The following is a 57,671-nucleotide window of genomic DNA, read 5'->3' on the forward strand; positions in this document are numbered from 1 at the left end:
GATGGGTCTTCAGCTGAAACAGACTTAGAACCAGACCACATAGTCAGGTTAGAAGGTGCTAGGTCAGCAGAACCGCCTAGGAATTCAGGTAGCATAGCACCGAATGCTTCTAGAGCGTTTTGAGACGCTTTACGTGAAGCGATGTTTGCTGGGTTAGCTTGAAGATCAGCAATGATTGCGTTTGCTTTTTCTTCCCACTCAGCTGGTAGGCCACCACTTACGCGGCGTTTGAATTCAGCTGCCAGCTCAGGGTATGCTGCTTCATAAGCTGCAAGTTTCTCGTTCCACGCTGCTTCCTTAGCTGCGCCTGCTTCTTTCGCATCCCACTCTGAGTAAACTTCCGACGGAATTTCAAAAGGACCGTGCTCCCAACCTAATTCTTTACGTGTTGCTGCAATTTCTTCAGCGCCTAGTGGTGCACCGTGACAGTCGTGCGAACCTGATTTGTTCGGAGAACCGAAACCAATGATAGTCTTAGTACAGATTAGAGTCGGACGACCAGTTTCAGCTTTAGCTGCTTCGATAGCTGCGTTGATTGCTTCTGGATCGTGGCCGTCTACTGCTGGGATTACGTGCCAGCCGTACGCTTCAAAACGTTTTGGCGTGTCGTCAGAGAACCAACCTTCAACTTCACCATCGATAGAAATGCCGTTGTCATCCCAGAAAGCAACTAGCTTACCAAGACCTAGCGTACCCGCTAGAGAACATGCTTCGTGAGAAATACCTTCCATCAGACAGCCATCACCCATGAATGCATAAGTGAAGTGGTCAACGATGTCGTGGCCTTCTTTGTTGAATTGCGCAGCCAGAGTTTTCTCTGCCATCGCCATACCAACTGCGTTAGTGATGCCTTGGCCTAGAGGACCAGTAGTTGTTTCGATACCTGGTGCGTAGCCGTACTCTGGGTGACCTGGAGTCTTAGAGTGAAGCTGACGGAAGTTCTTAAGATCTTCAATTGAAAGCTCGTAACCTGCTAGGTGAAGCAGAGAGTAAATCAGCATAGAGCCGTGGCCGTTTGAAAGTACGAAACGGTCGCGGTCAGCCCACTCTGGGTTTGATGGGTTGTGGTTTAGGTGAGAACGCCAAAGAACTTCAGCGATGTCAGCCATACCCATAGGTGCGCCTGGGTGGCCAGAGTTTGCTTGTTGTACGCCGTCCATGCTTAGAGCACGAATAGCGTTAGCTAGATGTTTGCGATTCATAGAAACTTCCGAATAAAAATTAAGAAAAACAAATTGGATAAAAGTAGGGGAACTGAACGTTCCCCTATTTGTAATTGGTTAGAGCTGATTACAGTTTAGCTGCAATCATGTCTTCTAGTTTACCTTGGTCAACTGCGAAGTTACGGATACCTTCAGCTAGTTTCTCTACAGCCATTGCGTCTTGGTTGTGATCCCATAGGAACTCAGCGTGAGTCATTGCAGCTGGACGCTCTTTAGTACCGTTAGAGTCGATAAGCTTCTCTACAACGTCGCCTTCTGCAGCTTCTAGTTCAGCTAGAAGTTGTGGAGCGATAGTTAGACGGTCACAGCCAGCAAGTTCAAGGATCTCGCCGATGTTACGGAAGCTTGCACCCATAACAACAGTTTTGTAGCCGTGCTCTTTGTAGTAGTTGTAGATGTTAGAAACTGATACTACGCCTGGATCTTCTGAAGCTTCAAAATCACGACCTTCTTTCGCTTTGTACCAGTCCATGATACGACCTACGAAAGGAGAGATTAGGAATACGCCAGCTTCAGCACAAGCACGAGCTTGAGCGAAAGAGAATAGAAGCGTTAGGTTACAGTTGATGCCTTCTTTCTCTAGGATTTCAGCAGCGCGGATACCTTCCCAAGTAGAAGCCAGTTTGATAAGGATGCGGTCGTTAGTGATGCCAGCGTCGTTGTACATTTTGATAAGTTGACGAGCTTTAGCAACGCTGCCTTCCATATCGTAAGAAAGACGAGCATCAACTTCAGTTGAGATACGGCCAGGAACTACTTTAAGGATTTCTTTACCGATGTTCACGTTAAGCATGTCACAAGTGTCTTGAACTTGTTGTGCTTTGTCGTCGCTTTGCGCTTTAGCGTATTCGATAGAAGCATCAATTAGAGGAGCGTACTCAGCAATTTGAGCAGCCTTAAGAATTAGAGAAGGGTTAGTTGTTGCATCTTCAGGAGTGTACTTTGCGATAGCTTCGATGTCGCCAGTGTCAGCTACAACAGTAGTCAGTTTACGAAGTTGCTCTAATTTGTTGCTCATTATGATCATCCTATGTCTTGGGCATCACTTTATTAGGAATAAAGTGTGGGCATTTGCAAGCTAACGAGTGAATTCATGACCGCGAATTTTACGGTGCATTTGCTCACAAGTTTAAATTTTCAATTGAGCGAACATTTGTCTCGAACATTTGATCGCTCAATGAGTAAATGATGTGGTCATATTTATCTGATCTCTGGATAAAGTCAATTGCTAATGGCCCGTTTAGGTGACATTAATCAAATATATTTATCATCAATAGCCATAAGGCTTTCAAGCAAACGTTTAGCGATATTCCGATGTTTAATATTGGCTGTAATTAGCATTCGTTTTTATGCTGAGAAAATGTAACTTGTGTGAGCAAATGTTCGGTTGGTATACTCAATGTGAACATGAAATTAAGGCGAACTGAGTTTGTTCCCTTAGGTAAATTAATTGTTAATGGCTGGTTGAATAGAATATGACAAGTAATATCCAAGATGTTTCAGAAGAAAATACCGATGTGTTGACTGAGATTGCGGTGGCGTATTATCAAGATGGTGCGACGCAGGAAGAAATCTCCAAAAAATTCTCAATCTCACGTGCAAAGGTAGGGCGAATGCTCAAGCAAGCTCGTGATGAAGGCATCGTTGATATTACGGTGAAGTATCACCCCGTATTCAGTGCCAAGATAGAACAAAGGTTAATAGAACGTTTTGGTGTGAAGCGTGCTTTAGTCGCTCTTGATCAGCCTAGAGAAGAACAGCAACGTTTGCAGGTAGCTGGGTTAGTATCTAAGTACCTAACGAGTTCGCTTAAAAACGGCATGGTTGTGACGGTTGGGCAGGGGCGAAATGTGTCTGCGGTCGCGCACCATGTGGGTGTGATTACCCCTCGTGATTGTAAGTTCGTGTGCGGTATCGGTGGTATTCACCCTAGAGGCGGCATGTTTAACGCTGACCATATCTGTCGTCAGTTAGCGAAAAAGTACGGCGGTAGCTCGGAAACTCTCTATGCCCCAGCTTATGCGGAAAACAAAGACCAAAAGATGGCTTTCATGCAAAATGCCACCGTAAAGCAAACGCTCGATTTAGCACGTAAAGCCGACGTCGCGTTAGTGGGTATCGGTGATATGAGTGAAAACAGCTATATGGTGGATTTAGGGTGGTTTACCGCTGATGAAGTGGTTCAGTCCCGTTTGCATCAAGGTGTGGTTGGCGATTTCGCAGGTTACGACTTTTTTGATGTGCATGGCCAAGCCGCTAATACAGTAATGAGTGACCGTGTTATAGGTCTTGGACTAGAGGAATTTCGTTCTATCTCGGAGGTGATCGCGATAGCTGCTGAAAACAGTAAGCCGTTAGCTCTACTTGGAGCGTTGAGAACTGGGGTAGTGGATGTGATTGCAACCAGTGTAAGTAACGCCTTGACGGTACTTAACCTTGATGAACAAATGCAAAACAGTGTGTTAGCGGATAATCAGCAACCCGAAGCTTAGCTACCACTTAAGGTAATTCGTTCATGCATGGACTAAGCACAAACAGTTAATTTAAGGTGTAACTGTCTGTGCTTAGTGTTTAGGCTGGAAAAGCAGTAACTATAAGAAGGGTTAGGCGGTTGCCAGTTCTTCTGCTCTCATTATGTAATCAGTGAGCTGCTTAGGGTTCAGTGGTTTGGAAAATAGGTAGCCTTGTAACACATCGCAATTCATATTTCTTAATAACGCCGCGTGCTGCGGTGACTCAACGCCTTCCGCTACCACCTGCATGTTCAACATCTTGCCAATCTCTATGATGTGTTTGACCATTTCTAACAAGGTTGGGTCTGAGTTGATGTTGAAAACAAAGCTCTGGTCGATTTTGAGTTCATTTAGAGGCAGTTCTTTCAAAATATTCAGCGATGAATATCCTGTTCCAAAATCATCTAACGATGTCTTGATACCTAATGAGCGTAATTCGGTAAGCCTTGCTTTAATAATTTGGATGTCGTTGACCATCATGGTTTCCGTTAGCTCTAGCGTGAGCAAGTGTTTCGGAAACTGGATCTCTTTTATCTGCTGCATTAGCTCAGGGATGAAGTTATCTAAGGTTAATTGCTGAACAGAAATGTTGATCGATAAATCAAACTCTCGCCCGGTTGCTTGTTGGATTTGGGCGATGTCGGTCAGAGATTGTTTGATGATCCGTTGGCCTAACTTTGGCATTTGACCCGTAGATTCCGCAATTTCAATAAATTCCTGTGGAGATACTTGGCCTAGATCTTTGTCATGCCAACGTACGAGTGCTTCGACACCATGCAATGAGCCATCATTATTGAGTTGAGGTTGGTAGTACATATAGATGTCGTTGCAAAGGATCGCATTTCGAAGCTTGTGCTCCACTTTAAGTTTTTGCAGGTGCTTGTGTTGCAGTTCTGCAGTAAAGAATGTCACCGTATTCTTGGTGGTTTTACTTTTGAACATGGCAAAATCCGCGTTACAGCGCAGCTCTTCAATAGTCTTTCCATCAAACGGGAACTGAGCAACACCTACACTCGCACTGATCACTAGGTTGTGTTCATCGACTGAGAAAGGCTGGTGTAAGTGATTCATTAAGTCACCAACTAGGTTTTCAATATCTTCCTGATCAACGACATGTGTAAGTAGCAGGAATTCATCACCAGACTCGTGTACGAGCAGCCCTTTTTCAGGTACATGCTTTTTAATTCGCTCGGCAACACACCGAAGCATGTTGTCACCTGTCGCATGACCATAAGCATCATTGACGCCTTTAAAATTGTCTAAGTCGATATAAATTAAGGTAAAAGGCTTTTTAATGTTGTTTGTCCATCTATGAGCCTTAGATTGAAAATAAATACGGTTAGGCAGTTCTGTGAGCAAATTATGGTTGGCGCGATGGATCAATTGTTCGCGCTTTTCTCTTTCGCTGGTAGTGATCTTTTTAAATAAGATGAACAACACGGCATGCACGGTAATGAAAATGCATAGTGCCAATATGAAAGAGGGCAAGAACTGTTTAATTAGATATTTGGACTCGACCTTAGATACGATCCACATATTGAAGTCTTGATCGTAGGTGAGGGAGGTTTGGGAAGACTCGTCAGACAAATTGATACGTAACGTGAATATTCTGCCCGTTTCGCGAGCCGTTTTCATCGTAATGTGAAACTTTTCGAAGAATTGCTTGGCCATTGATACGTGATTTTCTGATCCGATAGCGACGCTGTAATCGCGCTTACGTGTGTTCTCACTTGAGTAAAACTGGATAAAACCATCGTTACGAATGATACCGACTTCGTTGTGCGGCCCTAAGTGTGGAGAAGAGTTGAATATCTTAGACTCATCAATCGTTAACGCGGCCGCCATAACAATTAAAGGTTGATTATTGGCATCACGGACGGCGAATCGAGCAGGGATCAGGTTAGATTTCAAGTGATTACCATAGATGGTACGACCTAATATCATATTGGGTGAGCTAAGAGCCCTTAAGAATGAATCTCTCGTTTCTGGGCGTTCTAAATAACTGGTTTTACTTTCTTCGGAAAGGTTGGAGCTTGTCGTCAGCAAGTGACCACGAGTGCTGAGAACTTTTATCCCTTTAATCTCATTTTGATTCGCGATCACTTTATCTAAAAGTTGAATCGCACTTTCTTTTTCTCCACGGGAAAGCTGGCTGTGGATCTGTTGTCCCAGCACTTCTAAAAACGATTCTTGGGTTTTGAGTAATGAGTTTACAGAGTTGGAAAAGGACGACACTTGGTTTTCTTGCGCAAGGTGGATCCGTTGCAGATTGTTGTGCCATAAGTTGTAAGATACCCACGCCATTACCGCAATACTCAGTCCCAGTATCACTTGATAAAAATGCCAGACGTTATAACTTTTCCTTTTCATCCTTGTGCTCTCTACTTCCTAACTCGTCACATCGATAAATACGTTATAGCACACTATTCTGTATTTTATCGATGGTTACCTCTTAAGTGGCAACAATACTGGCGATAATGTGACTATTTACACATTTACGTAATAATTTGAGGAAGAGAGCGAGGGAAAACTGTTGGGGGAGCTTTAGCGGATCGTAGGGTAGCCCCGCTTACTGATGGGCAATAATCATTTAAGAGTATGCGGGGAGAGCTGATCGATTTGGTTTATGTGATTCGGTGAGAGAGCGAATATTGACAGGTATTACTCAGCACTGGTGTCAGATAAATAATGGCTCAGTTCTTCAGCTGAAATCGGTTTGGAAAAGTAGTAGCCTTGCAGCAAATCACATTGGCACTGCTTGAGAACACTGAAGTGTTCACTGGATTCAACGCCTTCTGCTAACACCACCATTCCAAAATTTTTACCAATTGCGATGATGTTTTGAACCATGGTTAATGACTGTTGGTCACAGTGAATGTTGTCGATAAAGCTTTTGTCGATTTTCAATTCGTCAATTGGTAGCGCTTTCAACATACTCAAAGAAGAATATCCAGTACCAAAGTCATCAAGCGATATTTTGATGCCCTCATCATGCAGCGCTTCACAGATAGGCTTCACGTGGCCAAGATCTTCGATGAACAGGTTTTCTGTGATTTCTAAGGTCAGTAAGTTCTTATCGAAATTATATTTTTTTAGCGTATCGAGTAAGTGCAACGCAAAGTCTCTTTGCATGAATTGGCGTACAGAAATGTTGATCGATAAGCTGAATGTCTTCTGCTCTGAATGCTGCAAGCGAGCGATTTGCATGATGCTTGATTCAATAATGAAGCTGCCGAGCTTAGCCATTAAGCCTGAGCTTTCAGCTATCGGAATAAAAACGTCAGGTGGAATAAAACCAAGATCCTTATCAACCCAGCGAACTAAGGCTTCGACACCATGGATACAGCCATCCGCTTTGACTTGTGGTTGAAACACCATAAACAGCGTTTTGTTCTCTATTGCTAGGCGCAGTTTTTGTTCTACCTTCATTTTGAAAAGGTGAGATTCCTGCATTTCGGTCGTGAATAAGCTGTAGGAGTTCTGTTCTTGTTTTGCGCGATACATAGCAATATCTGCAGCTCTCAACAAGCTATCCAAGTCGTTACCGTGTTTAGGGAAGCTTGAAATTCCGACGCTGCTGCTGAGTAAGAATTGTGCGCCGTTTACTTCGTAAGGTTCAGAAAGCGAGTTGATGACATTTAATGCGAGCTCTTTTAATTGCTCAGTATCGGTCGTTGGCGTTAGGAAAATAAACTCATCACTTGCTTCGCGCACTACCAAGCCGTTTTCTGGTTTAAAGTTGGTTAAGCGTGCCGAGACGAGCTTTAGGATTTTATCGCCAAAGTCATGACCGTGAGTATCATTCACACTTTTGAAGTTATCGATATCTATAAAGAGCAAAGAGAATGGCTTGGTTTTGTTTTCGAGCCACTGATGGATATGCATGCGCATGTAATGTCGATTCGGCAGCGAGGTGAGGGAATCGTGATTGGCTTGATACTCCAGCTTTTTACGAGCCTTTGCTTCACCTTTGGCAATGGAATTGACCAAAACGAAAAATGCAGTATGTAAAAGCAAGAACACCAATACGTACATACCAAACATAGAGAAGAATTGGCGGTCGACGTAATTTAGATCAGTTCTACCGACCACCCAGAGATCGTAATTTCTTAGGTATTTTACTGTCACTAATGAATGTTGGTCTGGTTCAGCGAGCGTAACGGTATAACTTTGGTTGCTTACTTGGACTTCTTCAATGGTGCTGGCGTGTTGTGCTCCTAGGTTGGCTAATACGGCTTTATACAATTGAGCATCGATAGGGGTTTCATAGATGGAGTCCATTTCGGTGTCGCTCGACCTGAATTGTCGATAGTGGTCAGTACGAACGATCAGCAGGTCGTTATAGCTCCCAGTATGTGTATCTTTTTGGAAAGCAATAACATCGTCGATTTTGAGCCCCGCGGTCATAACTGCTTTAACGCCTTCTCCGGGAATGCGAATCGCCTTACGGATAGGGATCACGTAGCTTTCGAGTGAGTTCTGGTAGTACGTTCGGCCAATGATCATTCGCTGGCTGTCTAGCGTTTCCAGAAAGGACAAGCGAGTGTGCTCTTCACTCATCAAACTCGGTGTTTCGCTCAAATTTACATTAGAGGTGACAGAGATAAAGTGCCCATCAGGGTTGGCAATACCGAAAGCGGCTATAGCAGGGTGAACATCTAATAATTTATTTAGAATAGGTCGAATTTGAATCGAGGCGGTTCGAGTGAAATCCGCTTGTTGGACTAGCTGATGGCCTACAACTTCAAGTAAGGCTTCTTGGCTAGTAAACAGAGAATTCACTGAGGTTGAAAACAGCTCGACTTGCAGTTGTTGCTGAAAGGCGAAATCTTTTCGGTTGGATTCCCATTTTAGATAGCCGTACAAAGAAAAAAGTATCAAGGTGATTGGAAAGACTAATACATAGAGCATCCAGATATTTTTCTTAAATACGGCCATAGTTTCCCTAATAGTTGGGGTTGGGTTCATCGAATATGAACCCAATTATCACTGCAAGTCGTTACTCGGTTACTGAAATCGGTAGGCGCGCGTCTGCTCCCCATTCAGTCCATGAACCGTCATACACACTCATGCTGTTAGGTAGCTGTGCGATTTGTGCAGCAAGTAGAATAATACATGCTGTTACACCCGAACCACAGCTAAAAATCATAGGCTTAGAGCTAGTTAACTGTAGTTCATTAAACAGATTCTTCAAACTTTCACTGTCTTTTAAGCGACCTGCATCCATTACCTGTGAGAATGGTAAACAAGTGGAATTAGGGATATGGCCACTGCGTAAACCTTCACGAGGTTCCGGAACTAAAGAATCGAATCGTTGCTGAGAGCGCGCGTCAAAAATATAGGCGCTTTGTTCTGCCGAATTTTGGTTTACGCGGCGAGCATCAATAAAGTATTTTGGGTCTAGTGTGCCTTCGAAATTTCCGACGGAAATCTCTTTACGGTAAGTCTTTTCAACTGGATAGTCTTGCTCAATCCAAGCCGGTAGGCCGCCATCTAATAAGAATACCTTGGTATGTCCCATCGCTTTTAGCATCCACCATGCTCGTGGTGAGGCAAAGGTACCGGAATTATCGTAAACCACTATGGTGCTGTCGTTGTTGATGCCTAAAGCTTTTGCTCGTTCATTAAAATGCGCTTCACTAGGCATCATATGTGGCAGTGAAGAATCTTGATCGCAAAAGTCTTTGTCGTAATCAAACTTTATAGCGCCGGGAATCATTTGACCGTGAATCTTCGCTTCTTCGTTTGGGATTTTAAAATTGATACTTGCATCCAGAATAACGGTATCTGGTTGATCGATTAAGCCTTTTAGTTGGGCAGCTGTGATGAGCGGTGACGTCATGTTTGGGTATTCCCTTATTGTGGTTTAGAGGTACAGCGGATAAAGCGATAGTTTTTTTGTGAGGACAAAAGTGACTCGTTTTCTTCTAGCTCTACCGTCGAGCCAACTGGGCAGTCTTGGACAGGAGCAACGCTAAGACGAAAAATCTCATTTGCACCCATTTCAAGTGTTAAGTAACGTCGATGGCCATCTAGAGATTGAGTAAGCGTATTACTCATAACGAGCGCAGTAACCTGCTTACCTGTTGGGTAAGTGAGAGGGTAGCGGTTTAGAAGTACTAAAATTATTACTCCAATCCCGAGTAACAATAGTCCTATTTTTAATTGCTTCATTCCGTGGAAGTTTTTGTTTTCACTTACTAAAAGATACGCCATCTACTAAAAAATTGAAATACTTTCACCAATAAAGGAAGCGAGCTCTCACAAGCTCGCTTTTTGTTTTTTATTGTTCAATGGATACCTATTTATCTGGCTAGCATTTTATTTACCAGGTTAGGCTAGATTCCGAGGTGTCGAACGTTCGCTGCAAAGGATCTTGCCCGTCGTAGAACCAGATTTCGACTAAGAACTCCTTTTTGACATTGGGCGCAGAGAAGTTGAGGTCTAACACGCCATCAACTAGAGAGCTGGCAACAACTTTGCTTGAGTAATCCGGTTTTAATGTCTGATTTTTTCGCGTTTTAAACCGGCTGTAGACAGATACAAACGCTCTTTGCGTGGTGACATCGCTAATATCAATCGACATTTGATACTGACCTACAGGGTTATAGTCGAATCCATCTGGGACCACTAAATCATCCATTGTAGTAGGAGCCGATTGAGTGGCAGGGCTGCTTGATGAACTGCCACCTCCGCCATCATCTCCGCCACCGCATGCCATTAGCATGGAGAGTGTGATTGAGCCTGTGATTATCTTAATTAAAGTATTCATAATGTTTCTCCTTACGGCTCATAGCACTGGTTATCAGCGGGTGAATTAAACCAAGTTGAAGACTGCTCGCCAGCGGATTGGGCATATTCAGCGAAATCTGGGTAGGCGGTTACAAGGTTTACACGTTCAAGAGGCCATTCCCATTCAGATGCTGAAGTGATCAATAGCGCCCAAGGGTGATTCTGAGCAGTTTTGAAGTACTTACCTTGTGCAGGATCACTGTCATCGACTCCTAGCCCTGTGTTGAAAAGGTTTACGGTATCGAACGCTTCAGTTGGGGCTTTATCCGCCAAGTGTACTTCCCAGCTTCTACCTGGGTGTAAAGGTAGGTTTTCTCCATGATAAGTGCCTGGAGTTGCAAAAATGAACGGGTCATAGGGCATATCGCTCCAGCTTGCATCTGCCACACCGCTTCCGGTTAACGTGATACCGATTTGGAAAGTGAACTGTTCGTCTTCTTTACAATCGGTTTGGGTTCGATAGAAGCGACAGCTCGTGGTGACGTTTTGGCTAAGGTCTCGGCTAACAACGAAGATTGCCTCAGTTCGACCGTCTTCCATGCCCGATGAGCCAAATTCGCCATTCAGTTTCATGTAAGATTCAGTGGTATCAACAAGGCTTGGTGAGAGGTCTTCAAGTCGGATAGCAAAGGCATTTTTATAGTCGGCGCCGAGCGCTGCTAGTCTACCGTCGATGGTCGACTTAACCACTTTGCCTTCTTTTAGGATCTCAGTGATACGATACAAAATGACCACGTCGTTCATATCGTAATCGGCTTTGTACGGCCAGTTATCTTCGTATGCGAGTGTTGCGTAACCAGAAGCGCTAGGGAAGTAACGAGCCGTTGCGCCGTTATTCAACACATCCACTTGGAAGTCGACTACCTCACCAGAAGTGGAACCGCCATAGTAAGCAAGCCCGGTTTGTTGACTGAATCGGAAGCGAGCCCATGTCGTACCAGCAAGTGCGTTGATATCGACGTTAAGGAATAATGTGTTCTCGCCAGCGACTAACGCTTGGTCTGTAAACACTTGCTCGTTGTCACCATCAAATGTGCCATCTTGATCCCAGTCGATCCAGGCTGACAGGTAGCCGCTTGTTGAAGCATCTACAACAACACGTGCGTCCAAGCCAGATTCAAGGGCGGTTACGAAGCCGATACCGCCGTCTACCCATTCATCATCGGTTCCGACGTTGTCGTCACTGAGTGGGCTCGTAAAGCCGTCTTGCTCGCCATCAGGCGCGTCTGTTCCCAACCACGTGACACCATCTAGCTCGTGACGAGGACCGTTACTTGCTAATGTGGTTTTGTAAGTATCAGGCGCATCACCAAAGTCGATGTTTGAATCCTCATCTACCACTGGCGCGTTAGCGCAGCGGGCACCGTCATTTTGGCCAGAAGCCGGGCCATTCGATACAAATTCGACCGCAGGTACAATCCCGGCGGAAATTTGGTAAGAGTTGGAAGGAGATAGGTTGATTCGGTAAATCTTACCGTCTTGGTTACGCGACACGTAGTAGTAGCCGTTGACATCAAAATAGCCTGCGCCAAATGTCCCGGTTTCTCCGGTATCACCAACTAAAGTTTCGGCACCGGTAGATGGGTCGAATCTATATAAGTTACCCGAGTTATTATCAATCCCATATAAAGAGCCATCACTTGGGTGAAAGGCGAAATCGGTTAGGCTTACTGTTGCGGTTGTACTGACTTGGTTCACCGTTAGCACCGCCGACGGGTCGCTATCTAGAGGAGATAAGTCAATGGTATAGAAGCCTTTATTTTTTCGGTAGAGGTAATAAACGTGGTTGTATACGTCCCCTACATAAAAGGTGTGATCGGTTGGTAGGCCTGACGTGTTGACGACCTCTGCCTGAAAGTCTTGCCCTAAACGGACAATTCGTTTGTTGGTGGTATCGTAGCCGTAAATGTATCGGTCTTCGAAGTCGAAACCAACGCCGTTTATATTGGCATCCATTCCGGTGTCATCTTCTAAAAGCGAGGTTGAACCCGTAACTAAGTTCACTCCCCAAACCTCAACCGGTTTAGACTGGAATAGGTAGGCTTTACTCGGACACGTATCGAAAGGTGCAGCGAGTATTTTAGAAGAAGCAACAAGTAGCAAACTGAGCGCTAAATATTTCATAACTACATCCTGTATTTCGGGTGGTAGTATGGATATTCAACTAATGTGCCACTTTTAAGTTGTTGATATATATTTGGTTTTTGTAAGTCTTGGATGACTGTTTTATTTTGATTGTCAGAATGGAATAAGCCTTGAATACTTCCTAACCACGTCAGTCGCTCATTATTTTTCAAACAAAAATAAGCCAAGAAAAATTTGCGAGTAATCTCAGGTTCTGTGTAGCCCGCTAAAATGCACAAAACCAAGAATCGAGCGACACATGTGTGGATTTATCGTATACGCCCCAAAATCTACGCCTTGAAATGTGCATAAAATCACGCGCTCTCATCCTACTAAATGTGATTTTTATGTGCGTATGTGCTTATTAATTCGAACAAAAAATCTTTGATGATGTCGAGCACATTTTGCTAATAATTCATCCCAGTAGCATATCCATTGCTTTAATAACTAACATATGGATATCTAACGTGGAACATAAGCATTTCAAACGAACGAGATTGGCAAAAGCTATTCTCCCTATCATGGCTACTTCTTTAATCATTGGTTGTAATTCATCAACTTCGGACTCTGTCGAAAGCGAAACCAGTTCGATGGTGAGGGTTTACTACAAGTCTTCTGCCAGTGCCTTGGCAAGCTCAGCTCAATCTAACGAGTACGATGGCGCGAGCTTATATGTATGGAACGACGAAACTTGCGGCGCGTATAGCGGAGGTAACCCTGATGCGAGTGATTGGAATAAAGGATTAGTACCAGACGGAGTGGATGGTGAATTTGGTGCTTATTGGGAGCTCGACGTGGACTCGACTGAAAGCAGCGAGTGCGTGAACTTTATTCCACGCGTCAATGGCGACAAACCATTGGGTGACTACAACGCTAAGGCCGATTTAAACCAAACCAATGATAACGGTGAGGTGTTCACTCAAGAGTCGGTTGCGGCCGTATACCCTGAGCTTATTACTTCTTCAGATGTGCCCGAATCACATATCCGAGTGTATATGAATACGCCAGACGGCGATGAAAGCACGTTTAATTTACATGTTTGGAATGAAGGCGAATGTAGTAGCTTGGAAGGGGCTGACACAAATTGGCCAGGCTTAGAGCTGACTGGTGTGAGTGATACTTACGGTACTTATTGGGATGTACCGTATTCGCAAGCATCTGGTTGCATCAACTTGATTCCAAATAACGGTGAATACCAAACGGCTAATCTGAAATTTGAATTTGATAAGACGACAGCCATTGGCAACCTTGGATTTATATTTAAAGGCACAGATAAGGTGTACTACGATGCTTTGTCTAACTTGCCTGAAAGCCAAGTTGAATTAGCAGGAGCAAGCGGTATCTTCGTTGATGGCACTACGTTGCTAATCAATAACAAAGACGCCACTGAGCTAACGTTGTACTTCTCTGAAACCGGAGATCTGGTGTTTGATGCCAAGAGTAAAGAAGTACTAAATGCGACTAAGACTGTTACCTCAACAACGAAAAGCAGCGATAGTTGGCAATCAGCAAAACCTCATCTTGCTAGCGACTTTACCGGTTTCGCATTTGACTTCACACAAGGAGGAGCAGCGCTAAAAGATTTACTTAAAGGGCAATTGTTGTTAGTTGCCAAAGACTCGACTGGTGTTGTTCAGGTAACTGAAGTACAGCCTGCCAGTGCGTTAGATGCACTCTACGCTGACGCTGCGAAAGGGTTGGAGTTTGGTGCTCTTATTAATGATGATGGCACCACGACATTTAGGTTGTGGGCACCGACTGCACAGTCAGTCAAATTGGTTCCTTACAACAACGCTAAGGAAAAGCAAACTGAAATAGCGATGGCTTTTGACTCGGTATCAGGTAGCTGGCTGGTGGAGGATACCGCGCTAACTCATGGGGACTATTATCGTTACGAAGTAAAAGTGTACCACCCAGCGACTGATAAAGTTGAAACCTATGAAGTGACAGACCCTTATTCATTAAGCTTGGCGATGAACTCCGAATACAGCCAAGTCGTAGATCTGACTAATTCTGAAGTCACTCCACAAGGCTGGGAAGCGCTGGTGGCTCCGCAGCCTCAAGATAACCCGGCTGAGTTTGTGTTGTATGAAGCTCATGTCAGAGACTTTTCTGCGTTCGATTCGTCTACGTCAGAAGCTAGCCGAGGCAAATACGCGGCGTTTAGTGAACCAGATTCTGCTCCAGTGAAGCATTTAAAAGCATTGCAACAATCTGGAGTGACGCATTTACATTTATTGCCTGTATTTGATATCGCGACAATAAATGAAGATCCAACTCAAGTGGCGAACATCAACGAACCTTTTAGTAAGTTATGCTCGCTGGACTCAACCGTTGTTAACGATAGTGATTTCGGAAGCTACTGCTCGGGTAGTGAAACTATTTCTGAGGTATTTACTGCATTGGTGGAGCAGGATTCGAAAGACAATGCGGTCGTACAGCGCTTAAACGGCCACGTTCGAAATGTTGATTCGTTCAACTGGGGTTACGATCCGTTTCATTACACAGTGCCTGAAGGCTCGTATGCTTCTGATGCTGAAGGGCTAACTCGGATCAAAGAGTTCCGTGAGATGGTAATGTCCGTTAAGCAAGACATCGGAATGAATGTTGTCATGGATGTTGTCTATAACCATACCAACGAATCTGGCGTGTCGAGCAAGTCTGTTTTAGATCGCATCGTACCTTGGTATTACCAACGTTTGAACGAATTCTCTGGTTCGGTCGAGCAATCGACATGTTGCTCAAATACCGCACCTGAGAATGAGATGTTCGCTAAGCTAATTGATGACTCGATTGTCACATGGGTAAAAGAGTACAAAATCGATGCGTTCCGTTGGGATTTGATGGGGCATCATCCACTTGCGCAGATCCAACAAACCTTAAGCGCTGCGCAAGCGGCAGATCCTAATGTCTACTTTTATGGCGAAGGTTGGAATTTTGGTGAAGTTGAGAATGACCGTATGTTCGTTCAAGCTACGCAACCTAACCTTGGTGGAACCGGAATCGGCTCGTTCTCCGATAGATTGCGAGACGCGGTCCGTGGTGGTGGCCCATTTGATAGTGAAAGTGCACTTCGTAAAAATCAAGGCTTCGGTAATGGACTCGCAGTGCAACCTAATGATTTAGCGGGGACGCCTAACGAAGACGATAGAAAAGCGGCTATGCATATCGCTGATCTGGTGAGGCTCGGTATGGCAGGTAATTTGAAGGACTTCGAGTTTACCGATAGTACGGATAAGGTTATCAAAGGTTCGGAATTAGATTACAACGGTCAGCCTGCTGGGTATGCGGTAGATGCTAGCGAAATTCAAAACTATGTTTCAAAGCACGATAACCAAACGTTATGGGACAATAATCAATATAAAATCCCTTATGACGTTGCAGCTCAAGACAGAGTAAGAATGCAGGCTGTCTCTTTATCAACAGCATTGCTTGGCCAAGGGGTGCCGTTCATTCATATGGGAAGTGAGTTCTTGCGCTCTAAATCGATGCAGCGCGATTCTTACGACTCCGGTGATTGGTACAACATGGTGGATTTCACCAAACAAGATAACAACTGGGATGTAGGTTTACCACGAGCTGATAAAGATGGATCAAACTGGGAAACCATAGAAGGTGTTATTGATCAATCTGGACAAGAAGCCAACCCAAGCGCTGAAAATATTGAAACGATGGATAAGTTCTTTAAGGAGTTAGTATCGCTAAGATCTTCTACGGGCTTGATGAGTCTGAACACCGGAACTGAAATCCAAAAACGTGTTCAATTCCATAATACTGGTTCATCGCAAACACTAGGGCTGGTGGTTATGAGCATTGATAACAGTGGCAGCAACTATGATGCCGATATTGATGCGCAGAGAGAAGGGATCATCGTTGTACTCAACGCTTCGCCAAACCAGCTAACAGCGTTTGAAGGGCTTGATGCAACGGGTTACGCATTGCATTCAATTCAGTCAGCGGCTGGCAATGATTCAATCGCGAGAAATGGCGATCAAACGGCTCAAGTGTCGGATAGTAAACTATCGGTACCGGCATGGTCGGTAGCGGTATTCGAAAAATTGAAATAAACCATTTCGCACAGGTAGAGAGTTACCCAGAAAATAAAAACCAGCCTCATGGGCTGGTTTTTCGTTTGGATGAAACCTATCTATTAAGGCTGGCAGACTTTACATGTCGGCATCTTCATTAGCTTCATTTCACGCCAGCTGAGAGACATCGCGTCTAAAATTAGCAGCTTGCCTGATTTTGGCTGACCGAAGTTAGCGATGACTTTAATTGCTTCCAAAGCTTGAGTTGCGCCAATAATACCGACGACCGGAGCCATCACCCCTGCCTCTACACATGTTAATGCGGCATTGCCAAATAGGGCACTTAAGCATTCATAACAAGGTGCAGTGTCATCTTGGTAAGTGAATACGCTAATTTGCCCTTCCATACGAATCGCAGCACCAGAGACTAACGGCGTTTTATTCGCATAACACAAACGGTTGAGCTGGTTACGAGTCTCGACGTTATCGCTAGCATCAAGGACTAAGGTATGTGATGCCACTAAATCGTTTAATTGCTCGTCACTTAGCCTTTGATCTACGGTCTCGATATCAAGGTGAGGGTTCAATATCGCAAGCGATTCAGCGGCAGAGTCTACCTTTTTCTTTCCGATATCCGCATCGGTATGCAGTACCTGCCTTTGAAGGTTTGATAGCTCAACTTTATCATCGTCAATGAGCGTCAGCTTACCCACGCCTGCAGTGGCGAGGTACTGAGCAGACGCGCAGCCAAGACCACCTGCACCAAGCACTAAAATCGAACTTTGCTTGAGCGCTTCTTGCCCCTCGAAATCAAACTGTTTGAGAATGATCTGTCGGTTGTAGCGAAGCATCTCAGCATCGGACAGTATTTCCATGAAAACCCTTAATAAAGTGTTGAATTAAACAGTTGAATTTGAACTGTCTCACCAACAGCCACGTTGCCTCGGTCTTTTTCAATAACGACAAAGCAGTTCGCTAGGCTCATAGAGCGGAATGCTCCTGAGCTTTGGTTGCCTGTCGTTTCAACCACAAATTGGCCATTCTCAATGCGATAGATACCGCGTTGGTAGTCGGTACGGCCCGGGCCTTTTTTGAAAGCAGATTGTGTAATAGCTGGGATGGACTCTGGAGCTTTCCATTCGCTGTGTCCTGCCAATTTAGCAAGCATAGGTTGAACAAGCACATACATGGTAAGTACTGCGGAAACTGGGTTTCCCGGTAGGCCACAGAACCAAGCGTTATCTAACTCGCCAAAAGCGAAGGGTTTACCTGGTTTAATTGCTAGCTTCCAAAAGCCGATCTGTCCAAGTTCTTCAAGGATATCCTTGGTGTAATCCGCCTCACCGACGCTAACGCCACCTGATGTGACGACGACGTCTGCGATTGCTTGCGCTTGATCGAACGTGTCTTTTAGTATTTGAGGGCAATCTGGAATGATACCTAGGTCAATCGCTTCACAGCCAAACGCTTCAATAAGTGGTTTGATACCGTAGCGGTTACTGTCGTATATCTGCCCGTCTGCCAGTGGCTCACCCAGTTTTTTAAGTTCGTCACCAGTAGAAAAGAAAGCCACTTTAGGTTTACGGACAACCGTGACGTGGCTGATACCTAATGAAGCGATCATTGGAATGTCACGAGGAGTAAGGCGGGCACCTTTTTGGAGAACAATGTCTCCTTGTTTTATATCATCGCCAGTAGGGCGGATATTGTTATTCAGCGAGATGTTGTCTTGCTGGATCTCGATACCATCGTCCGTAACCATGGTGTTTTCCTGCATGACTACGGCATCGCAGCCATCTGGGATCTTTGCGCCTGTCATAATACGTACGCATGTTTTCGCTGGCCATTCACCCTCGAACGGTTGGCCCGCAAAAGATTTACCAGCTAAAGGTAGTGTTTTTGTCAGTTCCAAATCGGCTAGGCGTAACGCGTAACCATCCATTGCTGAGTTGTCAAAAGGGGGAACGAAAATCGGAGAGAGTACATCTTCAGCAAGAACAAAACCAAGCGCATCTGCAAGCGGTAATGAAAGAGTTGATTGGATCGGTTGAATTGGCATTAGCATCTTATCCAATGCTTCTTCAATAGGCATCAAGCCAGGAGCGTCACAACAGCCCATAATTGAAATTCCTTTATAATTTTAATTTTTGGTTTAGCGTGTTTAATTCGAGATACTTTAGCATAAGTTAATAGTCTGAAATAATGACCTCCCTTAAAATATGGGTGTATTTATTCAAAATTCCGCGTATCCTTGTCAGCCATCCGAAAGGGGTAAAGTAAAGAGGAATAGGAATGTCAGGTCTTAGCGAATCAGCGAAGTTGGTTAAAGATGCGCTAGCAAGTCGCGGGTTGGAAACACCAATGAACCCGAACGATGTAAGCCGAGAAGAAAAGAAAGAACGAATCGAATACCATATGCGTGAGATTCTATCTTTACTTGAGCTTGACCTTTCTGATGACAGCTTAGAAGAAACACCGAGCCGCATTGCCAAAATGTACGTAGACGAAGTGTTCTCTGGTTTGGATTACAAAAACTTTCCAAAAATCACTGTCATTGAAAACAAGATGGATGTGAGTGAAATGGTTCGTGTGAAAAACATCACACTGACGAGCACTTGCGAACACCACTTAGTAACGATTGATGGTAAAGCTGCGGTAGCGTATATCCCTCGTGGCAAAATTATTGGCCTATCAAAAATCAATCGTATCGTACGTTTCTTTGCTCAACGCCCTCAAGTACAAGAGCGAATGACTCAGCAGATTTTAGTTGCTCTACAAACTCTATTAGAAACAGAAGACGTTGCGGTAACAATGGATGCGGTACACTACTGTGTGAAATCACGTGGTGTAATGGATGCGACTAGCGAGACCACGACGACAGCTCTGGGCGGTATCTTCAAGAGCAAACCAGCAACTAGACACGAGTTCCTGCACGGTTTACGTTAATCCTGCCCTAAAAATAGACAAACACTTTAAGCCCCAGCGAAATGCTGGGGCTTTTTATTTGCTCAAAGAAAAGGCAATTACCGATCATCTATATATAAAATAAACAAATATAAATAGTGGTTTTTATTTATAAATGTTATCTTCTTTCCACTTTTATTAAGCAATAGCATTCATGAAACCGATTGTCCTTACTTTGCTGTTAGGTGTTTTTTCATCAATTTCAGTATCTTTTGCCAGCTCATTAGCCGCTTTTCCAGCGGACTGGAAATCGTGGACAATGGTGAACGAAACCGTGAATGTTGGTCGAGATGTCAAACTTCCTGAAGGTACGCCGCTGTTTATTCAGCGTACAGTTTCTACGTACGATTGGATTAATGATGGCAAGGGAGCCGTTGTACATATTTATGTTCACCCTGACAAAGTCGCACAATACCAAACGCACGGGCCATATTTTGATGGGCCGACTGCTATCGCTGTTTACCAAGAGCCCGGCATTATGTTTGTGACAGAACATTACGCCAATATGCCTCTTTACGGCATTTATGATTTAGAAGGGCTCGACATTAGTCAGCAACATCCTTCTTTTGCTATTGAAGCTTGCATTGCGTGTCATGAGCAGTTTCAAGATATATGTGTGAATGGAACCTGTGGCGATCGTGTTAACGCCATCTTTGAATGATATGAGACGTAGATTCAGTTTAACTCAGCTTCTTTTTATTACTCACATGGCGTTGGTGGTATGGCTCGTTGGTTCTTTTAGCTATACCCGCTACATGAGTGAGTGGCATAACGAAATTGAATCAGAAGTTCGTTTAGCGAAGACATCATTACAAGTCATTTTGAAAGAAGTCTCTTTTGCTGCCGAAGGAAGAAATTACAATCATGTGGCAACTTCTGAAGCTTTAGCCTCTTATCGTGAAATCGATAACCTATTTTATTTTGAAGTGGATGCCCAATCTCGAGCAAACAAGAGCTATAAGATTGCGTGGCTGAAAAGTGCAGATGAAGTGTGGAATATGAATGCTTCTCTTGAAAATAGCAGCTCTTTAGAAGAACAAATACGGGCTTTAAAAGAGAAAGCGGCGACTGCACCTGAAACAGAACACTTCAAAATAAACTACGCTCTGGATAGGTTGATTGATAAGCAAGAACAGCTTATTAATCATGTTCGGTTGGAAAACCTATTCGGTAACCTCTACTTTCTTCCTGAATTCCCAGAAAATGATTACCTCCTCGATGGTCAAGCTTGCCTACTTTACGTAAAAATTCCATTACTAGGTAATACTGAAGGGTACGTGTGGGCTGTGTTTGATGCTGATGCATTGTCGACATTTAAAGTTGATACTCTTCAGTTGATTGTCCGAGAGGCCATCGTCGCGATTCTGTTTTCTATCGCTCTGATATTCTGGGCGACCAAGCGAATTATTCAACCAATTCACCGCTTAGCTCAAACAATGGAAGGCGATATTGACTCTATTGATGTCGACAGTATTCCAGAACGTGACCGTACGGATGAATTAGGTCAGTTAGCGCAACGCTATGCTTCGTTGATCAAGCGGATCCAAAGCCAAATGATGGGGCTAAGAAGGCAGTCGTTATTTGATGTGCTGACAGGGGTTTATTCTCGTTTCGCTTATGAAACTAAAGCGAATGTGGCCTTAGAGAACGCCAGAAGTAACAAGCGTTGGTTTGGCTTGATTGTGATTGATATCGATAACTTCAAAGCTTACAACGATGAATTTGGCCATGCGGTTGGCGATGAAGCCTTACAAATCGTCGCTAAAGCTTTAAGAGCGAGTATCAATCCTCATTCGGATAAAGTCTATCGCTTTGGTGGTGAAGAGTTTGTGGTTGTCTGTGAGAAGTCATCTTCAACATCGATTACTATGCTGGCGGAGCTGCTGCGTAAGAATGTGTGGCTTAAAAAAGTTGCGCACCCAAACAATGCTGATTTAGGTTATGTGACCTGCTCGGTGGGGGTATCGATGGCTGAATACACGGAAACGGAACTCAGCCTCAAGGCTTTGTTTAAGAAAGCCGATTTCGCTTTGTATCAAGCGAAAGATAGTGGCCGAAACCGAGTGGTTACCGCACCAGCCACCATGTGCAATATTATTAAATCTTGTTCTTCAGAAGAAGTTGAATAAGCGCTTAATTCTATCTAAAAGGCTATTGGGCTTAGCTTCTTGCTGAAACACTTCGAAACCTAAGTAATAGCTTTCCAAAAATGCGGTTCTTTGTTCGTCGCTAGTATCCACAATACTTTTGATGATCAGCTCCGATGTTGCCTGAGCATGATCATTCGCTAAGCTAAAGTCCATCCCTAGTCTACCTTGCAGATACAACCAAAGGTGAGTAATACACACTAAGCTAGATACTTGTGTATGCTTAAATTTACTCGCATGTTCTTTGCCCACTGACGATTCAAACACTTGCTGCATACCTTCACTGGCTTTGATTCCAGATTGATAACTGCTGGTTGCTTCGATGTGCAGTTTAGTTAGCAATCCTAACAGGATCTGGCGTTCGGAGTGCTCGGGTTTGTTGGCGCAAGCGCGTGTGAAGAAAGCGTCATTGGCGTTGAGTAAGCTTTGGTATTCGTCGTTGTATGTATTGTTAATAATACTGATGTTTTCTACACCAGCATTATTAAAACACGCCTGTAGGCTAGTCATTTTCTTGCAGTTCTTCCCAGGTTACTTCACAAGATTGTGTGTCGCTGTTTACGAAAGCTGAATTGCCCGAGAGCATTACTGATAAGTCCATGGTTCTTTGAATCATCGAAGCCATTTGCTCGATGCCATCGTTATCCAGTCGCGTGATAGCCGCGGATAAATACCCGAATTTACCTTTGTTCTGTTCCCACCAAACATTTGATTTGGTGTTAAAGCTATATACCTTAACGGATTTGGCTAATCGCGTTGCTTTTTTAACGCGCTCGGGATCTGGTTCACCAACATCAATCCATTGTTCAATTTGATCGTCTAAGGTTTTTTCCCAAAGATCGGGCTCTTCAATAGAAGACAAGCCTTTAGTGAACTGAAGTTCATGAGAAGCATTCAAGCAGAACGCTAAAACTCTAGCCATCATACGTTGGTCATTCTCGGAAGGGTGCTGAGCAACAGTTAGGTTGAAAGAGTCGTAATAGTCACGATTCATATCCGTTAATGAGATACGGAATTTGTATATGGTAGGTTTTAGAGCCATGGGTTTTTCTTTGAAATAAGAGAGAGGGAGATACTACCCTAAATTGCTGAACTGCGGGCAAAAAAATAGCCAGCAGAGGCTGGCTATTTTTAGAAAGCTTTAAGGTACTAAATTAAAGTACTTTGATGCTGTCAGCTTGTGGGCCTTTTTGACCTTGAGATACTACGAACTCAACTTTTTGACCTTCAGCAAGAGTTTTGAAACCTTCGCCAGTGATCGCAGAGAAGTGTGCGAATACGTCTGGACCGTTTTCTTGTTGAATGAAGCCGAAGCCTTTAGTTTCGTTGAACCATTTTACTGTACCAGTAACTGTGTTAGACATAATCATTATCCTAATAATATAAATTGTGTTGCGCCATGTGTGGCACCGATAGCGTGGAAAAGTTGATTGCTATTGCGTACAACACCACGGGGTTACAAGTAATCCAACGAAATGTTTATATACAAAGAACTTTCTTTCTAGCCGCCATTGAGTCTAAATCAATTGGGTTGAGAGTCAACGAATAGTAAGGAGAAAAGTTGGATAAATTTGGAGGCTGTCAAACTTTGGTGTCCTTAAATATCATAAGGTTACAATCGTATGACGTTTTCTAATCAATTAAATTAAAACAATTGATACAAATAGATTATTATTGTCTTGAACGAGTCAATTAATGACTAATTCGTTAACAAAAGAGAGAGTAAAAAATGGGTAAAACTAAATCTAAGAAGCGCTCACGGCAACCTGAGCCCTGTGAAGTTCAGCATCAGCTAGAGCATGAAATGAATCGGGGAGAAATTAAGGAAAACGCACTTAAAGCCGTGGTCACTAGTCAGTTATTTAGAACAAGAATTGTAAAAGCGAAAAAAGGAAAAGGGAGTTTCGAGCGCAAGGCGAAACATAGAGGCAAAGAGCCCTATTCAAAAGCAGTTTAATCGCTGGGTTTGAATAGGGCTTTTGTTTAATAGGGGGAGGCTATCTTTCTACCTTAGGTGAATAAATGGAGTAGGCGGTAATTTGCCCTGCAACAATCGCAGAAAACATAAACAAAGCAGATAAACCGATACTTGGAATTGGCAAAATGGACTGCTCGAATACTGACTGACTGGCGCTGACTAATACGCGACTACCCGGAACCAAAATAATAATGCCTTGAACAATATAGATGGAGCCGGTTAAGTCCAATCGCTTGGCAATCCAAGTCCCATATAGTGTGATTAATACGGTAGTGATCCAAGTCCCTACAACCCAGCCGCTGTCAAAGCCTAAGTAAAATGGCCCCCACATCCCTAACACCGCAACAGGCAGACCAAGTAATATATCTGTTGGTCTAGCATTGAATATCACGCCGATAGACACCGAAATCAGCACCAATCCGGATATGTGCATCCAGGTCGGGACTTCATTGGTGTAGGAAATGGATTCAGCCTGCCCCCAAAGCGCCTCGCCTATATTCAGGCCCATGACAATTCCCACGAACAGCTTTATCAATGTCAGCGCACTTTGCCCGAGTAGACTGGTTCCAGAGACCAAATCATTAAAGGCTAAACACTCTAAAGAGTTAGCTATCGACAATCCGGGGACAAATAACACAATGGCGGCAATACAAAGCGCCCAAACTGGTATCGGCATTCCGGTGCTTGCAAGAAATGCGACAAAAATACCCGTAACCAATGCAGAAATAAATTCGGCGGCGATAGCTCTGCGAGAGTGACAAATCTGCTGGCACAGCCAAACCATGAATCCCAATAGAACAGAGAAGCCAACAGCCTCAAGTGTGCTGCCTACTAGCATTAGGTATGCAGGTGGAATCCCCATGTTCGCCAATGCGTTAACGAACTTTGAATAACCAACAGGCTCGGGTACAGGCTCGCTGCTCGGTTGATTAATTCGAATAATAGTATTCGCCAGTAAACTTAAATTGATTGAAGCAGGTTTCAAGCGTTTGAGAACTACAGCGTTGTTGTCATCAGGGAATTGATAATTAATTGCGGTAGGAGTGGCTTGGATCATGACATCCACACCGTGCTTTCTAGCGTAGTGCTGCGTGTACTTTTCTAGTTTGTAGGGAGCGCAACCACTTCGGTGAAGGGTGTCGCCAATCTCAACGATTTTATTAATTCGGTACTGCGAAGGCATGGTCGTTTCAGGGGTGAAATTATGTGCGGCAAATGTAGCAGAGCTCAAACCAATTGACGAGCAATTTGAACGGTTTAAATCAGACTTTTTTAGCAATTCTAGAATGATTCTTATTCTGCCCTAAAGAAGTAGAAAAATTGTACTACGCTTATTGTTAATAACTCTAATAAGTTCATAGTTTATAAAAAATATTTGTGGGTTCTCGCTGATAGGAGTGAATTTGAAAACGAACGTAAGTGTGCGTGAGTTAAGCATTTCGATGACGATAACCGCACTCATTTTCCTTGCTTCTTCAATCGCTATCTCTCAAATATTCGCCTATCAAATTTTACAGCGGACTAAGATAGAAGCGGAGCATATATTAGGTTTTGCCACCCAAACTCGTGATGAGATTACGACCAGCTTATCTACCCTAAATAACCTCAAACTTTCCGAATGCACAGAACAGAATTTACTTGAGATGCGTAAGGTACTTTTTCGCTCTCAGTTTATTAAAGATATCGGCTTTTTTATCGAGAATGATTTAGTTTGCACAACAGGATTGGGGATGCTTAAGGTTCCTTTCAAAGATGCGGTTGCAGCGGATATCGTGTCTGATGATGGGATCGAATATTGGCACCTGCAAAAGCTGTTGTTCTTCAACCAAGAACACTCGGGCTTGATCGCGAGGAAGACTAATTACAATGTAGTTATCGATCCTGAATTTATAACCAACCTACTAGGAAAAGAGTATCGCTGGGAAATGTACTTCCAAGGGGCTAACGAACGCTATTCCTGGGCGGGAGAGCAGGGGATTGCTGACAATGTCACGGCAATGGACTCGTTTAACTACTGGGGAGGCTCAACCGTTGCTGTAACTCTATGTGATGACGGTGGCCGTTTGTGCGTCGCGGTCAAACCTAAACTCCTTAGAAATTCACAGCACCCTCCTTTATTGATAGAGCTTACGCTCGTTGTTTCTATTTGCTTGGCCATTTTTGGGTACTTGCTTAGCCGTAAATACTACCGACTACAGCGAACCACAACCGCAAGAGTGAAGCGTGCCCTAGTTGAGCAAAGTTTCTATTGTGTCTATCAACCGATTGTTGACTTAGAGGACGGCAGTACAGTTGGGGCAGAAATGCTAGCACGCGTCGAAGATAAATACGGCGCGATGACGCCAGATGAGTTCATCCCTGTGATCAGCAAGTTGGATAAAACTTGGCAATTTACTGAGTACTTGATGAAAACAGCCATGACAGAAATGAATGAGCTAGTGGACGCTAAATTCAAACTTAGTATGAATGTCTACCCCAAAGATATTGCCAGCAGCGAAGTTGAAAAGGTTACTCAACTTACCGAGTTCAAAAATTTCAGAGGGGCAGTTACTTTAGAAGTAACCGAAAGCGAGTACCTTGAAGGGGAAGGGGCGTCTTATACCATTAGCCAGCTACAAAGCCATGGAATAGATATCGCTATTGACGACTTTGGTACAGGCTATTCTAATTTGAACCAGCTCAGAAAGATAAATAGCCAAGTCCTGAAAATTGATCGAAGTTTCGTGATTGATATGGAAGATGGCGCAATTCGTTCTTCATTGATTCAACATATTGTCGACATTGCACGAAGTGAAAGAATGCGTCTAGTTGCTGAAGGGGTAGAAACCGCAGTACAGCACCAAGCGCTGAAACAAATGGGGATCGAGTATGGGCAAGGCTGGGCATTTGGTAAGCCGATGAGAATCGCAGAGTTTACTAAATACTTAAATCAAGACAGTACTAGTGTTCTATTGCAGGACGAGCAGTATGGTTAACCTAGCCAAGCCGCTATATCTGGTATTGTTTACTATCTTGATTGGGTGGTCGATTAAGGCGGTTTACGCTCATGAGCAAGACAAGATCACGGTCGCTAACTCTAAGGCATGGAAACCCTTTTCTTACCTTGATGAAAGCGGCAACCCCAGTGGAATATTAATAGATTTTTGGAAAGCCTACTCTGAAAAATCAGGCGTTGAAATCGAGTTTGTTCTTACAGACTGGGGCGCTTCGCTAGAACTTGTTCGAGACAATAAAGCGGATGCACATGCTGGCTTGCTGTGGTCGGCACCGCGAGATGAGTATTTGGATTACAGCGATACACTATTCTCGATAGATACCCATCTATTCATGGTTCAAAAGTACATAGGCACCGACTTAAACTATTTCCTTCAAGATGACGACAGCGCTTCCGTTGGAGTGGTCGAGGGTGGGTACGAGCAGTATTTTGCCGAAAAGAATTTTCCCAATTTGAGGCTGAATCTTTTCTCCAATAATGAATTAATGATCAATGCAGCAATGAATGGCGAGATAACCGCCTTTATTGCTGACACTCAAGTCGCCAACTTTTACCTTTATTCATCTCACAATGAAGTGAAGGTCGCGCCCGTTATGTTCTTGTATTCTGGAGACATCAAAATTGCGGTCGCTGAAGGCAATCAAAAGCTATTACACATGCTTGAAAGTGGCTTCAGCCAAATCTCACGCTCTGAGCGGGACCAGATCCTGAGTAAATGGATGCACATTCAAACAGTTTACCCACCTTATCTGATCCCTAGTATCGCCACAGTGATTTTCGTCATGGTGATCTTTTATGTTTTCCAACTCAAAAGCACGGTAAAAGAACGAACGATTGAGCTTGAAAAAGCAAACCGAGAGTTGGTTCGAGTGGCAAATACGGATGAACTGACCGGGATTAGTAATCGACGCCACTTTTTCTACGAACTTGAGCGGTTAGACATTGGCTTAGCCTCTGTCACTTTGATGGTGTTTGACATTGATGACTTTAAATACGTCAATGATACCTACGGGCATAATGTTGGCGACTTGGTAATTAAGGAAGTCGCACATAGGGCGGATAGTTCTTTGGGCTATAAAGATATCTTTGCGCGTATAGGAGGCGAAGAGTTTGCAATTGTTTCGTTTGGACTTGATAAGCGGGTGGCGTTAGAAAAAGCACAAGCGATATGCGATGCGATTGGCAAAAATCCGTTTCAACTTGACGACATGTCACTGTCTGTCACCGTAAGCATTGGATGTGCTTACTATGCAAGACAACCTGAGGTAATTTTGCTTCATGATGCGGACCAACTTATGTATCAGGCAAAACAATCAGGTAAGAACCAAGTCACACTTCAACGCTTCTAATCCTTAAGAAGTGCCTAAAAAACCTGCGCTGTGTTGGTTATGTAACCGCTTAGATAAAAAATCAAAGAAAAAGGTTTCGTTTTCAGTTAGATGTGGCATTATCAATCTCGTTAAGACGATGTGCGTGCATCGTATAATGGCTATTACCTCAGCCTTCCAAGCTGATGATGCGGGTTCGATTCCCGCTGCACGCTCCAAGTCTTTTCCTTGCTTTGTCTTACCACAAGACACTATGCGTGCATCGTATAATGGCTATTACCTCAGCCTTCCAAGCTGATGATGCGGGTTCGATTCCCGCTGCACGCTCCAATAGCTCATCTCGAGTGATAATTCCCCTTACTTAGTAAATTAATTCCAGATACTTTTAAGATAATTGAATTAACCCGATTTCACTCTTATCGCGTTCTAACTCAGCTCGTATATACCTAACATATCCCCCAATCTTTTAATCTGTATTCACATACGAGTAACTCGTTTTTGCGTTACTGCCGATGTTTCTTGTATCTGAACTGGGGCAATACACCCGACAAGATTCTTCTATACCAATACAAAAAAGCCCGTGCGCTTCATGGAAGGCACGGGCTTTTATTTATGTCGATTTAATTAGAAATCAAGTTCATAGCTTAAGCTAAAGGTACGTCCACGGCCTGAGAAGTAGTAAGAGCTGTGATTACGAATTTGACTAAAGTAATTCACGTATTGCTCATCCATTAGATTTTCAATACCAAACGCAATGCGACCTTTATCCTTCATATCGTAGTGAGTGCTCAGATCAACCAGACCATAGCCATCGAAGTTTTGCTCTGCACCAACATCGTTTTGCGCTTTGCTACGATCAAACAGGTGATTGTATTGAATGCGGCTCATCAATGTGTCCGAGAAGCTGTGGTTTACCGCCAGTAGTAAACGATCTGGTGTCAGGTTCTTTAGATCCATGTCTGAATCTACATTACCGTCACCAGTGGTATCGACTTCACCTTCAACGTGTGCGTACATTGCTTGTACTTGCGTTGAATCTAGTAATTGGTAAGTAGAGGTTAGCTCATAGCCCATGATGTCAGTGCGTTGACGTTCTACATCGTAAGTACCGTTGTCATTCAGCGCTAAGTTAGCACCGTCTTTAGCAATAGATACGTAAGCACTTGCGCCTAGGAATAGTCGTTGGCCGCGGTAGGTAATACCTGCTTCATAGTTATCAGTAACAACAGGCTCAACAGCTGGCATGTCATTGAAGTCGATTGGTGTACCAACTTGACCAGGGTCGCTAGCACCGATCCAGTTGCCACGTAGAACACGGCCGATATCTGGTAATCCAAACCCTTGGTTGAAGCTTGCAAAAGTACTGAACTCATTAGTGAAAGTATAAACTGCACCTAAGTTAAACACTGCTTTTGAAGAATCTTGCGTACCGCCGATGATCTCAGAATTGTGGCCATCAACACCGTAACCGTAAATGGTTTGACCATCGCTCACTTTTACGCGAATACTTTCAAATCTTACACCGCTTGATAAACGTAATGCGTCTGTTACTAAGAAGTCACCTTGGACGAAAGGTGCCAGGCTGTAGTATTCCATTAGTGGAGTTACGTTTAAGCCTGATTGCTCTAAGGTTTGCTCAGTTTGATCGTGCAAGCCGTCTAGTCCAACGACCCAGGTGTCGTCCATTTCTAGAATATCGTAGGTTTCATAGCCAAGTTTAAAGCCAGTTTTTTGTGAAGAGATCGTACCTTGGTCAGCGACTTTTGTTTCTGTTGGGTACCAGGTAGCTTCACCAAAAATAGCGTCATAGTTTTGGTAGAACATCTGCGCAGTTAAGATGCCATCTCCAAGACCTAAGTGGCTGTATTTTAGGTTGAATAGCTGAGCTTCGTTACTTACTGGCTCACCCGATGGTGACCCCGGTTCAACGGTGCCCGGAATACCCGCATCAAAATCGCCCTTTACGGCTTTGTAGTTGCCATTCGCTTCAATGGTGTAAGTGTTGGCTGTTAATTCGACACGTTGATCGCCATCGTCAAAGTTGTAACCACCTTTGAAGAAAATATCAGTCGCTGTGCTGTCTTGAGTCTCGCCTTGAATATCGTTCATGCCAATTGGGTTACCATTACCGTCGTAGTAAAGGCCTTGTTGATCCCATGAACCGCCGAAAAACAGGTCGAATTCTTCATCGTGCTTGCTCACGTTGTAGAACACCTTGCCACCAGTACCGTCTTCTTCGAAATTAGAAGTCACACGTGTACCGATAGTCTGTTTCCAATCATCACCCGGCTTCGCACCTTTCGTGATGTAGTTGATGATGCCACCTGTCGCGCCCATCCCTTGAACGGCGCTTGCACCATTCACGACTTCAATACGCTCAATCATAGACGGGTCGATGGTGTAGCCGTATCGGTTGCCGTTACGCAGAGGGTTGATTTGAGGAACGCCATCAATCATGACTAGCGCTTGGCGGCCACGTAAGTTTTCACCTTGGTTCGACATCTTTTGACGGCTTGGCGTCATGCCTGGTACTAAAGTCGCGATAACGCTAGTTAGATCATCTGAAATGATCGATTGCTGTTCGATTTGTTCTGAATCAATAACCGTGACTGCGCCTGCAATCTTATCTGGAGATTGAGAGTAACGGGTAGCTGTCACCACTAACGTTTCTTGAGCTGCAAGGGCTTCTTCGGAAGTTGAAGATTCGGCAGCGATTACATTAGTGATTGAAAGCGTAAGTAGCGATAACGCAAATGGGAACTGAAGTTTGGTCTTCATGTTTATGCCTGTGTCTAGGCCGCTAGAGCAACCTTTTATTAGTGTGTTAGGCAACAATCGACTCAGTAGACATGAGAATGTTCACGCTATGCTGTTTGGATACCAAACTTCATATAGCTAGGTGAAGAGGGGGCGATGGCAGAGCTAACTGCTTATCTAAATCCACTGATAATTGATGCTTTAGCTTTTTTTCATTCGTCTGTAGCCGCTGCTATTGAAGCTGGCATATCTAGAAAACCACTGTCTGTTCTGATGCTTAGAGTGCAGTATCACTGCTAAGTATCAAGTTTCTAGGTGTATACAAATGTCTCGCGGATGTTAATTAAAATGATAATGATTAGCAATTGATAATTTGTTCATTAAAGTTGTTTGCTTAAGAATTAACCTTAATGAATATGATGTATTGATTGAGTGAATGGTGTGACTCTTTGACGTCGCGCTGTGGTGAATGTATGGGTTGTTCATTACCGCACTTGTAGCCTTGTTAGAACGAACAGAATGGGTGGAACTTCTGGGGCTAGGGGGATTTCCCACCTGGTTTGAAATCAAGGAAAAGGTGAGATTATGGCAACGCATGGTGGGGAGCGGATCTGAGCCTCGTGTGCGTTTAATAAAGCCAGCATACGCTCATTTCAATGGATTTTCGTTGTAAACCTCAGCGGTTAGGTGAAAGAAACCACCAACGATTGAATATTGTTGGTGGCTTTTATTCGACAAGTGAAAGTTGGTTAGCTTGTAGAGGACGCGTTTACTAGTTCGCGCTCATTTTCGATCGTGGGTGCTGTGTCCTTTAAGATCAAACTCATCATAATGGCGCACAATCCGCTTGTTGTGACCGCTGAACCAAACACGCTTTGTACGAGTTTTGGCATTTCTTGTAATAGATTTGGAACTAGCATGACGCCAAGGCCCATACCAAAGGAAACGGCCATGATCATCAGCTTTCTCCTATCGAGTTGCTCGGTGGCAAGAATTTTAATCCCAGCTGCGGCCACGGTACCAAACATGACTAAAGTAGCGCCTCCAATCACAGGTTTAGGTATCGACATCAAAATAGAACCCACAATAGGGAAGAGGCCTAGAACCACTAAAATTAGCGCGACAAAGTACCCCACATAACGGCTGGCGATACCCGTTAAATGAATCACGCTATTGTTCTGGCTAAAGGTCGTATTTGGAAATGTATTGAAAGTCGCAGCAAGTAGTGAATTGACACCGTCACCCAGAATCCCGCCTTTTATTCTTGCGAGGTATTGTGGCCCCTTTACCGGTTGTTTTGAAAACATGCAGTTCGCGGTGATATCACCGGTCGACTCAATGGCAGTAATTGCGTAAATCACGGCAATTGGGATAAACGCATACAAATCAAAACTAAAGCCAAATTTAAAAGGGGTAGGTACACTGATAAGAGGTTGATTAACGATTTCTGGCAGGTCGACCTTACCCATCCAAATCGCGGCTACATAACCGATGGCTAAGCCAGCGAGTATTGCTGATAGCCTTACTACTAACAAACCAGAACGGTTTAATACGATGATGGTCGCCAATACTATCGCTCCTAAAGCTAAGTTAGATAGCTGCCCAAAATCTTTGGCATTGAATCCACCAGCGATATCAGTCATACCGACTTTTATCAAAGAGATACCGATAGTCGTTATTACAATGCCAGTAACTAAGGGAGTGATTATTTTCTTTAGTTTGTCGATAAACTGAGAAATAGCGATCTCAATAAAGGCTCCAACGAAACACACTCCTAAGATAAGAGAGAGAATCTCTTCTGGGCCTCCGCCCTTAGACTTCGCAATAAAACCAGCCGCGAGCACTGAGCTTAAAAAAGCAAAACTGGTGCCCTGTACGCAGATCATCCCAGCCCCTATAGGGCCGATACGTTTGGCTTGTATAAAGGTACCAACACCGGACACGATTAACGCCATGCTAATTAGATAGGGAACGTGTTCACCTAAACCCAATACGCCACCGATGATCAATGTCGGAGTGATTATCCCAACAAAGCTCGCGAGCACGTGTTGTAGCCCGGCGTACATTGCTGCACCAATTTCGGGTTTGTCATCCAGTTCATAAACTAGTTCCTTGTTTCGTACATTATCCATGTATATTTCCTTGTATCACCAATTGTTCACAATAATTACTATCAGAGTGTGCAATTAATGAACCATGAACGAGGTTTATGATTAAGTTAATTAATATCAATGATTTACTGGGTAGTTGGTGATTTTTCATGAGCGAAGCTGTTCGCAATTGGTGCAACGGTAGCAATGCACTGCGTACTTATGGCGCACACGTTTTTCGCCTTACGAATAAGATAACTATTACATTCAAACATTTTATTTCGAGTCATCTCACTGTTTTGGTGAGTTTCCTGTTTGTTATGAACCAAAATGCAGCAAAGATGCATATGACCACTTAGTAGTGGGAATCTAGGTTGATTGTCTAATTCTTTATATTTCAATTGGTTAAGATGATATTCCTCGAAAGTTTATATCTGGCAGTCTTCTTGCTCTAGGAATACCTAGTCATTACAAGGAGATAGAAATGAACAAAATAGTAAAGCTGAAACTCGCCGCGCTCAGTGCCATGGTTTCCCTATCCACTTCTGTGTATGCCCAAGAGACCATTAAAGTCGGTGTACTGCACTCTCTTTCCGGAACCATGGCGATCAGTGAGACAACCCTAAAAGATACGGTGTTGATGCTGGTGGAAGAGCAAAATAAAAAAGGAGGTTTATTAGGTAAACAGCTTGAAGCCGTTGTTGTTGACCCTGCATCGAATTGGCCACTATTTGCAGAGAAAGCCCGTGAGTTGATTGAAAAAGAAAAAGTAGACGTCGTGTTCGGTGGTTGGACTTCGGTGTCACGTAAATCCATGCTGCCTGTATTCGAAGAGCTCAATAGTATTCTTTTCTACCCGGTGCAATACGAAGGGGAAGAGTCTTCCAAAAACGTTTTTTATACCGGTGCTGCGCCTAACCAGCAGGCGATTCCTGCGGTTGATTACTTAATGGATGAATTGGAAATAGAACGTTGGGTACTTGCGGGAACAGATTACGTTTATCCTCGTACAACCAATCGTATCTTAGAGGCTTACCTAAAAAGCAAAGGCGTTAGTGACGACGATATCATGATCAACTACACACCGTTTGGTCATTCAGATTGGCAGTCTATAGTATCGAATATCAAAAAATTCGGTTCTGAGGGTAAAGCCACTGCGGTGGTTTCCACCATTAATGGCGATGCAAATGTGCCTTTCTATAAAGAGTTAGGGGCACAAGGGGTGTCATCTGAAGATATTCCCGTGATTGCGTTTTCGGTCGGTGAGGAAGAGTTATCCGGCATGGACACGTCAGCGTTAGTCGGCCACTTGGCGGCGTGGAATTATTTCATGAGCGTTGATACTCAAGCGAACAACGAGTTTATCGAAACGTGGCAGCAATTCATCAAGAGCGAATCTCGCGTCACCAATGATCCGATGGAAGCGCATTACATTGGTTTCAACATGTGGACACAAGCGGTAACGAATGCGGGTACGACCGATCCTGAAGCGGTGCAAGATGCGTTAATCGGTGTTTCAGTTCCAAACCTGACTGGCGGTTATTCAACTATGCTGCCAAATCATCACATTACTAAGCCAGTTCTGATCGGTGAAATTCAAGACGATGGACAGTTCGACTCAGTTTGGGAAACAACAGGCCTTATCGCCGGTGACGCTTGGTCGAGTTATTTACCGGGTTCTAAAGATCTTTACTCTAGTTGGAGCAAGCCATTTTCATGCGGCAGCTTTAATGTAAAAACCAATAAATGTTCAGGTTCTAACTAATCCTTTTTTCCCCACCTGTGTGCACTTTCAGGGTGGGGTTTTTTATTTATAACTATAAAATTTCAGGACGTCAGAACATGAAACGATTGAGAATACCGATCATCTTGTCACTGTTAATAGGGCTGTTTGCTTCAACGTTCAGTTACGCTGGAAGCGTTTCTTCTTATCAAGACATGAAGCTGGCTTTAACAGGCAAAAGCTCGAAACAAAAAATACAAGCGATGGAGTGGCTTTCAAGTCAACCAGACCAAGAGTTAAGCCATTCGGTTTTACAAGCGTGGCTAGATGGTGAACTTTATTATGACCAATCTCTACAGCAATTATTCGTTATTTCTAAGCTGGCAGAGACACAAACCGCTCACGACGTACAGACCGATGAGAGGGTAACGATCACTAACACCCGCCAATACAAAAAGGTTCGGATTAATAACAGGTTACGCAAGGAAGTAAGATCGGAACTTGCCCAAATGGGGCTGAGTTCAAAAGACGATTCGATTCGTTTGCAGGCCGTCCAGTCTTTGATTGGCAATACAGACGAACAAGTGATTGAAGCCATCCGCATAGCGATTGATTCAGAAAGTGTTGCTGATATCAAAAAGGAGATGACATTAGCGATCAGTGCCTACGACGCATTAGCGAATAACCCTGAGGTTCAGCTAGCGGCAATCGAGCAGTTGTCTGGTTACAAACACGCTATTGTTTTTAGTCGGCTTAATGAAGTCATTCGAACCTCTTCCTATGAAGAATCTATCGCGGCTGCAGAAAAAGGCATTGACCAATATCAGCAAAGTCAGCGCTTGTATTCGGGTATAGAAACAGCATTTTTTGGCCTAAGTATGGGCTCAATTTTGGTACTAGCCGCTATCGGATTAGCCATCACTTTTGGTGTCATGGGTGTGATTAACATGGCTCACGGTGAACTTATTATGATTGGCGCGTACACCACTTATGTTATGCAGCTGCTCATGCCGAATCACTTAGGGCTCTCTTTGGCGCTCTCTATTCCTATGGCATTTTTGGTGTCGGGTGCGGTAGGTATCGCAATTGAGCGCGGAGTAATCCGCCACTTGTACGGCAGACCGCTAGAAACCTTGCTCGCAACTTTCGGTTTGAGCTTGATCTTACAGCAAGCTATCCGCTCGATTTTTTCGCCGCTTAATCGCTCTGTGGCAACGCCAGATTTCATGTCTGGTGTTCTACAAATCAATCCGATGCTGTCGTTCACCTATAACCGCCTTTATATCGTGTTGTTCTGCTTTGCAGTGTTTTTGGCTTTAGTGGCGTTACTCAAGAAAACTCCACTCGGTTTACAAGTACGTGCGGTCTCCCAAAACCGTTCAATGGCGAAAGCAATGGGGATTCGCTCTGAAAGGGTGGATGCGATGACATTTGGTCTTGGCTCTGGCGTGGCTGGTGTGGCTGGTGTTGCTCTATCTCAGTTGACTAATGTAGGCCCAAATATGGGACAAGCTTACATCATTGATTCATTCATGGTGGTGGTGTTTGGCGGCGTAGGCAACTTATGGGGGACGCTCGTTGCTGGGCTAGGTCTAGGCATCTTTAACAAGGTACTCGAACCTTGGGCAGGAGCGGTGCTAGCCAAAATTCTTGTGTTGGTCTTCATCATTTTATTTATTCAAAAACGCCCACGAGGACTTTTCCCTCAACGTGGTCGCGCAGCTGAAAGTTAAGGAGCGACGATGTTGAGTTCAATATTAAAAAACGATCGCGGTGGACAGTTTACGGTCGTGACTTTGCTTGCGATGGCTGTGTTTATTCCCGTTGCGAATCTACTTCTTCCCGCTGGTCATCCCTTACATATAGAAACGTTCACCATTTCTTTGTTAGGCAAATACTTAAGTTATGCGATGTTGGCTTTGGCTGTCGATTTGGTATGGGGGTACTTAGGACTACTTAGCCTTGGACATGGTGCATTCTTTGCGCTCGGAGGTTATGCGATGGGCATGTATCTCATGCGACAAATAGGTGATCGGGGAGTTTACGGTAATCCTGAACTCCCTGACTTCATGGTGTTTCTAGATTGGTCGGAAATACCTTGGTTTTGGCAAGGCTTTGACCAATTTTGGTTTGCCTGCTTGATGGTGGTGATTGTGCCTGGTTTGCTCGCTTATGCGTTTGGTTATCTGACGTTTCGTTCACGGGTATCCGGGGTGTATTTATCCATCATGACACAAGCGTTGACCTTCGCATTAATGCTGGCATTTTTTAGAAATGAAATGGGCTTTGGCGGCAACAATGGGTTAACGGATTTCAAGGATATTGTCGGTTATAGCCTGCAAGCCGATACCACCAAAATTGGCTTGTTTGTATGCACTTGCATCGCACTAGTTCTAGCGTACTTAGTTTGCCGAGCTGTGACGAATAGTCGCCTCGGGCGAGTGGCGCTGGCTATCCGAGATGCCGAATCGCGAACCCGATTCATGGGCTACGATGTCGACAATATGAAACTGTGGATCTTCGTGCTATCTGCGGTAATTGCGGGTATTGCAGGCGCACTGTATGTCCCACAAGTGGGCATTATCAATCCGGGAGAATTTGCACCACTGAATTCTATTGAAGTCGTGGTGTGGGTAGCGCTTGGCGGGCGCGCAACCTTATTTGGCGCTATTGTCGGAGCCTTAATCGTCAACTACGCAAAGAGCTGGTTCACGGTTGAGTTTCCCGAAATATGGCTGTTCGCACTCGGCGGGCTATTTGTACTTGCCACCATGTATTTACCAAAAGGCGTGATTGGATTCATTCAAGAGCAGAGCCAAAAACTCAAACGTACTCAGTCAGCCAAGCGCTCACCAATCACTGAGGAGGCCGTTTAATGAATGCACTCACTAATTTGGGTGAAACTACTCAAGCATTTAAGTCCATTACCAAGCGTAATGAAGTGTTCGATTTCATGAAGCCTCAGCAACATCCTTTGCTCGATACCTCACACAACATTTTGTTGTACATGGAAGGGGTGAATAAAACGTTCGACGGTTTCAAAGCGATCAATGACTTAAACCTATATATCAAAGAAGGAGAACTGCGCTGCATCATCGGCCCAAACGGAGCGGGTAAAACCACCATGATGGACATTATTACCGGGAAAACTCAACCGGACTCTGGCTCGGTGTGGTTAGGTTCCAATATCAATTTACTCAACATGAGTGAAGCCGATATTGCGAATGCGGGAATTGGCCGCAAGTTTCAAAAACCAACGGTAATTGAGTGCCTTTCTGTTTGGCAAAACCTTGAACTCGCAATGGCCGGGAAAAGATCGGTATGGGCAACATTTACCGCAACATTGTCGGGCGAACAGAAGGACCGCATCACTTCAGTATTGGAGTTGACTCATCTTCATATTCAGGCAAATACACTGGCGGGCAACTTGTCACATGGGCAAAAGCAGTGGCTAGAAATTGGTATGCTGCTGATGCAAACCCCAAAGCTTCTACTCGTTGACGAGCCCGTAGCTGGGATGACGCATCAAGAAATGGATCGCACTTCAGAATTGCTCAACTCTTTGGCTGGTCAACATTCAGTTGTCGTTGTTGAACACGATATGGATTTTGTTCGCTCAATTGCCAGTCATGTCACTGTTTTGCACCAAGGCCATGTTCTCGCTGAAGGCACCATGGACCAAGTGCAGAGTCATGCTGAAGTTAAACAAGTCTACTTAGGAGAATAACCATGCTCAGTATCCAAAATGTTAATCAGTTCTATGGTGAAAGCCATACGCTGTGGGATCTCTGCATGGAGATCCCTAAGGGAAAATGCACGGTACTAATGGGACGAAATGGTGTCGGGAAGACGACGTTACTCCAATCAATTATGGGGCTGGTTAAAGTCAGAGACGGAGAAATCAAGCTAGAGGGCCAAGCTATTCAACAGCATTCGCCTGAAGAAAGGCCTCGCTTAGGGATCGGTTATGTACCACAAGGCCGACAAATTTTTCCAATGCTCAGTGTTGAAGAAAACCTGCAAGTAGGATTACCCATTCGCTCACGAGGCGATAGGAAAATTCCAGATTTTATTTACGAGATCTTTCCGGTTTTGAAAGAAATGCGTCATCGCCGTGGGGGAGATTTGTCTGGCGGCCAGCAGCAACAATTAGCCATCGGCAGGGCGCTGGTGGTGAACCCAAGTTTATTGATTTTGGATGAACCTACTGAAGGGATTCAGCCCAACATAGTGCAAGAGATTGGCGACATAATATTAATGCTGAATCAAAAGTTTGGTTTAACAGTATTGCTTGTTGAGCAAAAGTTGCCTTTCGCCAGAAAAGTAGGGGATCAATTTTGTATTTTGGATCGTGGGCGAGCGGTAGCCACGGGAGAAATGTCGGATCTTAATGAACAACTCATTGCGGAGTACCTAACTGTATGATGACTCTTAATGTATCAGAGGTCGAAGCTAGCATTCGAGTGAACCCATTTTTGATGGAGGCTGAACAGGAAGGCTGGAAAGCGGAGCTGAAACTAGGCTTTGCAGACCGAGGGGATAAAACGGTACTTAAACACCGTTCTCAGTTCGGACCGCTTTCGTTACAACGGCCTTTGTACCCAGAAAAAAACATCTGCCACGTGTATTTGTTACACCCGCCAGGTGGTGTTGTGGGCGGTGACACGCTTGATATCACGGCAACGGCGGCAGTTAATTCACACGCCCTTATTACCACTCCCGGCGCGACTAAGTTCTATCGTTCGGATGAAAAAGTTGCGCGGCAAACTCAAACTTTAATTGTTGAAGAAGGGGCGACTTTGGAATGGTTACCTCAAGAAAACATATTTTTTCCTGATAGTTACGCAAAAGTCGATACACGCATCTATCTACATGAAAATTCGCGCTTTATGGGCTGGGAGATGCACTGCTTTGGACGCCCTGCACTAAATGAGGGATTCGAACTTGGTGCAATACGAGGCAAGACTGAAATCTACATTAATGACAAAAGAATTTTAACGGAACAAATTCGGCTCGATGGTGGTGATAAGTTGTTTTTAAACAAAGGGTTAATGGACGCTTCGATGTCGGCCAGTTTCTTTATTTCAAATAATGACGAAGCGCTATTTGAATTGGTACAGAGCTTGCTCAATCAAATACAACAAAGTGCATTAGAGAAGAATTTAGTATTTGGGGTCACTCAAATCGAAGGTTTGATCATAATTCGTGCACTGGGTGACTGGAGCGAGTCGATACTTTCGGCTTTCGGTCAAATTTGGCAGTTGGTACGTTCGCAATGGTTAGGGGCTTCCCCTGAGTTGCCTCGTATTTGGGCGACTTAGTCGGCTATTTGATCGTGGGTGACACCATAGTCGGTAAGGCCTGCAATACGTAATCAGCTCTCAATTAGGCTTTAACGACGTCAGGCTCAATGGCTTAGAAACGGCTGACTTGTCGGGAAATTAACGATAAGCAGTCGTTCATTAATTGGTGCCGAGTTCAAGTAATTCAACGCAGACATTACGCGGGCAGCCAAGATCAACAATATGGAGAGCTAGATGGAATTAACTCCAAGAGAGAAAGATAAACTACTCATTTTTTGTGCTGGCATGTTAGCCAAGCAACGCAAAGAACGGGGGATCAAATTGAACTACCCAGAATCGATCGCGCTGATAAGCAGTGAGATTCTTGAAGGCGCTAGGGAAGGAAAAAGCGTGTCAGACCTTATGGGGTTTGGGCGCACAATCTTAAGTGCTGACGATGTAATGGAAGGGGTTCCATCGATGATCCCAGACGTACAAGTCGAAGCCACGTTTCCAGATGGGACCAAGTTGGTCACTGTTCATGAACCTATAGTGTGAGGCGGCGATGAAATCAATTACCTCAGCGCCCAACACGTTAGTTCCTGGTGAACTGCAAGCGGCAGAAGGCTTTATGGAGCTCAACCAAGGGCTAGAAACGTGTACCGTTCAAGTCAAAAATTTGGGCGATCGCCCGATTCAAATAGGCTCTCATTATCACTTTTATGAAGCCAACGACGCATTGGAATTTGATAGGGAAGCGACTCGAGGTTTCCGCCTCAATATTCCTGCCGGTACTGCAACTCGTTTTGAACCAGGCCAATCACGAACGGTTGAATTGGTATCGTATTCAGGCAAACGCGAAGTGTTTGGTTTCCAAGGTAAAGTCATGGGTGCGCTTTAGCGACCTACATCGACTAATCAAAAAAACAATAACAAGGATACGTTATGGCGAGCATTTCAAGGCAAGCATATGCCGAGATGTTTGGCCCAACTGTTGGCGATCGTTTAAGGCTTGCTGATACAGAATTGTGGCTAGAAGTAGAAAAAGATTTCACCACTTACGGCGACGAAGTCAAGTTCGGTGGTGGAAAGGTGATCCGCGATGGTATGGGACAAAGCCAAAGGCCGAGTGCTGAAACACCGGACTTAGTGATCACTAATGCAGTGGTGTTGGATTACTGGGGCATCGTAAAAGCGGATGTTGCCGTAAAACATGGGCGTATTTCAGCTATTGGTAAAGCGGGAAATCCGGACGTTCAAGCGGGAGTGGATATTATTATTGGCCCCGGAACAGAAGTGATTGCCGGAGAAGGATCCATTTTAACGGCAGGCGGCATTGACTCTCATATTCATTACATTTGCCCACAGCAAATTGAAGAGGCGCTTGCATCTGGCGTAACAACAATGATTGGCGGCGGAACGGGGCCTGCAACGGGCACCAATGCGACGACTTGTACGCCCGGTCCATGGAACATTCACCGAATGCTTGAGTCACTGGATCAGTTTCCGATGAACTTCGGCATTTTGGGCAAAGGCAATGCTAGCCAACCTGAAGGGCTGCGCGAGCAAGTCGCGGCTGGCGCTGTTGGGCTTAAACTTCATGAAGACTGGGGTACCACTCCAGCTTCAATTGATACTTGTTTAACAGTCGCAGATGAAATGGACGTACAAGTCGCGATTCATACTGACACGCTCAACGAGTCAGGGTTTGTCGAATCAACGCTTGATGCCATTGGAGATCGCGTTATCCACACCTATCACACCGAAGGGGCTGGTGGCGGTCATGCGCCCGATATTATTCGAGCGTGTGGAGAGTCTAACGTTCTTCCTTCTTCGACTAACCCAACACGCCCTTACACGATCAACACGGTGGATGAACACTTAGATATGTTGATGGTGTGTCACCACTTGTCTCCTTCCATTGCAGAAGATGTCGCCTTTGCGGAGTCTCGTATTCGCCGAGAAACCATTGCAGCGGAAGATATTCTTCATGATTTAGGGGCTTTCTCGATGATTGCATCGGATTCTCAAGCGATGGGTAGAGTTGGAGAAGTGATCACTCGAACTTGGCAAACGGCTCATAAGATGAAAGTTCAGCGAGGCAGTCTGCAAGAGGATTCCAGCTTTAGTGATAACTTCCGCTTAAAACGCTATGTGGCGAAATACACGATTAATCCGGCGATTACTCATGGTATGGGGCATGAAGTTGGCTCTATTGAAGTAGGCAAGCTTGCAGACTTAGTGCTGTGGAAGCCGGCGTTTTTTGGCGTTAAACCGAGCTTGATCTTAAAGGGCGGTATGATCGCAATGGCACCAATGGGCGATCCAAATGCTTCAATCCCAACCCCTCAACCTGTTCATTATCGTTCCATGTTTGGCAGTTATGGTAAAGCGAGTCAGAACACCTCAATGCTGTTTATTTCTGAGCAAGCAAAGCGTGAAGGCGTGGATGAAAGGCTTGGGCTAGGCAGTTTGATTGGCGTGACTAAGAACTGCCGTAATATCGCGAAAAAGGATATGAAGCTAAACAGCTGGCAGCCGAGCATAGAAGTGGACTCGCAAACCTATCAGGTGCGGGCTAATGGTGAACTATTGGTTTGTGAGCCTGCCGTGGAATTACCTATGGCTCAGCGCTATTTCTTATTTTAATCAAGGAGTTTTTGATGATCGAATTAATCGAGCTAGCAGATTCTAGTGTGGGCAAAACACCTGACGGCAGCTTAAGTCTTCCAATCGATAAACGTATAAAGAGCCGCCTTAAAGTCATTTTAGACGATGGGCGAGACGCGGGATTGTTTTTACCTAGAGGGCATATTCTACGCCATGGTGAACAACTGATCAGCAAATGCGGTTTGTACATTGAGGTAAAAGCGGCGCCTGAGCAGGTATCTACTGTCTATTGTGACAGTGCCTTATTACTGACGCGAGTTGCTTACCACTTGGGTAATCGCCATGTACCACTGCAAGTCGAGGCGGGTTGGGTTCGCTACCAGCATGATCATGTATTAGATGAAATGGTGGCCGGCTTAGGCGCAGACGTGACTAGCGAAAACGAGCCATTTGAGCCTGAAGGCGGTGCTTATGGTGGGAGTTCTGGCGGCCATCATCACCATCACTAAATTAAGAATTACAAAAATTATCAACCAATAACAATTAGAAAATAACAAGGAAATGTTTATGCAATTACAACGCTTACTGTCAGTTTCAGCTTGTTCTAAAGCTTCTCTATTTGGCTTCGCGACATTGTTTAGTGCGTCTAGTTATAGTCATGTCGGACATGACCATGGGGAACAAACTAACGCATTCTTTTCAGGGATCATTCACCCAATCACAGGTCTTGACCATTTAGTTGCCTTAATTGGCTTTGGGATGTTGGCTGGTTTCATGGGCCATAAGCACGCTTCTAAGTCGCTTAGCTTCAAGTTTATGATTGCGGCTTTGGTTAGCTTGTTAATGGGGTTAGTGGGTGGTCGTATTCTAGGTGCTGTATCTGGGCTGGAAACTCTTATTATGGCCTCTCTGTTTGTTGTCGCACTCGGGATTTGGAATGTGTTTTCGGCGCGTGAATCGCTATCTACATTGTTAGTGGCTGCGGCTGTTAGTCTCATTTTCTTCCATGGCTTTGCACACGGTGTGGAAGCTCAAGGTTCCATTATTCAGTTTACTTTTGGCATGTTGATATCCGCTGCAGCGCTAATGATGCTAGGCCGAAAGGTGAGTAGTTTAATGACGCACAAATGGGCGGCAATTGGTGTTGTATCGACTTCAGCTGCGTTAGCGTTAATGTAACGTAGGCGTAGATGATGAACACTGTATTACAAGAGCATGTCGCTCATAACTCACCAACATCGGTATCAAGCTTTCGACTTTTCCAACTGATCAGCCCTTCGTTGCCAATTGGTGGGTTCACGTATTCGCAAGGCTTAGAATGGGCGGTGGAAGCAGAGTGGGTTAACGACCAAGTTTCTATGGTTGATTGGCTAACGATGATGCTCAATTACAGTGTAGTGACATTAGAACTGCCAGTAATGAAACGTTTATATACAGCAGTAGCGAGGAACGATATCGCAGCGATTCATTACTGGTCTGATTATTTGTATTCGTGTCGAGAAACCAAAGAGCTGCGAGCTGAAGAGCTTCAGCGAGGTAAAGCACTGTATACCTTACTCAAACAACTTAACTTTGAATCCAAGTCACTACTGGCAAACATCGAAAGCAGTGATGAACATAAAGCCAACTCTCTGTTGGGCTTTTGTATTGCTGCCCATGAATGGGGAATAGAACCGAGGGAATTAGAGCAAGGGTATTTATGGAGTTGGGCGGAAGGGCTGGTAATGGCAGGCGTTAAACTAGTCCCTCTTGGACAAACCTCCGGACAGTTGGCTCTTATCCAACTTTCTAATCACTTCCCTCAAGCGATAGATGCAGCACAATCCATCACTGATGATGAAATCGGCAGCTTTACTCCCTCGATTGCTATTGCTAGTAGCCGACATGAAACTCAATACACCCGATTATTTAGATCGTAAGAGAAGAAACTATGGACAGTTATAAACAACCACTACGTATCGGCATAGGTGGTCCAGTAGGATCAGGTAAAACCGCATTGTTAGAAGTATTGTGTAAAGCCATTCGCGATAAATTGAATATTGCGGTCGTGACCAACGATATTTATACGCAAGAGGATGCGAAAATACTGACTCGCGCTGAAGCGTTAGAGCCAGATAGAATCATTGGCGTTGAAACGGGAGGTTGCCCTCATACCGCGATTCGAGAAGACGCATCGATGAACTTAGCTGCAGTCGAAGAGTTGGCAAAACTCCACAAAAACTTAGATGTGGTATTCGTTGAAAGTGGAGGGGATAACTTAAGTGCCACTTTTAGCCCAGAACTGGCAGACCTAACCATCTACGTTATTGATGTTGCGGAAGGTGAAAAAATCCCGAGAAAAGGTGGCCCAGGCATTACTCGCTCAGATTTACTGGTCATCAATAAAATCGATTTAGCGCCTTATGTTGGTGCCTCATTGGAAGTGATGGAGCAAGATACGCAAAGAATGCGCCCAACCAAGCCGTTTGTTTTCACTAACTTAAAAGAAAGTAAAGGGTTAGACACCATCATCGATTTCATTCTGACCGAAGGGATGCTGGAGTTTAAATAGAAAGCCAGTAGAGCGACTATTATTGTTAGTCGTAATCTTTAATAAAAACGCCTTAGAGGAGCTATCCGCTAAGGCGTTTTTTTGGATCTATTGAAGATGAATTTCACTAGGGTATCTTGACCCTAAGTACGTAGTTATCGGTTGCTAATGGCGAGCGCGCCTGATGCTCCAATCAAAATACCGCCGCTTACTTTATTAACAATGGACAAACGTTTCTTACCTGCCTTTAAGACTTTACTTGCTGAAAAGGCATACAGCATTACCATTGCGAAATCGAGCAATGCCATTGTTGGGCACATGATCATTAATTGCGGGACAATAGGCTGAGCGGTATCGATAAATTGAGGAAAAAACGCACTAAAAAATACAATCGCTTTAGGGTTTCCAGCTGCTACCATGAAACCAGACGTGAACAGTTTAGAGTTCGATACCTTGGGCAGAGCTTCTTGCTCGTCTTCAGAGCGGTTGGAATTCCTTAGCATTGAAATCCCCATGTATAACAGTGTCAGTGCTCCTATCCATTTAATCACATTAAATGCTGCTTCAGAGCTGGCAATAATAACGCCAAGGCCAATTGCGACGAGGATCATTTGAATAAAGTTCGCACTAATATCGCCCAGCGCTGTGTATACGGTTCGCTTCACGCCATAGTTTAAAGAGTGAATCACCCCTAAGAAAATACTGGGGCCGGGTGTTGCGGTAAGCACTAGGGAGGCGGCGACAAACGCTAGCCACATTTCAATCGTCATATAACATCCTTGTATATATCTTTATTAACCAATAGCGAGAGTTGCTGTAGGTCTTTTGAGTGATTTAACATCACTATACCTCTGTATAAACTTTGAACGCAACGGGCGTTTGGGGTGTTTCATTGTGATTGATGTACAAAGGGAGAAGTGCCTGAAACACGTGGAATATAGAGGCTAAAATGCTAAAAGCCTGTTGAAAACAACAGGCTTTTTATTACGCATAAAAACGACATTAATGACTTAACTCAACAGCAATTAAATTATTAAATGCCGTTACTTGTTCTCAATCAACATGGTGCCGGCACCTGTGTTCGATATCGGAGCATGGTAATCACTTTGTAGGACGTTCAGTTCACCATTCAGCGCACCACGCATACCCATCCACATGATGAATTCTGGTCCTTGAGCGCCAGCATTAGCGACAAGGTCGTGAATTGTTAGTTTAGTTAGTTCTTCAGGGGCGCTGATCAGCTTCTCCATGCAGTACAGGTCAAACTCTTTATTGATGTAGCCAGCGCGCTCGCCATCTAGCTGGTGGGATAGGCCGCCAGTACCCAGCACCACAACTTTAAGATCTTTGTCGTAAGAGTCGATCGCTTCACCAATAGCTTTGCCTAGGTTGTAACAACGTTTTGGTGATGGCATTGGGTGTTGTTCTACGTTCAAGCACACTGGAATGACTTTCATGTGTGAATAGTTGTTGTTTGGCCACATCAGCTGCATTGGCACCGTTAGGCCATGGTCGACCTTCATTTCTTGGCAGATAGTGATGTCGAATTCACTTTCTACTAAGTGGTTACAGATGTGCCATGAAAACTCAGGGTCTCCAGGAATGGCAGGGATAGTCGGGATTCCCCAACCTTCGTCAGCGTTCATGTAACTCGCTGCAGCGCCAATGGCGAATGTTGGTTTCTTGTCTAGAAAGAACTCTAGGCCGTGGTCGTTGTAAAAAACAACGGCAACGTCTGGTTGTTCTTGTTCTAACCAAGCGTGAATACCAGGGAAGTTCTTGAAGAACGGTTGCCAATATTCAGTTTCTTGAAGGTTATTCTCAATCGCTTTGCCGATAGAAGGGATGTGTGAAGTGCTGATACCACCAATAACTTTAGCCATGATTATTTCCCTGCCTCAACCAACATTTGTTTGAATTCCTCTACGCTCATACCTGTTTGCATTGCACCGATGTCTTGCATGTTTAATCCAAGCATTCCGACAAACTTTGCTAGGTAGTAAATACTGCCGCCTTCGTTAAGCAGTGCTAACACATCACGTTCTGCAATTGCTTTTTTCTGTGCGTCGGTCAAGCCGAACTTGTCACAGTAGGCTTGCTCATCGGCTTTGAATTCATCACGACCAGCTTGACCATTCAGCGTGTAACACATCTTATTCAAGCCATAGCCTTTGGCTGCCATCTCACCGTCAAACATAACGGTGCCTGGGATATTTCCTTTCTTCTTTAAATAGGTCATCGTGGTTACTTACTCTCCGGCCAGTAAAGGTTCATCGGGTTGGTGACAAGTAGCGCTTGTTGAAGAGCTTCGGTCTCCGCAATTTGTGGGATCACATCAACTAGATGACCATCATCTGGCGTGTGTGATTTCATGTTTGGATGTGGCCAGTCTGTGCCCCAAAGCACACGAGTTGGGAATTTTTCCACTAAGGTTTTGGCAAAAGGGACAACGTCGTTGTAGTTCGGTGGAGTTAGCGTTAAACGCTCTGGGCAACTTACTTTAGTCCAGATGTTAGGGTTGTTTTCCATCAAGCGAAGGAACTTTGCAAAGGCTTCACCTTCGACACCTTGAGCTATGTCTGGACGACCCATATGGTCAACCACCACGGTCATATCTAGCTCGTCGAGGAAAGGGGCGATGTCATCGATGTCTTGTGATTCAAAATAGACCACAATATGCCAGCCCATTGAACGAACGCGATCGGCAATCTTCTTCAATACATCTTTTGGTGTGGTATCGACTAAGCGTTTTACAAAGTTAAAGCGAATACCTCGAACGCCCGCTGCGTCCATGGTTTGGAGCTCTTCATCGGTAACGGTTTCATCAACAAATGCAACGCCACGGGCCAGCTCGCCAGCGCTTTTTAAAGCGTCTAGTAATGCCGAGTTATCGGTACTGTGACAAGAAGCCTGCACAATCACATTACGGCTAAAGCCAAGGTAATCGCGAAGTGCAAATAGCTGTTCCTTCGAGGCGTCACAAGGCGTGTATTTACGCTTTGGTGAGTAAGGAAACTTAGCCGCAGGGCCAAATACATGGCAGTGAGCGTCCACAGCGCCAGCAGGAGCAACAAACTTAGGTTTGCTTGGGTTTGGGTGAAACGGTAGGTAATCAGCGTCCATCATTCTTCCTTGTCGTTACTGGTGTCCAAACACTGTGCCATCAAACAGTTTTCGCGCAGTGCGAAGAATGGCAGCTGATTGAACTTGGTTATTTTCGATATCTAAAACCACACTCATTTTTCCAATTGGGTGCTCAACATCAACCGCAATTTTACGGCTTGATGGATCGTCATTGTTTGGGTTTGATGAGGTGATTTGAGCAAGTTGTTTGGCTGGCGCCTCGTCGAGCATGCACGTACTCGCGACACTCACTGCGCCTAGCACGCCAATAGAGGCGTGACAGCGATGAGGGATGAATGTACGAGTCGAGATAGCGCCGCCATATTGAGGTTCACTGACCAAAGACATCTTAGGGACAGAGAGCTCAGAAACATCACCAAGGTTCATTAATGGACCAGCTTGAATTCGTATTGACTCTAGCCGTTGTTTTAATGCTTGGTTATTGTCGAGTTGTTCACGTGATTCGTCACCTGTAATGCCGAGATCTTTCGCACGCATCACAACAACAGGCATTCCGTTATCAATTAAAGTGACATCGATACCGTCAATTGTATCAATAACTCTACCAGAGGGCAGCAGAGCACCACATGTTGAACCGGCGGTGTCTTCAAATGTGACTGCAATAGGTGCCGATGAAGCGGGCACACCATCGATTTGGCAGTCACCGGAATAGGTCACTTGTTTGTTTGGAGTTTGAACTTCTACTGTGGCGATTTGTTGCGTGTTCTCCATGAAGATACGCACCGAAGTCGTTTTTTCCTGTGCCTCCACTAATCCGCGCTCAATAGCAAAAGGTGCGACACCAGCAAGAATGTTTCCACAGTTTTGTTTACCGCTGACCAGTGCTTGATCAACGAACACTTGTAGAAACAGGTAGTCGATGTCAACGTCAGGTCGGCTTGATGGCTCAACAATCGCGACTTTTGAGGTAAGAGGATCCGCTCCTCCTATACCATCGATCTGGCGTTCATCTGGCGAGCCCATGACCGACAGCAAAAATTCATCACGTTCAGAAGACTTTATAGGTAAATCATCTTTCAGAAAGTAGGCACCTTTTGAAGTGCCAGCCCTCATCCACATGCATGGTGCTTGATTAGACATATTTGAGGCCTTTTTCTTCTAATCGGCCACGCATGTTATAGATGTCTAGTCCAAGCTCACCGTTAGCAAGGCGAACGCGTTTCGCTTCTTCACGTTCCATACGTTCTAGTGAAGCATGTAACACTTGCTCCGCCTCTTCACGACGAACCACAACTACACCGTCTTCGTCGGCAACTATGATGTCACCTGGGTTAACAATCTCTTCAGCACAGGTCATCGCAACATTGACTGAGCCTAGCGTCTCTTTGATAGTGCCTTGGCTAAACACCGCTTTTGACCACACAGGGAAGTTCATTTCACGTAGGTCACGGGTATCACGAACGCCGCCTTCGATTATCAACCCCACAACCCCACGAGCTTGTGCAGATGTGGCTAGCAAGTCACCGAAGAAACCGTGGTTGGAAGGAGAAGTTGGGGCAAAGACTAAGAAGTCTCCAGCTTTTGCTTGCTCGATGGCAACATGCATCATCCAGTTGTCACCAGCGGCACCAGATATAGTTAGAGCAGAGCCCGCGACCGCGTCGCCTTGAAAAATAGGGCGCATGTACTCGGCTAAAAGACCACGGCGACCTTGAGATTCGTGGATAGTAGCTACGCCACACTTGCGCAGGCCTTCAATAATTGCTTTGTCGGCACGTTGGATGTGCTGAACAACGACGTTCTGACTCATGATGAATTCCTTTTACTCTATTCTTTTACTTTGTTTTTCTTTAGAGAAAGTTTGTTTGAAGTGCCCATCAGCGAGATGGGCGAATGGGGTTAAGCGGTTTTTAGGCGGCTGAACACTCGGCGAGCATTGCCTTCAAAAATCATAGATTTCTCTTCTGCTGTTACTTTGTCACTTGCATCAATGTAGCGTTTAGTATCGTCGAAGTAGTGACCTGTTTCTGGGTCAATACCGCGAACCGCCCCAATCATTTCTGAAGCGAACAGAATGTTTTTCGCTGGCAAAATATCGAGTAGCAGGTCGATGCCTTTTTGGTGATAAACACAGGTATCAAAGTAGAGATTGTTTAATACCGTTTCTTCAAGCGGTGGTAGGCCCATGTCTTGTGCGATACCGCGGAAACGACCCCAGTGATAAGGAACTGCGCCACCACCGTGTGGGATGATGATTTTGAGTTCAGGGAAATCTTTGAATACATTAGAGGTCATCAGCTGTTGGAACGCTGTCGTGTCTGCGCCTAAGTAGTATGACGTTGTAGTGTGTAGACATGAGTTGCAAGAGCCACTCACATGAATCATCGCAGGGACATCGAGTTCAACCAGTTTTTCATAAAGTGGGTAAAAAGCGCGATCACCTAAAGAAGCATCCTTCCAAAAGCCACCAGTTGTATCTGGGTTCAAGTTACAGCCGATGAAATCCATTTCTTCAACACAGCGAACCAATTCAGATATCGATTTAGAAGGCGTTACACCTGGTGATTGTGGAAGCTGAGCAACAGGTGCAAAGTTTTGAGGGAATAGGTCACATACGCGGCGGATCAAGTCATTTTGGTGCTCTGTCCAAAAACGGCTAGTGTGTTCATTACCAATGTGGTGTCCCATCCAGCTTGCGCGGGGCGAAAAGATGGTTAAGTCAGTCCCACGCTCTTTTTGCAGGCGAAGCTGGTTATTAACAATGCTTTCGCGAATCTCATCGTCTGTAATATGAATAGAACCTTTGCTACCTATGTGGTTTGGATTTTCAGCTAGAGCCGCTTTTTGGCTTTCACGGTAGTCGCCCACTTGAGGTGGTGTGGTTGTGTAGTGTCCATGGCAGTCGATAATCATCTCGGCAGTCCTTTGTTGTTTTTGTTGTGAACAACTATAACGACCAAGCCTTCTTCTCGACTATTTCAATTTATTTTGTAGGTATAAGATTTTGAGATAGAGAGCTACATCAATTTCAGCTTAAAAGCGATATTCCACATAGGTTGGAGCCATCGAAAATAAAAAATGAATGGGTGTTGAATAAAAGTGATTGGCTTGAAATAACTCGAATCTGTTAGCGTTAAATGAAATCCAAAGAAGGTGAAGTGAAATGATTAATTGTCGACTTATTGGTGCCAATATAGATAAATCCAAGTCACCTGAGTTTCATAACTTATTAGCAGAGCAACTTAACATTGAACTCAGTTATCAATTGAGCCCATTGGAAACGGGCAAGCTGGATGATTTTAAAATACATTCTTCGAAAATGGAGAGTGGCAATATTCACGCTACTAATGTGACTTATCCATATAAGGAAATGGCGATTCAAGTCGCCGACTTTTTGGATGCATCGGCGAAAATTGTCGAAGCGTCGAATACATTGGTTTTTCGCCCTGAAGGTACGTTTGCTTACAACACCGATTTTTCTGGCTTCATCAATGCCTACAAACTTTTTCGACATCACAAACCGGGTAAAACCGTGCTCATTGGTTGTGGAGGCGTTGGTAAAGCTATTGCAGCGGCATTAACCGAATTAGAGGCTGAACAAATCGCATTATATGATCGCGATACAGAAAAAATGTGTGGGCTTGCCAAGCTCTTGGAAAAAAGAGATGTTAAGGTAACTTGTCTCACCGAAGCGACATTAGAGCAAAGTGTTAGAGAGGCGGATGGGCTTCTTAACTGCACTCCAATTGGGCACTACAAGACACCAGGTATACCAATCTCAAGTGATTGGATAGAGAACCAGAAGTGGGTATTTGATGCTGTATATACCCCAATCGAAACTGAATTTATTAAAGCGGCGTTGGGGGCGAACCTCGCTGTTTTAACTGGCTTTGAGTTGTTTTTTCATCAAGCAGTGGATGCGTTCCAACTGTTTACTGATCGTGAATTGACACCTCAAGAGCTGTCTCAATTTCGTCAAAATCAATATGCTAATCCCGTCTAAGGATAGAAGTAAGGAAAATAAATGAAGAAGTTATTAGTGTTGAATGGACCAAACCTAAACCTATTAGGAACTCGTGAGCCTCAGCAATATGGTCATGAAACACTGGCGGACGTAGAAGAAAACTGCCGTAAACTGGCAGCGAAATACGATTGTGAAGTCGAGTGTTTCCAAAGCAACACCGAAGGTCAGCTGATTGATGCTGTGCATAAAGCAGGGCGTGAATTTACAGCCGGTGAGTGTGTTGGTGTTGTGTTCAACCCAGGTGCTTACACACATACATCAATTGCGCTGCATGATGCAATCAAAGGAGTTGATGTCCCTGTTGTTGAGGTGCATATCTCAAATGTTCATGCGCGTGAAGCATTTCGCCATCACTCTTACATCTCGCCTGTCGCTGCAGGCACTGTGATTGGTATGGGGACTAAAGGTTACGGCCTAGCCATTCAATTCTTGTTAGACGACTAGTACCTTTAATCGAGTCCAAATATCAAATTGAGCCTCTAGCATTGCTAGGGGCTTTTTTATGACTTGATTTGCTGGAATAGGGGAAAGACTCATTGCGCCCAGCCACACTTAATTGAAATAGGGCATTTGAAGTGACGCTCTCTTATAGTGTTTTTACGGCTGTATAGTAAACGTAACTTCTTAAAGCTGGTTGGGTGAGGCGATCTACCATAAAAGGAAAGATTATGTTGCCTCAGGACAACCACATTGACCATACTGCCGTCGACAAGGTGCTTGAGATGTTTGCATAGAAGAAAGACTAACTTTATTTTACTGTTTGCAACTCAGCTCTTCTCGCAGGGCAACGATACTTCGCCCCACAAAACTCATTCCGCCTTCCGTAATCAAAGTTAGCCGAATACTCTAAAGTGATTGAGTTCACACTTCTTCTAATTCACTTCCTGAATTGTGCAAACCGTATTAAACGCGACTCATATCTTGTTCGCCTTAAACCCGCTGAGCTATCTAGGGGTTTGAACATTCAAACAAGAAATTCAAACAAATGTTTGAATCGGTCGATTTATGGGGCGGTTTTCCATGAATTTAACGGGATGACTTTCGTTTAGAACTTGATCAATATGTTAACTGTTGCGCAACATTTCAAAATCAAATTTGCATTGGAAGTGAACATTCACATCCCCGATCCTCTTAGTACAAGGAATGAAACTATGTCTACTCAGGAAACATTTAAAGCCTTTACATCACAGCTAGAATCTGTAACCAACCCGTTCTACAACTTCAACCAGTTAGTGACCAAAAACATCGAGACACTCACCACAATCCAGCTTGAAAGCCTGCAAGCGTATAGCGCGCTAGGCAATGAATCTTTGCAAAGCTTGGCGTCATTAAAGCAGCCACAAGACATCCCTGCTTACGGCTCAAAACAGATGGAAGTGGCAAGTAAGCTTTCACAACAGTTACTGGAAGATAGCCAAAAGCTGACCCAACTTGGTCAAGAATTTAAATCTGCGGCAGATGAACTTACGGCTTCTGCGGTGAAAACCGCACAAAGTGCCTAATTTACTGTTTGTCTAACGTTGGCGGCGCATGACTCCGAGCACCGCCATCTCTCAGCATCACTTCTTACAAGGATGTCAGAATGGAAAATAAATCGCCCTTTGAAGGTATGATGAATCTTATGTCCCAATACGGGCAAGCATGGATGGACAATTTAGGTCAGCCAACGCAATCCACATTGATGAAAACTCAACAAGAAGATTTTACGAAGTGGGCGGACTCAATGGTGCAGAACCCAACCAATATGGTCGAGCAACAGATGAATTGGTGGGCACAGCAAGTCAATCTACTCAACGATTGTATCCTCGGCACTCAAGAACAATCCAAAGAGACTGACCGTCGTTTCCGCGATCCTTCTTGGAACGAAACGCCACTGTATCGATATATCAAAGAGAGCTACAAACTCGCCTGTGACAACATTCAGCAATCGGTTGAAAACAGTGAAGGGCTGGACGACGATACCAAAACTCGTCTCTCATTTTTCACTCGTCAGTATCTTAATGCCATGTCGCCAAGCAATTTTGTCGCGACCAATCCTGAGATACTAAAATTGACGATGGACAGCAACGGTGAAAACCTGATCCAAGGTATGAAGCAATTCCGTCAGGACTTAGAGCAAAGTGCAGATACACTCAATATTCGAATGACGGATAAAAGTCAGTTCACTTTAGGTGAGAACATCGCTTCAACACCCGGCAAAATCGTCTTCCAAAATGAGATGTTCGAGCTGATTCAATACAAGCCAACCACAAAGCAAGTCTACAAACGCCCGACACTTATCGTACCGCCGTTCGTGAACAAGTATTACATCATGGATGTAAACCCAGAGACCTCTTACGTGAAATGGTTGGTCAGCCAAGGTCACACCGTGTTTATGATCTCCTGGGTGAACCCTAACGCTCAAATGCGAGATGTCGACTTTGGAAGTTACGTGACGCAAGGGGTGCTACCTGCGCTTGATGCGATTGAAAGTGTCACCGGTGAACGAGAAGTTAATGGCATTGGCTACTGCATTGGCGGTACTACCTTAGTCGCGGCCATGGCGTACCTGTCTGGCAAGCGCCGTAAACAGCGTATTAAGTCGGTCACTTTATTGACCACAATCCTCGACTTCATGAAGCCTGGTGAGCTAGGTATCTTCATCAATGATCCCATCATCAGCAGCATCGAAGCACAAAACAACCAACGCGGTTACATGGACGGTCGCCAAATGGCGGTGTCGTTCAGTCTGCTTCGTGAAAACAGCCTTTATTGGAATTACTACATCTCCAACTATTTAAAAGGTGAAAGCCCAATGGCGTTTGACCTGCTCTATTGGAACTGTGACAACACCAATGTGACGGCAGCAACCCATAATCAACTACTGCGTCAATGTTATCTTGAAAATCGATTAGCCAAAGGCGAGTTGGTGATTGATGGTGTAGCCATTGATCTAGGCAAGATCAAATCGCCAGCCTATTTCCTCTCTGCAATTGATGACCATATCGCCCTGTGGGATGGCAACTTTGAAGGCACAAAACTGCTTGGCGGAGACAACAAGTTTGTACTCACCGAAAGTGGACATATTGCGGGGCCGATGAACCACGCGGATTCAAACAAGTATGGGTTCTGGACCAATGACAATAACGACCAAGCGCCGTCTCAATGGCTCGCAAGTGCCGACAAGCACCAAGGCTCATGGTGGTCGCATTGGCAAACTTGGGTTGATGAGCGCAATTTCTCAGAAATGATTGAAGCTCGCGAACTTGAGGGAGAATTGAATGCACCTGGTGAATACGTGAAACAGCGTATTCAAGATGTCATCGCACAAGAAACAGAAATGGAAAAGGAATCCGTATAATGAAGCCAGAAATCGGTCAAACTGCCATCATAGAAAAGGCCCTAGATAAACAAACCGTAGAAGCGTTTGCGGGCGTCTCGGAAGACTACAACCCAATCCATTTAGATGAAGAGTTTGCCAAAACCACGCAATTTGAACGTCCAATCGTACATGGCATGTTGGCCTCAAGCCTTATCTCTGGGTTGTTGGCCTCAAAAGTGCCTGGTGCAGGTAGTATCTACTTAGGGCAGTCTCTGAAGTTTGTTCGCCCTCTTTTTGTTGGCGAAACTGTCACCGCTAAAGTAGAAGTGACCAGTGTGCGTGAAGATAAACCCATCGCCGTAATATCGACTCAAGTATTGGACGCCGATGGTAAAGTTGCAGTCGATGGTGAAGCGACGGTCATGTACACCGTTTAGCAATTCGAATAAGAGGCAGCACGAACTAGCAAGCTACATTCAGCACATCTACTTGGTTAAAGAAAACGATCAATTGATGCTGCTGGATGCTCGCTGCTGAGCTAGCCTCTCATTCGCTGGCTTCAATTGACTGAATGATTTTTAGTCCAATCGGGTAATGAAAGTTTGCTCGTCATCCACAAAAGCGACAAAGCTACCGTGATAGATAAATATCCGGCCACGCCCTTCAACTAGACAGGCAAGCTGTGGATTCAAATCTTCTTCGTTGTGCTTGCTTTGAAATGTGCCTGTATCGGTGATTATGCCGTCGAGTGTAGGCAAATATCCATAAGTGCGTTTGGCTTGGTCAATCAGGCTTAATTCGCTGGTGGCAGAGAAGCAAGAGGGGATAGCACCGGCGTCTTCGATAAACATAGGTTTCAGTTCTTCAAAAGCTGTAATCACCAGCCAGTCGATGCCGTTAAAATGATGGATAAACATAGGGTGTCTCGATAATTCTGATGCGGGGATTCTATCACCATCAGATGTAGAACGTAGTAGAAATTTAGCTATTAAAGTCGGCAACTCTGCGCCACTTCCGGACATTTATTAGGTCAACTTGAAACACGGTTTCCAATACCGAATTTACTGCTATGGAGAGTACAATTCTTCCTCCTTTTCGCGTTAGATCGATAATTCATAGATACCTTGCTAAGGTATGTTTGTCATTTCAAGGCTTACCCGTCTCTAGTTGAAAGCCTGCCTACTAGTTTCCTAGTTAATCTATACAGATTAATTCTATATTTTCGAGTTTAATATCTTATGAGTGTTGATAACCCTATGTTTTTAAATGAACATTTCCAGTAAAGTTGAAGCAACGTGGAACTAGATAGAAAAATTCTGCATTTTAATATAGAAACTTTCTGTCTAATAGCTGTTATATTTTTTTGGAGTAATGGATGAAAGTTGATCTAAATGAGAGGATCTCAAATGAAATTGATGTGATAGTTAAGGACTACAAAGGCTATCGTAAAAACATCAATGATCAAGGCATATGGCTTTTCCTAGCCACTTTAGGTTGTTGGAGTGTTGAGTTTCCATATTCGATAATAGCAATTATCATCACGTTTATTATTTTCACTATTAATGCTTTTCCTAGTAAAGATGGCAAAAGGAAAGTTTTTATGTGGGAGTTACATAAGGTTAGAAAACAAGTTTATAATTCAGATCTAAGTGAATCAGATAAATGCTTTTGGAACATATCAATCAAACTAACACGTAAGTATTTCAGCTTTCTGTATGACTTTAAAACCAGTCCATTCTTCTATCTCGCTTATGCCTTTTTGGTCCTAACTATGTACTGGGTGTATACAAAAATATAACAAACAATTTAAGATTGATTCAACACGCTTGGCATTTTTAGTTTGGGGTGAATTTTGTGTTTACGGTGGTCTATTTAAGTGTCGTGGTCGCGTGCTTCACACCTTAATTGGGCGTTAGCTAACTACAAACATGCCGTGAACTCCCATAAAACCTAATAGGATTATACCTGAGTAAAGAGTTAGGCGTGCAATTTTCCATTTTGGCTTGTGATACCAATTGTTAGCATATTCTTTTGCAAATTCTTTTGTCGTTTTAACCCACAAGATTGGTGGGATCGCAAATACTACTACCATATACAAAATGATTATGCTCCCGATTTTTATGGATTCCCATGATTGACTATAAAATGCGTAAATTAGTAGACCAAAAGCTGTTGCGA

At 44.3% G+C, this 57,671-nt stretch carries 51 protein-coding genes, 2 tRNA genes and 1 pseudogene (1 of these 54 running past the window's edge); 29 read left to right on the forward strand and 25 right to left on the reverse strand.

Annotation, left to right across the window (positions count from 1 at the left end):
* On the reverse strand, positions 1 to 1,202 hold a 1,202-nt coding region (locus tag ELZ11_RS22655; protein WP_244291713.1), incomplete at its 3' end, for a transketolase family protein.
* Positions 1,203 to 1,290: 88 nt separating this feature from the next.
* Entirely contained in the window at positions 1,291 to 2,241 is a 951-nt protein-coding gene (tal, locus tag ELZ11_RS22660; protein ID WP_137359658.1) for a transaldolase, read from the reverse strand.
* A gap of 457 nt (positions 2,242 to 2,698) precedes the next feature.
* On the opposite strand from tal, the gene ELZ11_RS22665 reads away from it, so the two are divergent.
* A complete protein-coding gene (locus tag ELZ11_RS22665) occupies positions 2,699 to 3,715 on the forward strand; it encodes a sugar-binding transcriptional regulator (protein ID WP_137359659.1) in 1,017 nt (338 codons plus the stop codon).
* 111 nt (positions 3,716 to 3,826) lie between these two features.
* Here the strand turns inward: ELZ11_RS22665 and ELZ11_RS22670 are convergent, their stop codons facing one another.
* The 6 genes from ELZ11_RS22670 to ELZ11_RS22695 all read right to left on the reverse strand — a co-directional run bounded on the left by ELZ11_RS22670 (position 3,827) and on the right by ELZ11_RS22695 (position 12,652).
* Entirely contained in the window at positions 3,827 to 6,106 is a 2,280-nt protein-coding gene (locus ELZ11_RS22670; RefSeq protein ID WP_137359660.1) for a putative bifunctional diguanylate cyclase/phosphodiesterase, read from the reverse strand.
* Positions 6,107 to 6,397: 291 nt separating this feature from the next.
* Positions 6,398 to 8,674: a bifunctional diguanylate cyclase/phosphodiesterase gene (locus ELZ11_RS22675; protein WP_137359661.1), complete on the reverse strand. Its 2,277-nt coding sequence runs from the start codon at positions 8,672 to 8,674 to the stop codon at positions 6,398 to 6,400.
* A gap of 61 nt (positions 8,675 to 8,735) precedes the next feature.
* A complete protein-coding gene (locus ELZ11_RS22680; protein WP_137359662.1) occupies positions 8,736 to 9,578 on the reverse strand; it encodes a sulfurtransferase in 843 nt (280 codons plus the stop codon).
* A gap of 14 nt (positions 9,579 to 9,592) precedes the next feature.
* Positions 9,593 to 9,910 (reverse strand): hypothetical protein, encoded by a 318-nt coding sequence (locus ELZ11_RS22685; RefSeq protein WP_137359663.1) that lies wholly within the window; start codon positions 9,908 to 9,910, stop codon positions 9,593 to 9,595.
* A gap of 151 nt (positions 9,911 to 10,061) precedes the next feature.
* Positions 10,062 to 10,508 carry a carbohydrate-binding protein gene (locus ELZ11_RS22690; RefSeq protein WP_137359664.1) on the reverse strand — a complete coding sequence of 149 codons (447 nt, stop codon included), beginning with the start codon at positions 10,506 to 10,508 and terminating at the stop codon, positions 10,062 to 10,064.
* A gap of 11 nt (positions 10,509 to 10,519) precedes the next feature.
* Positions 10,520 to 12,652 (reverse strand): LruC domain-containing protein, encoded by a 2,133-nt coding sequence (locus ELZ11_RS22695; protein ID WP_137359665.1) that lies wholly within the window; start codon positions 12,650 to 12,652, stop codon positions 10,520 to 10,522.
* A gap of 467 nt (positions 12,653 to 13,119) precedes the next feature.
* On the opposite strand from ELZ11_RS22695, the gene pulA reads away from it, so the two are divergent.
* Positions 13,120 to 16,719, forward strand: a complete 3,600-nt coding sequence (gene pulA, locus ELZ11_RS22700) for a pullulanase-type alpha-1,6-glucosidase (RefSeq protein ID WP_374939846.1) — start codon at positions 13,120 to 13,122, stop codon at positions 16,717 to 16,719.
* A gap of 83 nt (positions 16,720 to 16,802) precedes the next feature.
* Here the strand turns inward: pulA and moeB are convergent, their stop codons facing one another.
* Positions 16,803 to 17,555 (reverse strand): molybdopterin-synthase adenylyltransferase MoeB, encoded by a 753-nt coding sequence (gene moeB / locus ELZ11_RS22705; RefSeq protein ID WP_137359666.1) that lies wholly within the window; start codon positions 17,553 to 17,555, stop codon positions 16,803 to 16,805.
* Between the two features lie 8 nt (positions 17,556 to 17,563).
* Positions 17,564 to 18,799 carry a molybdopterin molybdotransferase MoeA gene (gene moeA / locus ELZ11_RS22710; RefSeq protein ID WP_137359667.1) on the reverse strand — a complete coding sequence of 412 codons (1,236 nt, stop codon included), beginning with the start codon at positions 18,797 to 18,799 and terminating at the stop codon, positions 17,564 to 17,566.
* A 173-nt stretch (positions 18,800 to 18,972) separates the two neighbouring features.
* On the opposite strand from moeA, the gene folE reads away from it, so the two are divergent.
* The 3 genes from folE to ELZ11_RS22725 all read left to right on the forward strand — a co-directional run bounded on the left by folE (position 18,973) and on the right by ELZ11_RS22725 (position 21,773).
* Entirely contained in the window at positions 18,973 to 19,626 is a 654-nt protein-coding gene (gene folE / locus ELZ11_RS22715) for a GTP cyclohydrolase I FolE (protein ID WP_137359668.1), read from the forward strand.
* A gap of 172 nt (positions 19,627 to 19,798) precedes the next feature.
* Complete coding sequence (locus tag ELZ11_RS22720; RefSeq protein ID WP_137359669.1) at positions 19,799 to 20,305, forward strand: hypothetical protein; 507 nt, start codon at positions 19,799 to 19,801, stop codon at positions 20,303 to 20,305.
* 1 nt (position 20,306) lies between these two features.
* Positions 20,307 to 21,773: a sensor domain-containing diguanylate cyclase gene (locus tag ELZ11_RS22725; RefSeq protein WP_167494740.1), complete on the forward strand. Its 1,467-nt coding sequence runs from the start codon at positions 20,307 to 20,309 to the stop codon at positions 21,771 to 21,773.
* On the opposite strand, the gene ELZ11_RS22730 is transcribed toward ELZ11_RS22725, so the two are convergent.
* The 3 genes from ELZ11_RS22730 to ELZ11_RS22740 form a co-directional block, all read right to left on the reverse strand.
* The gene (locus ELZ11_RS22730) at positions 21,756 to 22,301 is read right to left on the reverse strand and encodes a hypothetical protein (RefSeq protein ID WP_137359671.1); all 546 of its coding nucleotides are present in this window, start codon (positions 22,299 to 22,301) and stop codon (positions 21,756 to 21,758) included. The two genes, ELZ11_RS22725 and ELZ11_RS22730, sit on opposite strands and share 18 nt — an antisense overlap.
* Positions 22,294 to 22,833 (reverse strand): YaeQ family protein, encoded by a 540-nt coding sequence (locus ELZ11_RS22735; RefSeq protein WP_137359672.1) that lies wholly within the window; start codon positions 22,831 to 22,833, stop codon positions 22,294 to 22,296. The genes ELZ11_RS22730 and ELZ11_RS22735 overlap by 8 nt, the downstream gene beginning before the upstream one ends.
* Before the next feature lie 112 nt (positions 22,834 to 22,945).
* Positions 22,946 to 23,155 carry a cold-shock protein gene (locus ELZ11_RS22740; protein ID WP_004737278.1) on the reverse strand — a complete coding sequence of 70 codons (210 nt, stop codon included), beginning with the start codon at positions 23,153 to 23,155 and terminating at the stop codon, positions 22,946 to 22,948.
* 440 nt (positions 23,156 to 23,595) lie between these two features.
* Here ELZ11_RS22740 and arfA point away from each other — a divergent pair.
* Positions 23,596 to 23,739 (forward strand): annotated as a pseudogene (arfA, locus tag ELZ11_RS22750) (alternative ribosome rescue factor ArfA); the annotation flags it as partial.
* 49 nt (positions 23,740 to 23,788) lie between these two features.
* On the opposite strand, the gene ELZ11_RS22755 reads toward arfA, so the two are convergent.
* On the reverse strand, positions 23,789 to 24,952 hold the full coding sequence (locus ELZ11_RS22755) for a threonine/serine exporter family protein (RefSeq protein ID WP_137359707.1): 1,164 nt from the start codon (positions 24,950 to 24,952) through the stop codon (positions 23,789 to 23,791).
* A gap of 220 nt (positions 24,953 to 25,172) precedes the next feature.
* Here ELZ11_RS22755 and ELZ11_RS22760 point away from each other — a divergent pair, with 220 nt between their 5' ends.
* The 4 genes from ELZ11_RS22760 (at position 25,173) to ELZ11_RS22775 (ending at position 28,422) form a co-directional block, all read left to right on the forward strand.
* Positions 25,173 to 26,744 carry an EAL domain-containing protein gene (locus ELZ11_RS22760; protein ID WP_137359673.1) on the forward strand — a complete coding sequence of 524 codons (1,572 nt, stop codon included), beginning with the start codon at positions 25,173 to 25,175 and terminating at the stop codon, positions 26,742 to 26,744.
* On the forward strand, positions 26,737 to 28,113 hold the full coding sequence (locus ELZ11_RS22765; protein ID WP_137359674.1) for a transporter substrate-binding domain-containing diguanylate cyclase: 1,377 nt from the start codon (positions 26,737 to 26,739) through the stop codon (positions 28,111 to 28,113). The genes ELZ11_RS22760 and ELZ11_RS22765 overlap by 8 nt, the downstream gene beginning before the upstream one ends.
* Before the next feature lie 122 nt (positions 28,114 to 28,235).
* Positions 28,236 to 28,310 (forward strand) — tRNA-Gly (locus tag ELZ11_RS22770).
* Between the two features lie 37 nt (positions 28,311 to 28,347).
* Positions 28,348 to 28,422 (forward strand) — tRNA-Gly (locus tag ELZ11_RS22775).
* 294 nt (positions 28,423 to 28,716) lie between these two features.
* Here the strand turns inward: ELZ11_RS22775 and ELZ11_RS22780 are convergent.
* Together ELZ11_RS22780 and ELZ11_RS22785 are read right to left on the reverse strand one after the other, a co-directional pair.
* On the reverse strand, positions 28,717 to 30,870 hold the full coding sequence (locus ELZ11_RS22780; protein WP_137359675.1) for a TonB-dependent receptor: 2,154 nt from the start codon (positions 30,868 to 30,870) through the stop codon (positions 28,717 to 28,719).
* A gap of 728 nt (positions 30,871 to 31,598) precedes the next feature.
* Positions 31,599 to 32,981, reverse strand: coding sequence for a uracil-xanthine permease family protein (locus ELZ11_RS22785; RefSeq protein ID WP_137359676.1), 1,383 nt, complete (start codon positions 32,979 to 32,981; stop codon positions 31,599 to 31,601).
* Positions 32,982 to 33,423: 442 nt separating this feature from the next.
* Between ELZ11_RS22785 and urtA the strand changes: the two genes are divergently transcribed.
* The 13 genes from urtA (at position 33,424) to ureG (ending at position 45,105) form a co-directional block, all read left to right on the forward strand.
* Positions 33,424 to 34,704, forward strand: coding sequence for an urea ABC transporter substrate-binding protein (urtA, locus tag ELZ11_RS22790; RefSeq protein WP_137359677.1), 1,281 nt, complete (start codon positions 33,424 to 33,426; stop codon positions 34,702 to 34,704).
* Positions 34,705 to 34,781: 77 nt separating this feature from the next.
* Positions 34,782 to 36,395, forward strand: coding sequence for an urea ABC transporter permease subunit UrtB (urtB, locus tag ELZ11_RS22795; protein WP_137359678.1), 1,614 nt, complete (start codon positions 34,782 to 34,784; stop codon positions 36,393 to 36,395).
* A 9-nt stretch (positions 36,396 to 36,404) separates the two neighbouring features.
* A complete protein-coding gene (urtC, locus tag ELZ11_RS22800) occupies positions 36,405 to 37,538 on the forward strand; it encodes an urea ABC transporter permease subunit UrtC (RefSeq protein WP_137359679.1) in 1,134 nt (377 codons plus the stop codon).
* A complete protein-coding gene (gene urtD / locus ELZ11_RS22805) occupies positions 37,538 to 38,389 on the forward strand; it encodes an urea ABC transporter ATP-binding protein UrtD (RefSeq protein ID WP_137359680.1) in 852 nt (283 codons plus the stop codon). The genes urtC and urtD overlap by 1 nt, the downstream gene beginning before the upstream one ends.
* 2 nt (positions 38,390 to 38,391) lie before the next feature.
* A complete protein-coding gene (gene urtE / locus ELZ11_RS22810) occupies positions 38,392 to 39,087 on the forward strand; it encodes an urea ABC transporter ATP-binding subunit UrtE (RefSeq protein ID WP_137359681.1) in 696 nt (231 codons plus the stop codon).
* On the forward strand, positions 39,084 to 39,983 hold the full coding sequence (locus ELZ11_RS22815; RefSeq protein ID WP_137359682.1) for an urease accessory protein UreD: 900 nt from the start codon (positions 39,084 to 39,086) through the stop codon (positions 39,981 to 39,983). The genes urtE and ELZ11_RS22815 overlap by 4 nt, the downstream gene beginning before the upstream one ends.
* 216 nt (positions 39,984 to 40,199) lie before the next feature.
* Positions 40,200 to 40,502 (forward strand): urease subunit gamma, encoded by a 303-nt coding sequence (gene ureA, locus ELZ11_RS22820; RefSeq protein WP_137359683.1) that lies wholly within the window; start codon positions 40,200 to 40,202, stop codon positions 40,500 to 40,502.
* A 7-nt stretch (positions 40,503 to 40,509) separates the two neighbouring features.
* The gene (locus tag ELZ11_RS22825; protein ID WP_137359684.1) at positions 40,510 to 40,845 is read left to right on the forward strand and encodes an urease subunit beta; all 336 of its coding nucleotides are present in this window, start codon (positions 40,510 to 40,512) and stop codon (positions 40,843 to 40,845) included.
* A 44-nt stretch (positions 40,846 to 40,889) separates the two neighbouring features.
* Positions 40,890 to 42,593 carry an urease subunit alpha gene (gene ureC / locus ELZ11_RS22830; RefSeq protein ID WP_137359685.1) on the forward strand — a complete coding sequence of 568 codons (1,704 nt, stop codon included), beginning with the start codon at positions 40,890 to 40,892 and terminating at the stop codon, positions 42,591 to 42,593.
* 14 nt (positions 42,594 to 42,607) lie between these two features.
* Complete coding sequence (ureE, locus tag ELZ11_RS22835) at positions 42,608 to 43,063, forward strand: urease accessory protein UreE (RefSeq protein ID WP_137359686.1); 456 nt, start codon at positions 42,608 to 42,610, stop codon at positions 43,061 to 43,063.
* A gap of 58 nt (positions 43,064 to 43,121) precedes the next feature.
* Positions 43,122 to 43,733, forward strand: coding sequence for a HupE/UreJ family protein (locus tag ELZ11_RS22840; protein WP_167494741.1), 612 nt, complete (start codon positions 43,122 to 43,124; stop codon positions 43,731 to 43,733).
* A 14-nt stretch (positions 43,734 to 43,747) separates the two neighbouring features.
* The gene (locus tag ELZ11_RS22845) at positions 43,748 to 44,473 is read left to right on the forward strand and encodes an urease accessory protein UreF (RefSeq protein ID WP_137359688.1); all 726 of its coding nucleotides are present in this window, start codon (positions 43,748 to 43,750) and stop codon (positions 44,471 to 44,473) included.
* An 11-nt stretch (positions 44,474 to 44,484) separates the two neighbouring features.
* Positions 44,485 to 45,105: an urease accessory protein UreG gene (ureG, locus tag ELZ11_RS22850; RefSeq protein ID WP_137359689.1), complete on the forward strand. Its 621-nt coding sequence runs from the start codon at positions 44,485 to 44,487 to the stop codon at positions 45,103 to 45,105.
* Positions 45,106 to 45,239: 134 nt separating this feature from the next.
* On the opposite strand, the gene ELZ11_RS22855 is transcribed toward ureG, so the two are convergent.
* From ELZ11_RS22855 to ELZ11_RS22885, 7 genes are all read right to left on the reverse strand, one after another.
* Positions 45,240 to 45,854 carry a LysE family translocator gene (locus tag ELZ11_RS22855; RefSeq protein ID WP_137359690.1) on the reverse strand — a complete coding sequence of 205 codons (615 nt, stop codon included), beginning with the start codon at positions 45,852 to 45,854 and terminating at the stop codon, positions 45,240 to 45,242.
* Positions 45,855 to 46,127: 273 nt separating this feature from the next.
* On the reverse strand, positions 46,128 to 46,967 hold the full coding sequence (locus ELZ11_RS22860) for a class III extradiol dioxygenase family protein (protein WP_137359691.1): 840 nt from the start codon (positions 46,965 to 46,967) through the stop codon (positions 46,128 to 46,130).
* A gap of 2 nt (positions 46,968 to 46,969) precedes the next feature.
* Positions 46,970 to 47,323, reverse strand: a complete 354-nt coding sequence (locus ELZ11_RS22865) for a protocatechuate 4,5-dioxygenase subunit alpha (protein ID WP_137359692.1) — start codon at positions 47,321 to 47,323, stop codon at positions 46,970 to 46,972.
* A gap of 5 nt (positions 47,324 to 47,328) precedes the next feature.
* On the reverse strand, positions 47,329 to 48,207 hold the full coding sequence (locus ELZ11_RS22870) for an amidohydrolase family protein (RefSeq protein WP_137359693.1): 879 nt from the start codon (positions 48,205 to 48,207) through the stop codon (positions 47,329 to 47,331).
* A 15-nt stretch (positions 48,208 to 48,222) separates the two neighbouring features.
* Positions 48,223 to 49,308: a 4-oxalomesaconate tautomerase gene (locus tag ELZ11_RS22875; RefSeq protein ID WP_137359694.1), complete on the reverse strand. Its 1,086-nt coding sequence runs from the start codon at positions 49,306 to 49,308 to the stop codon at positions 48,223 to 48,225.
* Positions 49,301 to 49,978, reverse strand: a complete 678-nt coding sequence (locus ELZ11_RS22880; protein ID WP_137359695.1) for a 4-carboxy-4-hydroxy-2-oxoadipate aldolase/oxaloacetate decarboxylase — start codon at positions 49,976 to 49,978, stop codon at positions 49,301 to 49,303. The genes ELZ11_RS22875 and ELZ11_RS22880 overlap by 8 nt, the downstream gene beginning before the upstream one ends.
* 89 nt (positions 49,979 to 50,067) lie before the next feature.
* The gene (locus ELZ11_RS22885; RefSeq protein WP_137359696.1) at positions 50,068 to 51,081 is read right to left on the reverse strand and encodes an amidohydrolase family protein; all 1,014 of its coding nucleotides are present in this window, start codon (positions 51,079 to 51,081) and stop codon (positions 50,068 to 50,070) included.
* A gap of 250 nt (positions 51,082 to 51,331) precedes the next feature.
* Between ELZ11_RS22885 and ELZ11_RS22890 the strand changes: the two genes are divergently transcribed.
* The 5 genes from ELZ11_RS22890 (at position 51,332) to ELZ11_RS22910 (ending at position 55,930) form a co-directional block, all read left to right on the forward strand.
* On the forward strand, positions 51,332 to 52,171 hold the full coding sequence (locus ELZ11_RS22890; protein ID WP_244291714.1) for a shikimate dehydrogenase family protein: 840 nt from the start codon (positions 51,332 to 51,334) through the stop codon (positions 52,169 to 52,171).
* A 21-nt stretch (positions 52,172 to 52,192) separates the two neighbouring features.
* Positions 52,193 to 52,636, forward strand: coding sequence for a type II 3-dehydroquinate dehydratase (gene aroQ / locus ELZ11_RS22895; protein ID WP_050621174.1), 444 nt, complete (start codon positions 52,193 to 52,195; stop codon positions 52,634 to 52,636).
* Between the two features lie 707 nt (positions 52,637 to 53,343).
* A complete protein-coding gene (locus tag ELZ11_RS22900; RefSeq protein WP_137359697.1) occupies positions 53,344 to 53,694 on the forward strand; it encodes a phasin family protein in 351 nt (116 codons plus the stop codon).
* 80 nt (positions 53,695 to 53,774) lie between these two features.
* Positions 53,775 to 55,532: a class I poly(R)-hydroxyalkanoic acid synthase gene (gene phaC / locus ELZ11_RS22905; protein WP_137359698.1), complete on the forward strand. Its 1,758-nt coding sequence runs from the start codon at positions 53,775 to 53,777 to the stop codon at positions 55,530 to 55,532.
* Positions 55,532 to 55,930, forward strand: coding sequence for a MaoC family dehydratase (locus tag ELZ11_RS22910; RefSeq protein WP_137359699.1), 399 nt, complete (start codon positions 55,532 to 55,534; stop codon positions 55,928 to 55,930). The genes phaC and ELZ11_RS22910 overlap by 1 nt, the downstream gene beginning before the upstream one ends.
* Positions 55,931 to 56,071: 141 nt before the next feature.
* On the opposite strand, the gene ELZ11_RS22915 is transcribed toward ELZ11_RS22910, so the two are convergent.
* Positions 56,072 to 56,410, reverse strand: a complete 339-nt coding sequence (locus tag ELZ11_RS22915; RefSeq protein ID WP_137359700.1) for a cytosolic protein — start codon at positions 56,408 to 56,410, stop codon at positions 56,072 to 56,074.
* A gap of 458 nt (positions 56,411 to 56,868) precedes the next feature.
* Between ELZ11_RS22915 and ELZ11_RS22920 the strand changes: the two genes are divergently transcribed.
* Entirely contained in the window at positions 56,869 to 57,291 is a 423-nt protein-coding gene (locus tag ELZ11_RS22920; protein WP_137359701.1) for a hypothetical protein, read from the forward strand.
* 114 nt (positions 57,292 to 57,405) lie between these two features.
* Here the strand turns inward: ELZ11_RS22920 and ELZ11_RS22925 are convergent, their stop codons facing one another.
* A protein-coding gene (locus ELZ11_RS22925) for a hypothetical protein (RefSeq protein WP_137359702.1) crosses the window boundary here: on the reverse strand, positions 57,406 to 57,671 show its 3' end. It continues 271 nt past the right edge of the window; the window shows 266 of its 537 coding nt (coding positions 272–537); its start codon lies beyond the right edge, outside the window — the gene reads right to left on this strand; it ends in the stop codon at positions 57,406 to 57,408.

Origin of the sequence: Vibrio profundi (assembly GCF_005281835.1) — a bacterium.
In the GTDB taxonomy this organism is placed as follows: Bacteria; Pseudomonadota; Gammaproteobacteria; order Enterobacterales; family Vibrionaceae; genus Vibrio; species Vibrio profundi.

Coding starts and splice junctions, on each gene's coding strand:
- ELZ11_RS22855 (WP_137359690.1), bottom strand. CDS start 45,854: ATGACGATTGAAATGTGGCTAGCGTTTGTCGCCGCCTCCCTAGTGCTT.
- ELZ11_RS22840 (WP_167494741.1), top strand. CDS start 43,122: ATGCAATTACAACGCTTACTGTCAGTTTCAGCTTGTTCTAAAGCTTCT.
- ELZ11_RS22875 (WP_137359694.1), bottom strand. CDS start 49,308: ATGTCTAATCAAGCACCATGCATGTGGATGAGGGCTGGCACTTCAAAA.
- ELZ11_RS22740 (WP_004737278.1), bottom strand. CDS start 23,155: ATGTCTAACACAGTTACTGGTACAGTAAAATGGTTCAACGAAACTAAA.
- ELZ11_RS22665 (WP_137359659.1), top strand. CDS start 2,699: ATGACAAGTAATATCCAAGATGTTTCAGAAGAAAATACCGATGTGTTG.
- ELZ11_RS22680 (WP_137359662.1), bottom strand. CDS start 9,578: ATGACGTCACCGCTCATCACAGCTGCCCAACTAAAAGGCTTAATCGAT.
- ELZ11_RS22900 (WP_137359697.1), top strand. CDS start 53,344: ATGTCTACTCAGGAAACATTTAAAGCCTTTACATCACAGCTAGAATCT.
- ELZ11_RS22735 (WP_137359672.1), bottom strand. CDS start 22,833: ATGGCTCTAAAACCTACCATATACAAATTCCGTATCTCATTAACGGAT.
- ELZ11_RS22730 (WP_137359671.1), bottom strand. CDS start 22,301: ATGACTAGCCTACAGGCGTGTTTTAATAATGCTGGTGTAGAAAACATC.
- ELZ11_RS22780 (WP_137359675.1), bottom strand. CDS start 30,870: ATGAAGACCAAACTTCAGTTCCCATTTGCGTTATCGCTACTTACGCTT.
- ELZ11_RS22890 (WP_244291714.1), top strand. CDS start 51,332: ATGATTAATTGTCGACTTATTGGTGCCAATATAGATAAATCCAAGTCA.
- urtB (WP_137359678.1), top strand. CDS start 34,782: ATGAAACGATTGAGAATACCGATCATCTTGTCACTGTTAATAGGGCTG.
- ELZ11_RS22815 (WP_137359682.1), top strand. CDS start 39,084: ATGATGACTCTTAATGTATCAGAGGTCGAAGCTAGCATTCGAGTGAAC.
- ELZ11_RS22825 (WP_137359684.1), top strand. CDS start 40,510: ATGAAATCAATTACCTCAGCGCCCAACACGTTAGTTCCTGGTGAACTG.
- moeB (WP_137359666.1), bottom strand. CDS start 17,555: ATGGAAATACTGTCCGATGCTGAGATGCTTCGCTACAACCGACAGATC.
- ELZ11_RS22695 (WP_137359665.1), bottom strand. CDS start 12,652: ATGAAATATTTAGCGCTCAGTTTGCTACTTGTTGCTTCTTCTAAAATA.
- ELZ11_RS22685 (WP_137359663.1), bottom strand. CDS start 9,910: ATGAAGCAATTAAAAATAGGACTATTGTTACTCGGGATTGGAGTAATA.
- ELZ11_RS22845 (WP_137359688.1), top strand. CDS start 43,748: ATGAACACTGTATTACAAGAGCATGTCGCTCATAACTCACCAACATCG.
- ELZ11_RS22675 (WP_137359661.1), bottom strand. CDS start 8,674: ATGGCCGTATTTAAGAAAAATATCTGGATGCTCTATGTATTAGTCTTT.
- ELZ11_RS22885 (WP_137359696.1), bottom strand. CDS start 51,081: ATGATTATCGACTGCCATGGACACTACACAACCACACCACCTCAAGTG.
- ELZ11_RS22870 (WP_137359693.1), bottom strand. CDS start 48,207: ATGGACGCTGATTACCTACCGTTTCACCCAAACCCAAGCAAACCTAAG.
- ELZ11_RS22725 (WP_167494740.1), top strand. CDS start 20,307: ATGAGACGTAGATTCAGTTTAACTCAGCTTCTTTTTATTACTCACATG.
- ELZ11_RS22920 (WP_137359701.1), top strand. CDS start 56,869: ATGAAAGTTGATCTAAATGAGAGGATCTCAAATGAAATTGATGTGATA.
- urtA (WP_137359677.1), top strand. CDS start 33,424: ATGAACAAAATAGTAAAGCTGAAACTCGCCGCGCTCAGTGCCATGGTT.
- ELZ11_RS22690 (WP_137359664.1), bottom strand. CDS start 10,508: ATGAATACTTTAATTAAGATAATCACAGGCTCAATCACACTCTCCATG.
- ELZ11_RS22880 (WP_137359695.1), bottom strand. CDS start 49,978: ATGAGTCAGAACGTCGTTGTTCAGCACATCCAACGTGCCGACAAAGCA.
- tal (WP_137359658.1), bottom strand. CDS start 2,241: ATGAGCAACAAATTAGAGCAACTTCGTAAACTGACTACTGTTGTAGCT.
- urtE (WP_137359681.1), top strand. CDS start 38,392: ATGCTCAGTATCCAAAATGTTAATCAGTTCTATGGTGAAAGCCATACG.
- ELZ11_RS22910 (WP_137359699.1), top strand. CDS start 55,532: ATGAAGCCAGAAATCGGTCAAACTGCCATCATAGAAAAGGCCCTAGAT.
- ureE (WP_137359686.1), top strand. CDS start 42,608: ATGATCGAATTAATCGAGCTAGCAGATTCTAGTGTGGGCAAAACACCT.
- ureC (WP_137359685.1), top strand. CDS start 40,890: ATGGCGAGCATTTCAAGGCAAGCATATGCCGAGATGTTTGGCCCAACT.
- aroQ (WP_050621174.1), top strand. CDS start 52,193: ATGAAGAAGTTATTAGTGTTGAATGGACCAAACCTAAACCTATTAGGA.
- urtC (WP_137359679.1), top strand. CDS start 36,405: ATGTTGAGTTCAATATTAAAAAACGATCGCGGTGGACAGTTTACGGTC.
- ELZ11_RS22915 (WP_137359700.1), bottom strand. CDS start 56,410: ATGTTTATCCATCATTTTAACGGCATCGACTGGCTGGTGATTACAGCT.
- folE (WP_137359668.1), top strand. CDS start 18,973: ATGTCAGGTCTTAGCGAATCAGCGAAGTTGGTTAAAGATGCGCTAGCA.
- ELZ11_RS22670 (WP_137359660.1), bottom strand. CDS start 6,106: ATGAAAAGGAAAAGTTATAACGTCTGGCATTTTTATCAAGTGATACTG.
- ELZ11_RS22785 (WP_137359676.1), bottom strand. CDS start 32,981: ATGGATAATGTACGAAACAAGGAACTAGTTTATGAACTGGATGACAAA.
- phaC (WP_137359698.1), top strand. CDS start 53,775: ATGGAAAATAAATCGCCCTTTGAAGGTATGATGAATCTTATGTCCCAA.
- ureA (WP_137359683.1), top strand. CDS start 40,200: ATGGAATTAACTCCAAGAGAGAAAGATAAACTACTCATTTTTTGTGCT.
- ELZ11_RS22860 (WP_137359691.1), bottom strand. CDS start 46,967: ATGGCTAAAGTTATTGGTGGTATCAGCACTTCACACATCCCTTCTATC.
- urtD (WP_137359680.1), top strand. CDS start 37,538: ATGAATGCACTCACTAATTTGGGTGAAACTACTCAAGCATTTAAGTCC.
- ELZ11_RS22765 (WP_137359674.1), top strand. CDS start 26,737: ATGGTTAACCTAGCCAAGCCGCTATATCTGGTATTGTTTACTATCTTG.
- moeA (WP_137359667.1), bottom strand. CDS start 18,799: ATGGGCTGTTGTGACGCTCCTGGCTTGATGCCTATTGAAGAAGCATTG.
- ELZ11_RS22755 (WP_137359707.1), bottom strand. CDS start 24,952: ATGCCTTCGCAGTACCGAATTAATAAAATCGTTGAGATTGGCGACACC.
- ELZ11_RS22865 (WP_137359692.1), bottom strand. CDS start 47,323: ATGACCTATTTAAAGAAGAAAGGAAATATCCCAGGCACCGTTATGTTT.
- ureG (WP_137359689.1), top strand. CDS start 44,485: ATGGACAGTTATAAACAACCACTACGTATCGGCATAGGTGGTCCAGTA.
- ELZ11_RS22720 (WP_137359669.1), top strand. CDS start 19,799: ATGAAACCGATTGTCCTTACTTTGCTGTTAGGTGTTTTTTCATCAATT.